Annotated in this window: 56 protein-coding genes (2 of these 56 cut by a window edge); 38 read left to right on the plus strand and 18 right to left on the minus strand. The window is 63.4% G+C overall.

Features of this window, described 5'->3' with window-relative positions:
• From pabC to PCLY_RS14495, 6 genes are all read left to right on the plus strand, one after another.
• A protein-coding gene (pabC, locus tag PCLY_RS14470) for an aminodeoxychorismate lyase (RefSeq protein ID WP_061240349.1) crosses the window boundary here: on the plus strand, positions 1-173 show its end. The gene continues 643 nt to the left of window position 1, outside the view; the window shows 173 of its 816 coding nt (coding positions 644-816); its start codon lies beyond the left edge, outside the window; its stop codon occupies positions 171-173.
• Positions 174-176: 3 nt separating this feature from the next.
• Positions 177-1232 carry an endolytic transglycosylase MltG gene (gene mltG / locus PCLY_RS14475; protein ID WP_061240350.1) on the plus strand — a complete coding sequence of 352 codons (1056 nt, stop codon included), beginning with the start codon at positions 177-179 and terminating at the stop codon, positions 1230-1232.
• A 9-nt stretch (positions 1233-1241) separates the two neighbouring features.
• The gene (tmk, locus tag PCLY_RS14480) at positions 1242-1874 is read left to right on the plus strand and encodes a dTMP kinase (protein WP_061240351.1); all 633 of its coding nucleotides are present in this window, start codon (positions 1242-1244) and stop codon (positions 1872-1874) included.
• Positions 1867-2859: a DNA polymerase III subunit delta' gene (locus PCLY_RS14485; RefSeq protein WP_061240352.1), complete on the plus strand. Its 993-nt coding sequence runs from the start codon at positions 1867-1869 to the stop codon at positions 2857-2859. The genes tmk and PCLY_RS14485 overlap by 8 nt, the downstream gene beginning before the upstream one ends.
• Positions 2860-2987: 128 nt before the next feature.
• A complete protein-coding gene (locus tag PCLY_RS14490; RefSeq protein WP_003245164.1) occupies positions 2988-3344 on the plus strand; it encodes a PilZ domain-containing protein in 357 nt (118 codons plus the stop codon).
• A 111-nt stretch (positions 3345-3455) separates the two neighbouring features.
• On the plus strand, positions 3456-4238 hold the full coding sequence (locus PCLY_RS14495; RefSeq protein ID WP_061240353.1) for a TatD family hydrolase: 783 nt from the start codon (positions 3456-3458) through the stop codon (positions 4236-4238).
• A 248-nt stretch (positions 4239-4486) separates the two neighbouring features.
• On the opposite strand, the gene PCLY_RS14500 is transcribed toward PCLY_RS14495, so the two are convergent.
• Positions 4487-5620, minus strand: coding sequence for an aminotransferase class V-fold PLP-dependent enzyme (locus PCLY_RS14500; protein ID WP_061240354.1), 1134 nt, complete (start codon positions 5618-5620; stop codon positions 4487-4489).
• Between the two features lie 75 nt (positions 5621-5695).
• Here PCLY_RS14500 and PCLY_RS14505 point away from each other — a divergent pair, with 75 nt between their 5' ends.
• Positions 5696-6316 carry a TetR/AcrR family transcriptional regulator gene (locus PCLY_RS14505; protein ID WP_061240355.1) on the plus strand — a complete coding sequence of 207 codons (621 nt, stop codon included), beginning with the start codon at positions 5696-5698 and terminating at the stop codon, positions 6314-6316.
• 130 nt (positions 6317-6446) lie between these two features.
• Positions 6447-7415, plus strand: a complete 969-nt coding sequence (locus tag PCLY_RS14510; RefSeq protein ID WP_061240356.1) for a GTP 3',8-cyclase MoaA — start codon at positions 6447-6449, stop codon at positions 7413-7415.
• Positions 7416-7427: 12 nt separating this feature from the next.
• Here the strand turns inward: PCLY_RS14510 and PCLY_RS14515 are convergent, their stop codons facing one another.
• A complete protein-coding gene (locus PCLY_RS14515; protein ID WP_061240357.1) occupies positions 7428-8177 on the minus strand; it encodes a COG4705 family protein in 750 nt (249 codons plus the stop codon).
• Positions 8178-8385: 208 nt separating this feature from the next.
• On the opposite strand from PCLY_RS14515, the gene PCLY_RS14520 reads away from it, so the two are divergent.
• The 4 genes from PCLY_RS14520 to PCLY_RS14535 all read left to right on the plus strand — a co-directional run bounded on the left by PCLY_RS14520 (position 8386) and on the right by PCLY_RS14535 (position 10865).
• Complete coding sequence (locus tag PCLY_RS14520) at positions 8386-8988, plus strand: DUF4823 domain-containing protein (protein ID WP_061240358.1); 603 nt, start codon at positions 8386-8388, stop codon at positions 8986-8988.
• Between the two features lie 406 nt (positions 8989-9394).
• Positions 9395-9964, plus strand: a complete 570-nt coding sequence (locus PCLY_RS14525) for a DUF1285 domain-containing protein (protein WP_061240359.1) — start codon at positions 9395-9397, stop codon at positions 9962-9964.
• A gap of 50 nt (positions 9965-10014) precedes the next feature.
• Positions 10015-10545, plus strand: a complete 531-nt coding sequence (locus PCLY_RS14530; RefSeq protein ID WP_061240360.1) for a GNAT family N-acetyltransferase — start codon at positions 10015-10017, stop codon at positions 10543-10545.
• Positions 10542-10865, plus strand: a complete 324-nt coding sequence (locus PCLY_RS14535) for a low molecular weight protein tyrosine phosphatase family protein (RefSeq protein WP_061240361.1) — start codon at positions 10542-10544, stop codon at positions 10863-10865. The genes PCLY_RS14530 and PCLY_RS14535 overlap by 4 nt, the downstream gene beginning before the upstream one ends.
• A 7-nt stretch (positions 10866-10872) precedes the next feature.
• On the opposite strand, the gene PCLY_RS14540 is transcribed toward PCLY_RS14535, so the two are convergent.
• Positions 10873-12645, minus strand: coding sequence for a S8/S53 family peptidase (locus PCLY_RS14540; protein ID WP_061240362.1), 1773 nt, complete (start codon positions 12643-12645; stop codon positions 10873-10875).
• Between the two features lie 165 nt (positions 12646-12810).
• Between PCLY_RS14540 and PCLY_RS14545 the strand changes: the two genes are divergently transcribed.
• Entirely contained in the window at positions 12811-13950 is a 1140-nt protein-coding gene (locus tag PCLY_RS14545; RefSeq protein WP_082768083.1) for an acetyltransferase domain-containing protein, read from the plus strand.
• A gap of 156 nt (positions 13951-14106) precedes the next feature.
• On the opposite strand, the gene PCLY_RS14550 is transcribed toward PCLY_RS14545, so the two are convergent.
• Positions 14107-16158 carry a TonB-dependent receptor gene (locus PCLY_RS14550; RefSeq protein WP_061240364.1) on the minus strand — a complete coding sequence of 684 codons (2052 nt, stop codon included), beginning with the start codon at positions 16156-16158 and terminating at the stop codon, positions 14107-14109.
• A gap of 299 nt (positions 16159-16457) precedes the next feature.
• Here PCLY_RS14550 and PCLY_RS14555 point away from each other — a divergent pair, with 299 nt between their 5' ends.
• Positions 16458-18131, plus strand: a complete 1674-nt coding sequence (locus PCLY_RS14555) for a sensor domain-containing diguanylate cyclase (RefSeq protein ID WP_061240365.1) — start codon at positions 16458-16460, stop codon at positions 18129-18131.
• 12 nt (positions 18132-18143) lie between these two features.
• On the opposite strand, the gene PCLY_RS14560 is transcribed toward PCLY_RS14555, so the two are convergent.
• Both PCLY_RS14560 and PCLY_RS14565 read right to left on the minus strand, forming a co-directional pair.
• Entirely contained in the window at positions 18144-18704 is a 561-nt protein-coding gene (locus PCLY_RS14560) for a type 1 glutamine amidotransferase domain-containing protein (RefSeq protein WP_061240366.1), read from the minus strand.
• Between the two features lie 147 nt (positions 18705-18851).
• Complete coding sequence (locus PCLY_RS14565) at positions 18852-19397, minus strand: hypothetical protein (protein WP_061240367.1); 546 nt, start codon at positions 19395-19397, stop codon at positions 18852-18854.
• Positions 19398-19609: 212 nt separating this feature from the next.
• On the opposite strand from PCLY_RS14565, the gene PCLY_RS14570 reads away from it, so the two are divergent.
• Complete coding sequence (locus PCLY_RS14570) at positions 19610-19921, plus strand: chorismate mutase (RefSeq protein WP_061240368.1); 312 nt, start codon at positions 19610-19612, stop codon at positions 19919-19921.
• Positions 19922-19945: 24 nt separating this feature from the next.
• On the opposite strand, the gene PCLY_RS14575 is transcribed toward PCLY_RS14570, so the two are convergent.
• The 3 genes from PCLY_RS14575 to PCLY_RS14585 form a co-directional block, all read right to left on the minus strand.
• Positions 19946-20572, minus strand: coding sequence for a LysE family translocator (locus tag PCLY_RS14575; protein WP_061240369.1), 627 nt, complete (start codon positions 20570-20572; stop codon positions 19946-19948).
• Between the two features lie 211 nt (positions 20573-20783).
• Entirely contained in the window at positions 20784-21080 is a 297-nt protein-coding gene (locus tag PCLY_RS14580) for a LasR-specific antiactivator QslA (protein WP_197432190.1), read from the minus strand.
• Positions 21073-21315, minus strand: a complete 243-nt coding sequence (locus PCLY_RS14585; protein WP_061240371.1) for a hypothetical protein — start codon at positions 21313-21315, stop codon at positions 21073-21075. Before PCLY_RS14585 ends, PCLY_RS14580 begins: the two co-directional genes overlap by 8 nt.
• Positions 21316-21994: 679 nt before the next feature.
• On the opposite strand from PCLY_RS14585, the gene PCLY_RS14590 reads away from it, so the two are divergent.
• Positions 21995-24220 (plus strand): putative bifunctional diguanylate cyclase/phosphodiesterase, encoded by a 2226-nt coding sequence (locus PCLY_RS14590; RefSeq protein ID WP_061240372.1) that lies wholly within the window; start codon positions 21995-21997, stop codon positions 24218-24220.
• 160 nt (positions 24221-24380) lie between these two features.
• On the opposite strand, the gene PCLY_RS14595 is transcribed toward PCLY_RS14590, so the two are convergent.
• The 4 genes from PCLY_RS14595 to PCLY_RS25215 form a co-directional block, all read right to left on the minus strand.
• Positions 24381-25784, minus strand: coding sequence for an MFS transporter (locus PCLY_RS14595; RefSeq protein WP_061240373.1), 1404 nt, complete (start codon positions 25782-25784; stop codon positions 24381-24383).
• Between the two features lie 376 nt (positions 25785-26160).
• Positions 26161-26973 (minus strand): alpha/beta hydrolase, encoded by an 813-nt coding sequence (locus tag PCLY_RS14600; protein WP_061240374.1) that lies wholly within the window; start codon positions 26971-26973, stop codon positions 26161-26163.
• A gap of 139 nt (positions 26974-27112) precedes the next feature.
• Entirely contained in the window at positions 27113-27445 is a 333-nt protein-coding gene (locus PCLY_RS14605) for a low molecular weight protein tyrosine phosphatase family protein (RefSeq protein ID WP_061240375.1), read from the minus strand.
• The gene (locus PCLY_RS25215) at positions 27442-27636 is read right to left on the minus strand and encodes a hypothetical protein (protein ID WP_082768084.1); all 195 of its coding nucleotides are present in this window, start codon (positions 27634-27636) and stop codon (positions 27442-27444) included. The genes PCLY_RS14605 and PCLY_RS25215 overlap by 4 nt, the downstream gene beginning before the upstream one ends.
• A 198-nt stretch (positions 27637-27834) precedes the next feature.
• On the opposite strand from PCLY_RS25215, the gene PCLY_RS14610 reads away from it, so the two are divergent.
• Entirely contained in the window at positions 27835-28296 is a 462-nt protein-coding gene (locus tag PCLY_RS14610; protein WP_061240376.1) for an NUDIX hydrolase, read from the plus strand.
• A 66-nt stretch (positions 28297-28362) separates the two neighbouring features.
• Here PCLY_RS14610 and PCLY_RS14615 read toward each other — a convergent pair whose 3' ends face one another.
• The gene (locus PCLY_RS14615; protein WP_061240377.1) at positions 28363-29424 is read right to left on the minus strand and encodes an AI-2E family transporter; all 1062 of its coding nucleotides are present in this window, start codon (positions 29422-29424) and stop codon (positions 28363-28365) included.
• Between the two features lie 156 nt (positions 29425-29580).
• Between PCLY_RS14615 and PCLY_RS14620 the strand changes: the two genes are divergently transcribed.
• Positions 29581-30285 carry a class I SAM-dependent methyltransferase gene (locus PCLY_RS14620; protein ID WP_061240408.1) on the plus strand — a complete coding sequence of 235 codons (705 nt, stop codon included), beginning with the start codon at positions 29581-29583 and terminating at the stop codon, positions 30283-30285.
• A gap of 13 nt (positions 30286-30298) precedes the next feature.
• On the opposite strand, the gene PCLY_RS14625 is transcribed toward PCLY_RS14620, so the two are convergent.
• A complete protein-coding gene (locus PCLY_RS14625) occupies positions 30299-30694 on the minus strand; it encodes a GFA family protein (protein ID WP_061240378.1) in 396 nt (131 codons plus the stop codon).
• 174 nt (positions 30695-30868) lie between these two features.
• The gene (locus tag PCLY_RS14630; RefSeq protein WP_061240379.1) at positions 30869-31222 is read right to left on the minus strand and encodes a DUF7079 family protein; all 354 of its coding nucleotides are present in this window, start codon (positions 31220-31222) and stop codon (positions 30869-30871) included.
• Between the two features lie 167 nt (positions 31223-31389).
• Between PCLY_RS14630 and PCLY_RS14635 the strand changes: the two genes are divergently transcribed.
• Positions 31390-33093 carry an amidase gene (locus PCLY_RS14635; protein WP_061240409.1) on the plus strand — a complete coding sequence of 568 codons (1704 nt, stop codon included), beginning with the start codon at positions 31390-31392 and terminating at the stop codon, positions 33091-33093.
• Between the two features lie 515 nt (positions 33094-33608).
• Here the strand turns inward: PCLY_RS14635 and gspD are convergent.
• Together gspD and PCLY_RS14645 are read right to left on the minus strand one after the other, a co-directional pair.
• Positions 33609-35546, minus strand: a complete 1938-nt coding sequence (gene gspD, locus PCLY_RS14640) for a type II secretion system secretin GspD (RefSeq protein ID WP_061240380.1) — start codon at positions 35544-35546, stop codon at positions 33609-33611.
• Positions 35547-35550: 4 nt separating this feature from the next.
• Entirely contained in the window at positions 35551-36192 is a 642-nt protein-coding gene (locus PCLY_RS14645) for a type II secretion system protein N (protein WP_061240381.1), read from the minus strand.
• Positions 36193-36429: 237 nt separating this feature from the next.
• On the opposite strand from PCLY_RS14645, the gene gspE reads away from it, so the two are divergent.
• The 19 genes from gspE to astB all read left to right on the plus strand — a co-directional run.
• Positions 36430-37917 carry a type II secretion system ATPase GspE gene (gspE, locus tag PCLY_RS14650; RefSeq protein WP_061240382.1) on the plus strand — a complete coding sequence of 496 codons (1488 nt, stop codon included), beginning with the start codon at positions 36430-36432 and terminating at the stop codon, positions 37915-37917.
• A gap of 123 nt (positions 37918-38040) precedes the next feature.
• Positions 38041-39258 (plus strand): GspF family T2SS innner membrane protein variant XcpS, encoded by a 1218-nt coding sequence (gene xcpS, locus PCLY_RS14655; RefSeq protein ID WP_061240383.1) that lies wholly within the window; start codon positions 38041-38043, stop codon positions 39256-39258.
• Positions 39259-39262: 4 nt separating this feature from the next.
• Complete coding sequence (gene gspG, locus PCLY_RS14660; RefSeq protein WP_082768085.1) at positions 39263-39688, plus strand: type II secretion system major pseudopilin GspG; 426 nt, start codon at positions 39263-39265, stop codon at positions 39686-39688.
• 7 nt (positions 39689-39695) lie between these two features.
• Complete coding sequence (gene gspH, locus PCLY_RS14665; RefSeq protein ID WP_061240385.1) at positions 39696-40217, plus strand: type II secretion system minor pseudopilin GspH; 522 nt, start codon at positions 39696-39698, stop codon at positions 40215-40217.
• Positions 40214-40600, plus strand: a complete 387-nt coding sequence (gspI, locus tag PCLY_RS14670) for a type II secretion system minor pseudopilin GspI (protein WP_061240386.1) — start codon at positions 40214-40216, stop codon at positions 40598-40600. Before gspH ends, gspI begins: the two co-directional genes overlap by 4 nt.
• Positions 40600-41265 carry a type II secretion system minor pseudopilin GspJ gene (gene gspJ / locus PCLY_RS14675; RefSeq protein ID WP_061240411.1) on the plus strand — a complete coding sequence of 222 codons (666 nt, stop codon included), beginning with the start codon at positions 40600-40602 and terminating at the stop codon, positions 41263-41265. The genes gspI and gspJ overlap by 1 nt, the downstream gene beginning before the upstream one ends.
• Positions 41262-42236 carry a type II secretion system minor pseudopilin GspK gene (gene gspK / locus PCLY_RS14680; protein ID WP_061240387.1) on the plus strand — a complete coding sequence of 325 codons (975 nt, stop codon included), beginning with the start codon at positions 41262-41264 and terminating at the stop codon, positions 42234-42236. Before gspJ ends, gspK begins: the two co-directional genes overlap by 4 nt.
• Entirely contained in the window at positions 42233-43372 is a 1140-nt protein-coding gene (gspL, locus tag PCLY_RS14685) for a type II secretion system protein GspL (RefSeq protein WP_061240388.1), read from the plus strand. Before gspK ends, gspL begins: the two co-directional genes overlap by 4 nt.
• 5 nt (positions 43373-43377) lie before the next feature.
• Complete coding sequence (locus PCLY_RS14690) at positions 43378-43899, plus strand: type II secretion system protein M (protein WP_061240410.1); 522 nt, start codon at positions 43378-43380, stop codon at positions 43897-43899.
• A 439-nt stretch (positions 43900-44338) separates the two neighbouring features.
• Entirely contained in the window at positions 44339-45112 is a 774-nt protein-coding gene (locus tag PCLY_RS14695) for an ABC transporter substrate-binding protein (RefSeq protein ID WP_061240389.1), read from the plus strand.
• Positions 45113-45339: 227 nt separating this feature from the next.
• The gene (locus tag PCLY_RS14700) at positions 45340-46029 is read left to right on the plus strand and encodes an ABC transporter permease (protein ID WP_061240390.1); all 690 of its coding nucleotides are present in this window, start codon (positions 45340-45342) and stop codon (positions 46027-46029) included.
• Positions 46030-46039: 10 nt separating this feature from the next.
• Positions 46040-46738 (plus strand): ABC transporter permease, encoded by a 699-nt coding sequence (locus PCLY_RS14705; protein ID WP_061240391.1) that lies wholly within the window; start codon positions 46040-46042, stop codon positions 46736-46738.
• Between the two features lie 28 nt (positions 46739-46766).
• Positions 46767-47531: an ABC transporter ATP-binding protein gene (locus PCLY_RS14710; RefSeq protein WP_061240392.1), complete on the plus strand. Its 765-nt coding sequence runs from the start codon at positions 46767-46769 to the stop codon at positions 47529-47531.
• Positions 47532-47586: 55 nt separating this feature from the next.
• Complete coding sequence (gene argR / locus PCLY_RS14715) at positions 47587-48567, plus strand: transcriptional regulator ArgR (protein WP_061240393.1); 981 nt, start codon at positions 47587-47589, stop codon at positions 48565-48567.
• Between the two features lie 348 nt (positions 48568-48915).
• Positions 48916-50136 carry an aspartate aminotransferase family protein gene (locus PCLY_RS14720; protein ID WP_061240394.1) on the plus strand — a complete coding sequence of 407 codons (1221 nt, stop codon included), beginning with the start codon at positions 48916-48918 and terminating at the stop codon, positions 50134-50136.
• Positions 50137-50245: 109 nt separating this feature from the next.
• Entirely contained in the window at positions 50246-51262 is a 1017-nt protein-coding gene (gene aruF / locus PCLY_RS14725; protein ID WP_061240395.1) for an arginine/ornithine succinyltransferase subunit alpha, read from the plus strand.
• 99 nt (positions 51263-51361) lie between these two features.
• The gene (gene astA / locus PCLY_RS14730) at positions 51362-52378 is read left to right on the plus strand and encodes an arginine N-succinyltransferase (RefSeq protein WP_061240396.1); all 1017 of its coding nucleotides are present in this window, start codon (positions 51362-51364) and stop codon (positions 52376-52378) included.
• Between the two features lie 62 nt (positions 52379-52440).
• Positions 52441-53904, plus strand: a complete 1464-nt coding sequence (gene astD / locus PCLY_RS14735; RefSeq protein ID WP_061240397.1) for a succinylglutamate-semialdehyde dehydrogenase — start codon at positions 52441-52443, stop codon at positions 53902-53904.
• Positions 53904-55156 carry the 5' portion of an N-succinylarginine dihydrolase gene (astB, locus tag PCLY_RS14740; protein WP_061240398.1) on the plus strand. Its footprint extends 94 nt past the window's final position, so the window shows 1253 of its 1347 coding nt (coding positions 1-1253); the start codon lies at positions 53904-53906; its stop codon lies off the right edge, out of view. The genes astD and astB overlap by 1 nt, the downstream gene beginning before the upstream one ends.

A 55156-nucleotide genomic window follows, 5' to 3' on the forward strand; every position in this document is an offset into this window, starting at 1 on the left:
CCATCGAGTTACGCGATATTTCCCTCGACGAACTGCTGGATGCCGATGAAGTCTTTCTCTGCAACAGCCTTTACGGCATCTGGCCTGTACGGGCGCTGCAAGAGCGACACTGGTCGGTCGGGCCGCTCACCCGTAAACTGCAGGCCATCGTCTGCGACCTACTGAGTAAATAACTGGTGCTACGCAAGATCTTGGTGCTGCTCGAGTGCGGCGTGCTACTGGCTGCGCTGCTGGTAGTCGTTGCCGCCTGGCAACAGCAGAGGGCGCTCGAACAGCCCCTGCATCTGAATGAAGAAATGCTTCTGGAAGTGCCCTCTGGCGCGACCCCGAGCGGGTTGCTCAATCGCCTCGAAGCGCAGGGCGTGATCGACAACGCCTTCTGGTTGCGTCTTTACTGGCGTTTCAATCTGCGTGGTCCGGCCATGCACAGCGGCGAATATCGCCTGCTTCCACAGCAGACTGCGCGAGACATGCTTGGCCTGTGGCAACGTGGCGAGGTGGTGCAGTACAGCCTGACGCTGGTCGAGGGCTGGAATTTCCGGCAGGTGCGTGCGGCCCTGGGACGCCAGGAGCGTCTGGAGCAGCGTCTGGCCGATCTCACCGATGCCCAGTTGATGGAGCGCCTGGGCATGGCCGGGCAGAATCCGGAGGGGCGTTTCTTTCCCGATACCTACCGCTACGTGCGTGGCATGAGCGACGAGGACCTGCTCAGGAAGGCCAGCGCGCGCCTGGAAAGCGTACTGGACGAAGAGTGGCAGCAGCGTGCCGAGGGCTTGCCGTATCGCGAGCCCTACGATGCGCTGATCATGGCCTCGATGATCGAGAAGGAAACCGGCGTGCCCGAGGAGCGTGGCGAAATCGCCGGTGTGTTCGTCCGCCGTCTGCGCATGGGCATGCGCCTGCAGACCGACCCAACGGTGATCTACGGTATGGGCGAGCGCTATAACGGCCGCATCACCCGCGCCGACCTGCGTACGCCGACGCCCTATAACACCTACACCATCGACGGCATGCCGCCGACGCCCATCGCCATGGTCGGCCGCGAGGCGATCAACGCTGCGCTCAACCCGCTCGATGGCCGCTCTCTGTATTTCGTCGCGCGAGGCGACGGTAGCCACGTGTTCTCCAACACCCTGGCCGAGCACAATCGCGCGGTGCGCGAGTATCAGCTCAAGCGTCGCGCCGACTATCGCTCCAGCCCCGCGCCGCGCGCGGCGGCCGAAACTGAATAAGGGCAATCCGTGACCGGTCTGTTTATTACTCTGGAAGGCCCGGAAGGCGCCGGCAAGAGCACCAACCGCGAGTACCTGGCCGAGCGCCTGCGCGAGCGCGGCATCGACGTGCTGCTGACCCGTGAGCCCGGCGGTACGCCACTGGCCGAGCGTATCCGTGAGCTGCTGCTCGATCCCAGTGACGAAGCGATGACAGCCGATACCGAGCTGCTGCTGGTTTTCGCTGCCCGCGCCCAGCATCTGCAACAGGTGATTCGCCCTGCATTGGCCAAGGGCTGTGTGGTGCTGTGTGATCGTTTCACCGATGCCACCTACGCCTACCAGGGTGGTGGCCGTGGTCTTAGCATCGAGCGCATCGCCCAGCTGGAACAGTTCGTCCAGGGTGAGCTGCGCCCTGATCTGACGCTGATCTTCGATCTGCCGATCGAGATCGGTCTGGCTCGTGCTGCGGCTCGTGGACGTCTGGATCGTTTCGAGCAGGAAGGCCGTGGTTTCTTCGAAGCCGTGCGTCAGGCCTACCTGCAGCGCGCCGCGCAGGCGCCACAGCGCTATCGCGTGCTGGATGCCGGGCAGACCCTGGCCCAGGTACAGGGCGATATCGATGCCTTGCTGCCGAGCCTGCTGGAGGCCTGCCGTGGCTGAGGTCTATCCCTGGCAGCAATCGCTCTGGCAGCAGCTGGCCGGACGCACGCAGCATGCCCATGCCTATCTGCTGCATGGCCCAACCGGTATCGGCAAGCGCGCGCTGGCCGAGCGTCTGATGGCGCGCCTGCTGTGCCTGGCACCCAATGGCCTGGATGCCTGCGGTAACTGCAAATCCTGTCATCTGCTGGCTGCCGGTACCCACCCGGACAACTTCGTGCTCGAGCCCGAAGAAGCGGACAAGCCGATCAAGGTCGATCAGGTGCGTGAGCTGGTCGAGTTCGTGGTGCAGACCGCGCAGCTTGGCGGACGCAAGGTGGTGCTGCTGGAACCGGCCGAGGCGATGAACCTCAATGCCGCCAATGCGCTGCTGAAAAGCCTTGAAGAACCCTCCGGCAATACCGTGCTGCTGCTTATCAGCCACCAGCCCAGCCGTCTGCTGCCGACCATCAAGAGCCGTTGCGTGCAGCAGGCCTGTCCGTTGCCGAGCGAGGCGATGAGCCTGACCTGGCTGGCCCAGGCGCTGCCCGAGCTGGGTGATGATGAGCGCGCCGACCTGCTGACTCTAGCGGCGGGGTCGCCACTGGCTGCCGTTCGCCTGCAGGCTCAGGGGGTACGCGAGCAGCGCGCGCAGGCAGTGGAGGGGGTAAAGAAACTGCTCAAGCAGCAGATTTCGCCGAGCCAGTTGGCGGAAAGCTGGAATGCGCTGCCGCTGAATCTGCTGTTCGACTGGTTCTGTGACTGGGCGCAGCTGATGCTGCGCTACCAGCTGACCAAGGACGAGGACGGGCTGGGCCAGGCCGACATGCGCAAGGTGGTGCAGTACCTGGCGGACAAAAGCGCGCAGGCCAAGGTGCTGGCCATTCAGGAGTGGCTGCTGATGCAGCGGCAGAAGGTGATGGGTAAAGCCAACCTCAATCGCGTGTTGCTGCTGGAGGCCTTGCTGGTGCAGTGGGCCGCTCTACCGGGACAGGATCGCGGTTGAGCCGAGTCGGGTAGCAGGATTCGGCAGGCCGTCACATTCTGCTGGCTGCCTGCCACCCGGTTGTTTGCGCATGAGTATGAACAGGCCCTAGAATCAGCCATTAAGCAATAAACGCCAGGAATGCGCTGATGAGCCTGCCACCCAATCTGGGTCCCCGTAACGGAATTCTGTCCCTGACCATCAAGGATAAGTCCGTGCTGTACGCGGCCTACATGCCTTTCATCAAGAATGGCGGTCTCTTCATTCCCACCAACAAGAGCTACAAGCTCGGTGACGAAGTGTTCATGCTGCTCAACCTGATGGACGAGCCGGAGAAAATTCCGGTTGCTGGCAAGGTGGTGTGGATCACCCCGAAGGGCGCTCAGGGCAACCGCGCCGCTGGTGTCGGTGTGCAGTTCAACGATGGCGACAACACCGCGCGCAACAAGATCGAAACCTACCTCGCCGGCGCGCTGAAGTCTGATCGGCCGACCCATACGATGTAAGTCTTCTGGCCGCGAGCTCGTATCGTCGCGGCTAAAGCCCCTCCCACACGACCAGGCACCTGCTGCTTTCGATTACAATTCGGGCTTTCCCTTTGCCCGAGTTTTCCCGCTGTGCTGATCGACTCCCATTGCCACCTTGATCGTCTCGACCTCGCTGCCCACGGTGGCTCGCTGGATGCTGCCCTGGATGCGGCGCGCGGCGCCGGCGTAGGCCACTTCCTGTGCATTGGCGTCAGCGCTGACAATGCCGCAACGGTCAAGGGCCTGGCCGAACGTTATGACGATGTCGATTGCTCGGTGGGCGTGCATCCGCTGGATCTGGAGCCGGGTGCGGCGCCAGCGCTGGACTGGCTACTCGGTGAGCTGGCGCATCCGAAGGTTGTCGCCATCGGCGAAACCGGCCTGGATTACCACTACGAGCCGGAGTCTGCGGCACTGCAGCAGGCCTCCTTCCGTCTGCATCTGGAGGCCGCGCGCATCACTGGCAAGCCGGTGATCGTGCATACCCGTGAGGCCCGTGCCGACACCCTGGCGCTGCTGCGCGAAGCGGCGTTGCCACAGGCCGGCGTACTGCATTGCTTCACCGAAGACTGGGAAATGGCCAAGGCCGCGCTGGATATCGGCTTCTACATTTCCCTGTCGGGCATCGTCACCTTCCGCAACGCCGAAGCGCTGCGTGAAGTGGCGCGCCAGGTGCCGGCCGATCGTCTGCTGGTGGAGACCGACTCGCCCTACCTGGCACCGGTACCGCACCGTGGCAAGCCCAACCTGCCGCAGTACGTGCGTGAGGTCGCCGAGTATCTGGCCGTGCTGCGCGGGGTGAGCTACGAAGCGCTGGCCGAGCAGACCTCGAACAACTTCAAGCGTCTGTTCCCGCTGGCCAGCGTCGCCTGAATCCGCGCTAGGTGTGGCGCGTATGAGCCCGCGCAGGCAAAAAAAACCCGGATTCTGGGGGATGAATCCGGGTTAAGACCATTAGGAGTAAATCAAGGTACGCGGTCCACGGTACCTTGGCTGGCGGGGCACTTGGGGGGAGATGCCGCACACCAGTAAATTTCAGTATTGGCCATGATCGGCGAGCGTCCAGGCCAAAGCCTGAGTTTTTTAAACGGATTTGGAATACCGCGGACGCTGTTGAGTCCTCACCCTTTTGCCAGCTGGGTTAGCAGACCCAAGGTCTCTTCGATTACCTGCTCGCTGGTGTAGAAATGCGGCGACAGGCGCACACCTGGACCACGCTGCACGCAGATCACCTGCTCCTCGCGCAGACGTTGGTACAGCGCCGGATTTGCCCAGCCTGCCAGGCTGAAATTGAGGATGCCGGCGCGGCGCGCAGGGGCGAGCGGGCTATGGATCATTGCGCCGGGTAGTCGGCGAATCCCGTCGTCGAAGCGCTGTATCCGTTCTGCCAGCAAGGCGCCGACGGTGGTCATGCCGATTTCTTCAAGCAACGACAGGCTCGCCTCCAGGGCGAAGGCGCCAAGCATGTTCGGACTGCCGCATTCGAAGCGCCTGGCACTGCGCGCCGGTTGCCAGTCCTGGCGGGTGTAATCGCCGGCATGCTCCAGCATGTGCCAGCCGTACTCGTGAAGTTTCAGCTGATCGCGTACCGCGCTGCGGCAATAGAACACGCCCAGGCCTTCCGGGCCGAGCATCCATTTGTGACCGTCGGCCATGGCGAAGTCGCAGTCGTAGGCCTGGACATCGAAGGGCAGGGCGCCCAGTTGCTGGATGGCATCGATGCAAAACAGCACGCCATGCTGGCGGCAGCCACGACCTAGGCGCGGCAGATCCAGGCGCAGGCCGCTGGCGAACTGCACGGCACTGACTGACAGCAAACGCGTGCGTGGCGTGAAGGCGGCGAGCAGCGCGGCTTCCGGATCCTCGCTCTTGAGACTGACCTCGACTACCTCGACACCCTGGGCGGCCAGCGCCAGCCAGACGATTCGGTTGGAGGGAAATTCCTCGTCGCTGATGATCACCTGGTCGCCGGCCCGCCAGTCCAGACCGAAGGCCACGAAGGACAGTGCCTCGGACGTATTCTTGACCAGGGCAATGTCACCGGTGCTTGGTGCGTTCAGCAGGCGCACGAGCCGTTCGCGCAGGCTACGCTCAAGTTTCAGCCAGTCGGGATAGTCACGCGCGCCGCTGGTCATGTTCGCTTCCGAGAACCGCCGCACCGCATCAGCACTGCGTTTCGGCCAGGGGGCGACCGCCGCATGGTTCAGATAGCGCAGTCCGTTTTCTTGGGGGAACTCATCATGAAACACGTACATGGTCGGATGATCCGTGCAATTTGGCGGCATTTGGGCATAATAGGCGGCTTCGATTTTTGACCCCGTAGTCCCTTTATGCAGAAAGAACCCCGTAAGGTCCGCGAATTCCGTCGCCGCGAGCAAGAGATTCTCGATACCGCGCTGAAACTCTTCCTCGACCAAGGAGAAGACAGCGTGACCGTCGAGATGATCGCTGATGCGGTCGGTATCGGCAAAGGCACTATCTATAAGCACTTCAAGTCCAAGGCGGAGATCTACCTGCGCCTGATGCTCGACTACGAGCGCGATCTCAACGAGCTGCTGCATTCGGCTGACGTGGATCGTGACAAGGAAGCGCTGTCGCGTGCGTACTTCGAATTCCGCATGCGCGACCCACAGCGCTATCGCCTGTTCGACCGCCTGGAAGAGAAGGTGGTCAAGGGCAACCAGGTGCCGGAGATGGTCGAGCAGCTGCACAAGATCCGTGCATCCAACTTCGAGCGTTTGACCCAGCTGATCAAGGGACGCATCGCCGAGGGCAAGCTGGAAGACGTGCCGCCATACTTCCACTACTGCGCTGCCTGGGCGCTGGTGCATGGCGCCGTGGCGTTGTATCACTCGCCGTTCTGGAGCAACGTGCTCGAGGATCAGGAAGGTTTCTTCCAGTTCCTGATGGATATCGGCGTACGCATGGGTAACAAGCGCAAGCGCGACTGAACCCATACGGGGTGCGCCCGGGCGACCCCGACCTGCGGTAAATGCGACCCCGCTCATTCAGCCGGCCTATGGTCCATGTGCCGCGGTCGGCTGCGGCGATATACTCCCGCCATTCCCATCGGAGTTCGCCATGATCGTTGACCGCCAGGGCAGACGCTTTCGCAACCTTCGCGTCAGCCTGACCGCCGCTTGCAACTACGCCTGTACCTACTGTGTACCGAACGGCAAGCGTCTGGTCGCCGCCCAGGATGAACTCTCCGCTGACGCCATGGCGCGCGGTGTGGCGTACCTGATCGAAGCCGCCGGCATTGAGCGCCTGCGCATCACCGGTGGTGAACCGCTGGTCAGCACGCGCCTGGAGCCTTTCCTGCGCCAGGTTAGCCAACTCGGCCTCGACGACATCAGCCTGACCACCAACGGCCAGCTGCTCGAGCGCAAGCTGCCGCTGCTGGCCGAATGCGGGATTCGCCGTCTGAACGTGTCCCTCGACACGCTCGACGCCGATGCCTTTCGCGGTATCGCCCGTGGCGGTGACCTGGCCACCGTACTGGCCGGCATGGAAGCTGCGCGTGAAGCGGGGATGAAGATCAAGGTCAATATGGTGCCGCTGCGCGGGCAGAACCTCGACCAGGTGCTGCCGCTGCTGGAGTACTGCCTGGAGCGTGGTTTCGAACTGCGCTTCATCGAGCTGATGCGCATGGGCCACCTGGCGCGCGACCCTAACGCCTTCAACCAGCAGTTCGTTGGCCTGCCGGAGCTGCTCGAGCTGATCGGCAGTCGCCACCAATACGTTCAGGCCAGCGCTCCGGTCGACGCCACGGCGATGCGCTACGCCATTCCCGGTGCTGGTCATTTCGGTGTGATCGCCAACGAGAGCGTGCCGTTCTGCCGTACCTGCTCGCGCCTGCGCCTGTCGTCCACCGGCTGGCTGCATGGTTGCCTGTCGTCGAGCAACCGCCACTACGTTGGTGACCTGCTGGACAAGCCCCGTCACCAGGCCCTGCCGGCGCTCCAGCGCCTGCTGGTCAAGGCGCTGGGTGACAAACAGGACCTGGCGTTCTCCGGCGGCGTCACCGTGATGAAGATCATCGGCGGCTGAGCCGCTACTGACTCAGTCGTTACGGATGGCCACCGGCGTCATCCGTTGTGCCCAGATCGCCAGGCACACCATCAGCGCCAGGATGCCTGCCAGCACGGCCGATGAGCCGATGGTGCCGAGGTCCAGCCCGCCATTTTCCGTGCTCTTGGTCAGCACGTCACCGAGGGTGGCGCCGAACGGGCGAGTGAGCACGAAGGCGATCCAGAACAAGGCCACGCGCGACAGTTTCGTCCGGTAGTAGGCGACCGCTACCACAGCCAACAGGCTGCCGATCAGCAGAGCGCCGCCAGCGAAGCCCAGGCCCGAGTCATCGGCCAGGTAGTCGCCCAGCGCGGTGCCCAGCGTGTTGGAAACGAGGATGGCGCCCCAGTAGAACAGCTCACCGCGACGGCTGCTGATGTGATCCACCGAGAGCGATTTTTCGCTCAGCCGCCAGGCCGTCAGTACGCTGACCAGCAGCGTCACCAGCACCAGCGCTCCTGCGGCATAACCCAGCCCCAGCGATCGATCCATGAAGTCCGACAGCGTCGTACCGGCTGTGCTGGTGGTGAGAATCACCGTCCAGTAGAGCGCAGGTTGATAGCTGCGTGCGCGCAGTTGGCCGAGCAGGGAGACGACGAACAGGCTCAGCAGCAGCACCGAGCTCATTGCATAGCCCACATCCAGGGTCATCGACAGCAGGTCGCCGGTGGTTTCGCCGAGCGTAGTGGCACAGATTTTCATGACCCAGAAGGCCAGGGTGATCTGGGGGAGTTTGTTCATGGGCGCGCCTCGCACAGTGCCAAGGAATTTGGCAGGTGTCGCAGCCTAGGCAGTGGCGTGTAGAGGCCGCGTCAAAAACGCATCAAAAAAACGTCAAAGCCAATGGACGCAACCAGCGAAGAGCCAGGGCGCCACCAGGCCTGGCGCAGAACCTGCATCTGTGCCATATCCGCCGGTTTTCCGTCACCGGCATGAGGAGGATGGACTGATGCGAAACCTGCTTCTACTGGTGGCGCTGCTGGGGTTGGCTGGGTGCATGAAGGTCAGTGATCTGGCCAGCGGCGCCGAGTACCAGCTGCGCGACGCCGGTTTTCTCGACCATGGTCGCACCGAGCGCATGGCTTCGCGGCGCCTGCAGCAGGACTCCTTCATCTACATCGCCCAGGGCCATTTCGTGCCGCCAGGTCACGGCTACCCGAGACCCAACGTGGTGGCCGAGGAGGCGTTCAAGGGGTTCGTCGAGTACTTCCCGCTGGTGCGTCGTGCGCGTGAGCCGGCAGGCCTGGACGAAGCCATGGCCGAAGCCCGCGCCGCAGGCGCGCACTATCTGCTTTACGCCCGTTTCGCCTACAGCGACGACCGTATCGGCAACGAGGATGAGTGGATGGATCAGGAAGCACTTGATCGCCTCGGTACCGACCGCGCATCGATCCAGCTGATGCTGATCGAAACCAATACCCGCTTTCTGGTGGACACGGCGCGAATCCGCAGTCGTGGCGGATTCCTGACGTTCTACGATGCCCAGCCGCAGGACCTGATCGGCCCGCCGCTGCATGACTATGCGCGTAGCCTGCTGGGTGTCGGGCGCTAGGCTCTGTACGAAAAATACCTGCGCTCGGTGATGCTGCGTTGAAATTGCTCTCAGAATGCTAATTTACAGCACGTAAACTGCGCTTCTTCGAGCGATTTCGCGGGGCCGCCATCGGTATTGCCTGGCCTTCGCTCGACGACTTTTCTTACAAAGCCTGAGAGTGGGGGTAATCGGCGCGCTGCTCTTGTGGGAGGGGCTTTAGCCGCGACAGGTGGCAGGGTGTATCCTCTTCGGTTCGCGGCAATAGGGCGCCTCTAAAAACTACCTGCGTTGCCATTGCTGCGTTAAAAACAGCCTCAAAATGCTCATTTACAACACGTAAACTGCGCTTTTTCGGCTGTTTTTGCCTTGCACTGGCTGTCTCGCCTACATTTTTAGAGGCGCCCAATATGGACGAGGAGAGAGCATGAGCGACCCCGGCAAGGCGGGTGATCTGCTGGCGCAGATTCCCAAGGGCGAAGGCAAGGGCCTGCCCCCCGTGCACCTGTGGAACCCCGATTTCTGTGGCGATATCGACATGCGTATCGCCCGCGATGGCACCTGGTATTACCTGGGCACACCCATCGGCCGCAAACCCATGGTGCGGCTGTTTTCCACCATCATCCGCCGTGACGGTGACGACTATTTCCTGATCACCCCGGTGGAGAAGGTCGGCATTCAGGTCGAAGATGCGCCCTTCGTCGCCGTGACCCTGCAGGTCGAAGGTGAGGGCGAGGCGCAACTGCTGCGTTTTACCACCAATGTCGAGGACGAAGTCGTCGCGGGCGGCGAACATCCCATCCGGGTCGAGATCGACCCTGCGACACTCGAACCCTCGCCCTACATTCTGGTGCGGCGTAACCTCGAAGCGCTGATTCACCGCAACGTGTTCTACCAGTTGGTGGAACTGGCGGTAGAGCGCGAGGTCGACGGAGAACCCTGGTTGGGCGTGTGGAGCGGCGGGGTGTTCTATCCCATCGGGCCTTCTCCGGCGTGAAGTCGCGCCAGTGTGCACGGCGCACCCTGCGGATTTGACAGGAGACGCAAATGGATGAGCATCGCATCGAAACCGAACGGCTGACGCTGCGTCCGCCGCAGCTGCAGGATGCCGGCGAGATTCAGCGTCTGGCCGGCGATTTTCGTATCGCCGACGTCACCAGCAGCATTCCGCATCCCTATCCGCCCGAGCTGGCTCAGCGGTGGATCGAACGTTGCGTGCAGGATTGGGCGAGCGGCGCGGCGGCCAACTTCATCGTCACCGAGTCGGACAGCGGCAAGCTGGTCGGCAGCATGGCGCTCAAGGACATTGGCCGAGGCGAGGCCGAGGTCGGTTACTGGATCGGCGTGCCGTACTGGAGCCGTGGCTACGCCAGCGAGGCGTGCAATGCGCTGGTGGATTTCGCCTTTCACCAGTTGCGTCTGCGCCGACTGCATGCCAGTCATCTGGCGCGCAACCCGCAGTCCGGTCGCGTGCTGTTCAAGGCCGGTTTCCGTCATGTGGGGCTGGGGCACAGCCAGTGCGGCTGCCACGGCAAGATGGAGCCGGTCGAGCTCTACGAGAGGGTCTCCGACGAGTGATCCGCGCCTTGTTCATCTGCAGTCGCAATCGATTACGTAGCCCCACCGCAGAGCGGGTGTTCGCCAATTGGCCGGGTGTCGAGACCGACTCGGCCGGGCTTGCCCCAGACGCTGAAATTCGCCTCTCGGCAGAGCAACTCGACTGGGCGACGCTGATCTTCGTGATGGAGAAGAGTCAGCGCAGCAAGCTGAAGCGTCAGTATCGTCAGATCCTGGCGGGCAAGCGGGTTATCTGCCTGGATATTCCCGATGACTACGCCTACATGCAGGCGGAGCTGGTCAGCCTGTTGCAGCGCAAGGTTCCCGTCTTGCTGCGTTGAGCCGCACTCAGCGCACCCGATCCCGGCTCTGTACGGCCAAGTCCAGCGCCTTCTGCATGTCCAGTCGCGCCGAGCGACCAACGTCCTTGTCGCGCATCTTGTAGTTGCGCTCTGACGGCAGGATCGGCGCGGTCAGGTCTTCGGCGTCCATCGGCTCGAAGTCGTAATCACCACCAATGGTCATGGCGCTGCGCCGCAGCAGCATGCGCACCTGTTCCGGCTGCAGGCGCGGATTGATCGACAGCATGGCGGCAACCACTCCGGTGACCAGTGGCGTGGCGTAGGAGGTGCCGCAATGCACTTCGCCGATTGCGTCGGCTTCACGGGTGGAAGCACGGGCGCAGGCCGCCGCAGTAATGTCGACGCGCATGTCGACGTTCGACGAGTCGCGTTTGACCACGTAGCTCGGGTCGTCGATCTCGGCCTCTTTTTCCTGGCTGCGCTGATGTCCGCCGACCACCAGCAACTGCTCGGTGATGAAGGAGGAGGGCAGGCGGTACTCGTCGCGGCCGGAGTAGGACGAACCGTTGCCGGCGGAGTTGATCACCAGCACGTCCGGGTGTTCCTCGCGCAGCCACAGGAAGAACTCTTCCAGCAACTCTTCGTAGCCGCTCATGGCGATGCCGGAGCGCACTAGCGAGTCGATTTCATCGCCCTCGACGTTACGCGTGCCGACGCGGTGGATGCCCCAGCTCCAGTTGAGTACGCGCACGCCGTCTTCGACCAGGTTCACCGACGCGGCGATATTGGCGGTGATGCCGGCATCCGAGTTGCGCTCGACGATGACCTCGAAGCCCTGGCTGGCCTTGTCCAGCCCACGCAGGAAACCGGTGTTGCCGCCTTTGTCCCAGTGTGCGGCGAGGATGCCGGCCACGGTGCTGCCGTGATTGTCCGGTTCGCCTGCGTCACGTGCATAGACGCAGGTGCGTGGTTTACCGTCTGGGCAGGCGCCGAGGTAATCGGTGAAATCGGGCGCGTCGAAATCGACGTTGCGTTCGATCACGCCGATGCGGATCGGCTCGGCTTCAATGGGCGTATCACCCGCCGGGATACGCCGCTGGTAATAGTTCACCGCATCCATGAAGCGGTTCGCCGCCCATTCCTCGGAGTTCTTTTCCGGTTTGTGCGCCGGCTGACGCGCGGCTTCGCTTTCCTCGCCGCGCTCCGGTGCGCTTTCTTCCACCACCACGGCGTCGACGCTGGTTTCGTTGCCGATGCGCAGCACCAGCGCGTCGCGCTGGGTCAGGTTTTTCACCGGCAGGCGTAGCTGGTAGACGTTCAGCGGGGCAATGGCGCCTACCACCTCGGCATCGTACTTCTTGGCCAGGCGTCTGGCCTCGTCGAGGCCGTCGTGGCTTTCCTCGATCAGCAGGCTGACCAGATCGACGTAGGTGGTCAGGCCATCCATGTTCTTCGCCACTTCATCCGGGCCGGCTGCGAGCACATGGCTGCGATGCAGCGACAGCCACACCGGATTGCTGGCGCGCGAGCCGTCCTCCAGCCACAGCGGGGCGCTGCGATGTTCGCCGCTGCTCAACTGCAGGCGCAGGCCGTCGCCACTGCGTTTGACGGCCGAGGCAGGCAGGGTGTCGTCGCCGAGCCGCAGCCTGGGCAGTTTCGCGCCCAGGCCACGTACCTTCAGGCACCACTCCTGCCGCTCGCTGGCGAGCAGGTCGCCGCAGCGTTGCAGGCTCTGGATACGCAAAGGCTCCTGAGCCTCAGCAAGCGGGCTGAGCACGGTCATGAGCAGAGCGGAGAGAAGGGCGCGGTTGGGCAGCATGGGGCAGGGTTCCGTGACGATGTCCTGCTTTTCCGACTGCCTTCGCTGTTCATCGTTCAGCCGGGGCCGAGCGCAGCGCGAGTGGTGAGCGCCACTGCAGATCACATCGCTACCAGTTAATTGTTATAGTATTACGTCCAATTCATGCCCCACTCGAAGCCTTTCATGTCCTCCAATCGTCTGCTCTCGATCGACGCCTTGCGCGGTTTGGTCATCCTCTTCATGTTGCTCGATCACGTTCGCGAAACCTTCTACCTGCACCAGCAGGTCGGCGACCCGATGGACGTGACCGCCACCGACCCTGCACTGTTCTTCAGCCGCACCCTGGCGCATCTGTGTGCACCGGTGTTCATCCTGCTTACCGGGCTTTCCGCGTTCCTCTATGGGGAGAAGCAGATGAGCCGGGCGGCGACCAGCGCCTTTCTGTTCAAGCGCGGTTTGTTCCTCGTGGTGCTGGAGTTCACTCTGGTCAACTTCGCCTGGACCTTCCAGTTCCCGCCCACGGTGATCTACCTGCAGGTGATCTGGGCCATCGGCCTGAGCATGCTGGCGCTCGCTGTGCTGCTATGGTTGCCGCGAATGCTGCTGGCCATTCTTGGCCTGGCGCTGGTGGCCGGGCATAACCTGCTCGATGGACTGCACTTTGGCCCGGAGTCGGTGATGCACATTCCCTGGGCGATCCTGCATGACCGTGGCTGGCTAGAGTTTTCCGACACGCTGCACCTCCGTACGTCGTACCCGGTGCTGCCATGGATCGGGGTGATCGCTCTGGGCTATGTGATTGGCCCCTGGTTCCGTTGGTCGAGCGCGCCCGAGCAGCGCCTGCAATGGCTGCGCAAGGCTGGCTTCAGCGCGCTGGCGCTGTTCGTCGCACTGCGCCTGATCAATGGTTACGGCGAGAAACCCTGGGCATTCGAAGAGACCGGCCTGCAGACGCTGATGAGCCTGCTCAATATCACCAAGTACCCACCGTCGTTGCTGTTCCTGGCGCTGACGCTGGGCATCGGTTTGTTGCTGCTGGCGGTCTTCGAGCGCCGCAACGATGGACGCATGGTGCGTACCCTGGCTGTGTTCGGCAGTGCGCCGATGTTCTTCTACCTGCTGCACCTGTATGTGCTGAAGCTGCTTTACATCGCTGCCTTCGCTATCTGGGGTGCGAACCAGGGGCATTACTTCGGCTTCGATTCGATGGGTTGGGTCTGGGCCGCGACGCTGGTGCTGGCCGTGGTTCTGTTTCCACCCACGCAATGGTTCGCTCGGCTCAAGGCGCGGCGTCGCGACATTCGCTGGTTGAAGTACCTCTGAGGGCAGTTGTCGTAGGGTGCGTATGCGCACCCTAGGTTCGCTCGGCATTGGCATTATGTGCGCTGTAGGAGTCCGCTTGCGGGCGATGGCTGCCTGACGCGATCGCCGGCAAAGCGGCTCCTACAGATTGGGCTTCGGACCGTCTCCAGAGTGAATCTACAGCTTCATATTCACCGACAGATAGGCCGAGCGACCGGGTGCCGGGGAGAACATCGGCTGGTCATCACCGCCCCAGAAGAAGTTGTCGAACCACACGTACTCATAGTCGCGATCGGTGAGGTTCTTCATCTGTAGGTCGAGGCTGGTGGTGGCCGACAGCTGATAGCGCACGTTGGCATCGAGTACCGCGAAGCCGCCGTACTTGCCTTGCTCGTTCTGCTCGTCGATGTAGTAGTCGCCCTGCGCGCGGGCCGACAGGCCGAAGCGCCAGGCGTCGTTGAACTGATAGTCGACACCCGCATTGCTGATGTAGCGCGGCGTGGAGAACACTTCCTTGCCCGCCAGCGATTGCCCATCAGCGGTCAATGCACTGACCACCTTGGCTTCCTGGATGGCATGCGAGCCCCACACCGTCCATTGATCGTTCAACTGCGCAGTGAGCTGCATGTCGATGCCGCGACGCTTGGTTTCACCCAGGCCGACGGTGGTGCCGGTGCTGGGCATGTTGGCCACTTCGTCGGTAGCTTCCTGTTGCCACACGGCAATGCGCGCTTCGGAGCCCGCGAAGGGTTTGAACTTCACCCCCACCTCCTTGCCGGTATTGATCGACGGCTTGTACGAGGCCTGGCCGGCGGTCATGTAGGCCGGTGCGGTCGACCCGGTGAGGATCTGGAAGGTGCGTCCCCAGTTGGCGTAGATGTTCAGATCTGGGGTGATGCTGTACACCACGCTGAGCTTAGGCTGTTCGATCCAGCCGTAGTCCTGCAGCTCGGCCTTCTCGCCGTTCATCAGCTCGGTATTACCGGAGAACTTGTCGACCCGGTACGCCGGGATGATCTTCAACTGCTCGATGGGCTGGATGATCGCCTGGGCATAGGCGCCGGTGTTGTACAGCGTGTAGCTGTCGTCATTCTGCGTGCGCGCAGGCGCTGCGTCGAAATCGGTGGGAATGCTGAAGTTGTAGCGGTAGCGACGGTACTCGTTGTTCTGCTGCTCGTAGTTGATGCCGCCGTCCAGGGTCAGCATTTCGTGGGCACGCCAGGTCAGATTGCTCAGCATGCCGGTCTGGCGCTCCTGCCACTGGCGGCGCTGGCGCGGGGCGTTGCCGACCGGGTAGCTGGTGAAGGTCACGGTGCGGTCATCGTCGTAGCTGTTGTAGTACAGCTTGTTGCTCAGGCTCAGATCGTCGCTGAGCTGGAAGTCAGCATGCGCGCTGAGATGCTTCATGTCGCGGTCGTCGCCATCGTTGGCGTTCTTCTCCGGCGACTGCGAACGGCTCGCGGAAAGCTCCTGCGCGGTGAGAAAGCCTGGCTCCTCCGCCTGGTGGTGGTAGAGGCGGGCGACCACGCCGAGCTTGATGGTCTGCGCGTCATCGGTGACGAACCACTTGCCGCCCAGGGAGTATTTGTTGGAGTTGCTGTGGTCGCGGAAACCGTCGGAATCCTGCTTGGCCAGGAAGTAGTTCTGCGCGAAGTTGCCTTCCTCGTGGCCCACGGCCAGCTGGAATTCGCGGGTGTTGAAGCTGCCATAGGTCAGGCGGCCGTCGGTGTAATTACCGCCCTGGCGGGTGACGAAATTGATGTTGCCGCCGATGTTGTGCAGGCCGTAGCGCGGGTCGTTGGTGCCGCGCACCACTTCGATGTAGTCCAGGTCCAGCGGGAAGATCATGTCGATGAAACGCTGGTTGCCGCTGTTGACGTTGCTCGGCACGCCGTCGATCAGCGTCTTGATGCCATTGATGTAGCCCTCGCCGTTGAACGCGCGGAAGGTCACCTTGCCGGACTCGGCGCCCATGCGCGTCTCGGTCAGCTGAATGCCGGGCATCTGGCCCACCAGCTCCCAGCTGTTCATCACGTTTTTGTCTTCGATCTTGTCGCTGCCCATGATGTCGACCGAGGTCAGGATGCTGTCGGTGCGCAGCGTGCCGCTGGCTTCGGGGGTGACATAGACCGAGCCGAGCGAGACGGTGGAGTTGCCGGACGAGGCGGCGTGAATCTGAGGCGTGACCAGGGCGGTCATGACGGCGATGGAGGCCGAAGTGGCTTTCATGGGTATTCCTAGCGTTGCGTTTTATAAGTGAGGGGGAGGGTGTTCTGCTGGCTGCTGTCGAAAGGTATCGACGCGCCATTTTTTAAATATGTTATATCATAACATTGTTGGCGTGTGCGGCCACCTTCGAACCTTGCTGTCAGGGGCGGAAAAGGCTCTGGCTAGAGCCATCGCTGGCCGAGCACTCAGCGCAAGGGCTGATGGGGCGTGGCGCGGGGCGCACGAACGATTAGACGTCGGGCCACTTATGACGTATCACTATCAGGCGTCTTCCGCGTTTTTATCCAAGCAGAATCACTATGCAGTCTCTGTGTTCTGGCAACGCGCCCAATGGCGCCAATGATGAGCGGCTCGATGGCTTCGTGCGTCTGCTTGGTCGCTACTTCGACTCGGCTGCCGTGCTGGTCTGCGGTGTTGGCTCTGCGCGCCATGTCTCGGCTAGCCCCGGCTTGAGCGATGCTCGCCTGGCGGAGATCATCGGCACCCACTCAAGCTCGCCCAGCATTGTCGTCTGGCCACTGCAGGCGCAGGTGGGTGCCCGGCTCGGCACGATATACCTGTGCTTGCACCAGCCCCGTGCGCTCGACGCCGAGCAGCATCAGGCTCTACAGGACTTCGCCAGGTTGATTCTCGACCTGCTGGAGCGCGAAGCGGACGCAGCCCGGCAGCGTCATGAAATCGCCACCCTGCAGGGCAGCGAACGGCGCATGGCACTGGCCATCGCCGGTAGCGGCACAGGCATCTGGGATCGTGATATCAGCAGCGGCGATATTCACTACTCCAGCAGCTGGAAGGCGCTGCTCGGTTATGCCGATCATGAAATCGGCAATCGCATCGAAGAGAGCTACACCCGAGTGCATCCGGCCGACCTCGACTACGTGCGCGCGACCATCCAGGCGCACCTGGATCAGCGCACTGAGGCCTATGAGGTCGAGCACCGCCTGCGCTGCCGCGACGGCCAGTACAAATGGGTATGCAGCCGTGGCAAGGTGGTCGAGCGCGACCAGCACGGCAAACCGCTGCGCATGATGGGCACCACCACCGACATCACCGCCATGCGGCGTCTGTCCGACCAGGTGCAGCAGACCGCTGCCCTGATGACCGACCTGACCAATGAAATCCCCGGCATGGTCTTCCAGTTCCGTCGCCAGGCCGACGGAACGTCCGGCTTCACCTACGTCAGTGCAGGTTCGCAAGCCATCTGCGGCCTCAGCGCGACGCAACTGATGCAGGATGCCCAGGCACTGACGGCCATCGTCCACCCGGACGACCGCATGGCGTTCACCGATTCCCTCCAGCTGTCGACTGAGCAACTGACGCCCTGGCACCTGGAGTTTCGTGTGCAGGTGTCAGGACGGGAAATCGCCTGGTGCCAGGGCGAAGCCTGCCCGCGCCGCGAACAAGACGGCAGCGTGATCTGGCATGGCTTCATGACCGACGTCACCGGGCGCAAGCAGATCGAGGCCGAGTTGCAGGCGTTCGCCACCACCGACTTCCTCACCCAGCTCGCCAACCGTCGGCACTTCATGCAACAGCTCGAAGCCGAGTTGGTGCGACTGCAACGCAGCCCCAAGCAGAGCGCGGCGATCCTGATGTTCGATCTGGACTACTTCAAGACCATCAACGACCGCTGGGGCCACGACGTCGGCGATCAGGCCCTGCGTCACTTCGCGGCGATTCTCCGGGCCCAGTTGCGCAAGACCGACAGCGCCGGGCGCCTGGGCGGTGAAGAGTTCGCCGTGGTGCTCAGCGAAGCGGATCTGGACAAGGCCATGCACTTCGCCAAGCGCATCCAGAGCGAGCTGGCCAAGACGCCAATCGTGCACGCCGGGGAGTCCATCTTTCTGGCTGTCAGCGTTGGCATCTCATCGCTCAACGCCAGCGATGCCAACGTCGAGGCGGCATTATCGCGCAGCGATATCGCCCTGTACTGCGCGAAACGCGGTGGGCGCAACCGGATCGAGCACCATTGATTTGCCTCTGACTCAGGCGGCCCTCAGTGCCTGGCTGATCGCCTCGTTGAACGCGGTGAGATCGCCCGGGTTGCGCGACGTGATCAGCGTCCAGTCCTGGCACGGACACACCTGCACTTCGGCGTCTACCCAGCTTGCGCCGGCGTTGCTCAGGTCAAGGCGCACGCTGGAGTACGACGTCATCACCTTGCCCGGCACCACACCGGCGTCGATCAGCAACCAGGGGCCATGGCAGATCGCTGCGACCGTCTTGCCGGCATCCCGAAATTCCTGGACCAGGCGCTGGGCGTCCTGGTCCTGGCGCAGGTTGTCTGCATTCACCGTGCCGCCGGGGATCACCAGCAGGTCGTAATGCTCGGCGCTCTGCCCCTTGAGTTGCGTGTCCGACTGCACGGTAACGTCTTTCTCGCTGTCCTTGAGCCAGGTTTCGGTCTCGCCACCTTTGACGCTGGCATGAGTGACGCTCGCGCCCTGAGCCTTCAGTGCCTGCATCGGTTTGAGCAACTCATCGCGCTCGATGCCCATGTTGGCTGTGATGAACAGTACCTTCTTGCCTTGCAGATTCGAACTCATGATCGATACCTCCGCTGATGCGCCGCACGGGCGCCGTGAGTGAACGCGTTGTTGAGCAACGCGGCCTGCATCAGGGTTGAAAGGCACAACAAACAGAAGTTCGAATTGATTGGCGAGCGGCGGGCGCGATCAGCCCGTCGTGGCGGCTCACAGCTTCGCCGAAGGTAACTGCAGCCAGACGGAGAACAGGCCCAGCACGCTCCAGAACACGATGAACAGCCAGGGTGAGCGCAGAAAGAACGACAGCGACTTGTAGGTGTTCTCCCAGCTGGCCTCCTGCTCGCTGAACAGGGGGGAGTCATCATAGGCGTGGCCGAACTCCGGGTCGCTGTGCAGCAACTGCACCTGCTTGTAGTGCCAGTGCTCGATGATGGTCGCTGAGGCCCTGATCCCCGGCCAGGCGTGCAGAGAGTTGATGATGCCCAGCAACGTGAACAGCGCCGGAACCACCAGGGTGAACAGCGCCCCCCAGTTTTCGTTCGAGTTGGCCATGGACGATGCATAGGCGATCACCAGAAACGACTGCGCCGTCAGATAGGCGTTGGTACGCCCGGCCAGCAGGCTGGTCTCGTACTGAATCTCCCGCCGATAGAAATCCAGCCGCTCCTTCGGCGTGCCGAAGATCATCCACTCCGCCTGCTTCTCGAGCTGCGGGTCATGAACTTCGGAGGTAATGATTCGGGCGCTTTTCATGGGCTGTGCTCGACTGTCAGTGGGCATGCCCGACAGACGAGCAGCCGCTTGGGGGCTGACGAGTTAGACCGCGAGCCCTCCAGTCATTCACTGTTTTTAAATAACCGGCCTGCCACGCGCGCCGCGCAACGCCAGTGGCATCTGTGCTGGACGCTCGGCGCAGGGCTGACTAACGTGGTCGCCTCAGTCGAACCACCACAGGACATCGTCATATGGACGTGCAATGCAATTCCCTCGAAGAGGTGCGCGAGCGCATCGACCAGATCGACCGTGCCCTGGTCGATCTCATCGCCCAACGCGGTGGCTTCGTCGCCCAGGCGGCGCGTTTCAAGAAAGACAGTGCGGACGTTCGCGCCCCTGCGCGCGTCGAACAGGTCATCGCCAAGGTGCGCGCGCTCGCTGATGAGCGCGACGCTTCGGCAGCGGTGGTGGAGCAGGTTTACCGGGCGATGATCGCCGCATTCATCGACGAAGAACTGCGTACCCATGCTGCCTTGAATACAGGAGCAAACGGCGGCGCCTGAGTGGCGACGCCGCTGACGCTGGGCCTAGCGCTGGCTCAGCGTCGCTACCGATACGCCGGAGGCCACGAAGGTCATCCCGGCGCCCAGATTCAGGCCCTTCACCACTCGCGGGCGCGCCTGCAGATAGCGCGACAGCGAAGTGGCGAATACGCCCATCAGCGCGAAGCCGATTGCCGTCAGCATCGCGAACCACAGGCCGTAAACCAGCATCTGCGTGCTCACCGAACCGCGCTGCGGATCGACGAACTGCGGGATGAACGCCAGCACGAAAAAGCCCGGCTTGGGGTTGAGCGCGGCGGACAGAAAACCGGTGAGAAAGATACTCGGCAGCGATTGCCGCGTGACGGAACGAAAGCTGATCAGGTTGCGCGTGCGCAGCACCTTGATACCCAGCCACAGCAGATAACCGGCGCCGATGCACTTGATCAGCCAGAACGCCAGCTCCGACGTCTGCATCAGCAGGGTCAGCCCCAGCGACGCTGCCAGTACGTGAAACAGAATCCCGGTGCCCGATGCCATCCCCGAAACGATGGCTGCCAGCCGCCCCTGACCGAGCCCGCGCGCCACCGCCAGCAGATTGTCCGGGCCGGGAGCCAGTACCAGCAAAATGCAGGCGCCCGTGTAAGCCAGCCAGGTATCGATGGGGAACATGTACACCTCCATGCCGAAACGAATGAGGGCTCCGCCCCTGAGACGGCAGACACTAACGCAGCGAACGTGATCGCGGCAAACCATCGCGGCGGGACTTACGACCTGCCCACGGATTGGCCGGCACAGCCAAGGCCACTCGCTTTGCATGCAACGCGTACGAGCGAGTGGCCTGGCTCCGTTTCAAGCGACAGCTTAGGCGCAGGCCACAAGCCTACAACCGCAACTCCGTGCGCCTGGCCTGATGCCCGCCGCCAAGCGGCGAGCACAAGCGCTGATGGATGCGGCTGAGAAATCCCAGCTCGAAGGCATGCCGCTGAGCACCCGGCGGGAACAGTTGGCGCTCCACCAAGAGGTTGGCCCACAGCCAGCCGCTGTTGGCGTCGTCCAGCCAGGCCTGCGCTTGCTGCACGCCATGGATAAAGCTCGCCTGGCTCTGCTCGTTCCAGCCGAACGCCGCGCCTGGGTGGCCGTCGTGGGTGGGTAAGTGAGTGATATGTCGATCAGCCATGGGCATTGCCTCCCTGCGCCTGGGCGATGGCCTGGCGATAGAGCATGATCAGCTCGCTCAGCAGCGCACTGCTGGTGCTTGCCAGCTCCGGCTCCGGCAAACGGCGCAGCAGCTTGGCCAGCAACGCCGCCCTATATTCGGCCGCCGCCTGGGTCGGACAATCGTCCGCCAGATGGCTGTGCAGCGGATTGCGTGGTGCAGGGAAGGGGATAACGACGGATTCAGACCTGGCCATGCAGCACCTCCAAAACGGAAGTCGACACGACAGCCAGCAGCCCAGGGCGGAGCCCTTGGGTAAAAGGGGGATAGTGCATTTTCCTTATGCTCCTTGGACAAATTAAGGAGCCGCTTCCCAGCTTTCTCACGAGCTATGGAGGCGGACCGTGCAAGGGTGAGAAACCGGCGTCCAAGGGAACCGGCCAGGCCGAGGCCTGCCTCACACGGCCCGCCATAGAAATGCGGTAACCGGGCACAAAAAAAGCGCCGGCTACACTGCTATGGCGCTTCCGCGCCTTGGACGATGTTCGGGTTCTCACGCCCGGTCACGGGATTTACCGTGACAGGGCGGACTGTAGCGTGGGGGAAAGGGAAGGGCAAGTTTGTGAGGAGCTGCTATCGGCCATTAGCGGACGGTCATCAACCGCTACAATCGGCCAACAAGACGGACGTTCTAGAGTCGGGAAAACTTATCTGCCCCCCTTTTCGTTCGGCCAATACATTGCCGCGCGTCGAGAACGCGAAGTCAGCCAGATGGCGGCAATCTGATACCGTTTTTTATATGGGCTCTGAGTCTGTTTTTAGCTCGTTAGTGCTTTATACAGTGCGCTACCGACGTACTAGTGGACAGTGATCGGCCGCCCACTGTTTCTGACTCTCTGAAGACCGGACGATCTTGAGAGTCTTCAGGAACCACCATGAACACTTTTTGCACGGGCCTGCAGAGCAAGACACTTGCCGATCCGCAACGTGACATTCTTGGAATGATCGCGGCCGACCATCATCTGGACGAAATACTCAGCGCGATCTGCCAGATGCTCGACACACAGGCCCCCACAACCCGCTCCTCGATTTTGCTTGCTGATGCCGAGGGCAAACGCTTGCTTAACGGCGCAGCGCCCGGCCTGCCGGCAGAGTACAACAACGCGGTTCATGGAATGGCCATTGGTCCACAGGAAGGAACCTGCGGCACCGCAGCGTTCCGGCGCGAGCTTGTAGTCACCGAAGACATCGCCCTGGATCCACGCTGGGAGCGCTTTCGCAGCTTGGCGCTGGGGCATAACCTGCGCTCCTGCTGGTCGCTGCCGTTGCTCTCCCATCAAGGAGGTGTATTGGGCACATTTGCTCTGTACCAGAGCCGTGTCCATACGCCGAACGAGGCGCAAATTCAACAAATGACCTGCGCCGCCCAACTCGCCGTCTTCGCTATCCGTCATGAGCGTGACGGCCAACGTCTGGAGGAAAGCGAACAACGTTTTCGCTCATTGTTTACCTACAACCCAAACCCGGTTTTCGCGCTTGATCTGGCCGGCAATATCCAGAGTGTGAATCCGGCAGGCCTGAAGCTGAAACCGCACACAGCCTCCAACTTCATTGGCCATCACTTTTCTCAGCTGGTGCTCGAAGAAGACCTGCAACAGGTCAGCCAGCATTTTTCAGCAGCCCGCGCCGGAGTGCCCCAACGCTTTGAGGCTCGGCTTCGCGACGAGAGTGACAACCTGTTGACCATGGACATCTCCAACCTGCCGATCATGGTCAATGACGAGATCGTCGGTGTGTTTGGCATCGCTCGGGATATCAGCGAGCAGAAGCATTTCGAGCGCCAAGTGAGCTTCAACGCCAGCCATGACCGGCTGACCGGTTTGCTTAATCGTGTTTCGCTTGAAGACCGGCTTGCTCTCGATTGTCACATCAGTCGTCGGCATAAGCGCCGCCTGGCGGTAATGTACCTTGATCTGGATGGATTCAAATCCATTAACGATTCGATCGGACACTACTTCGGCGACCAAGTGCTGATTGAGGTCGCGCAGCGTATGACCCAGCAGGTTCGTCCCGGGGATACCATCGTGCGCATGGGCGGTGATGAATTTATCGTTCTGCTACCGGAACTACTTTGTGATGAGGACGTTGTGCCGGTGGCCGAGCGATTGATGGCCAGCATTGCCAAACCCTACTGCGTCCAGGGCATGGACCTGCACGTGAGTGCTAGTGTCGGTATCACCCTGAGCGATGGTCATATCGAGCAGCCGATGCATCTGATCCAGCAGGCTGACATGGCGATGTACAAAGCCAAGCAGCAAGGGCGCAACAACTTTCAGTGGTACACCAGCGATCTGAATCAGCGCGTTTGCGAGTACGCGAGCCTGCGCAACGACCTGCAAAAGGCGATCGAAACTCAGACATTACAGCTGCATTATCAACCGCAGGTAGACGCGCGCACGGGGCGAGTGGTCGGGCTAGAAGCGTTGCTGCGCTGGGAGCATCCGGAAAAGGGGTTTATCTCACCAACGGTGTTTGTGCCGGTGGCTGAAGACAGTGGCCAGATCATCCCGCTAAGCCTTTGGTTACTCGATGCGGCCTGTGCGCAGTTGCGCCAGCTAAGCGATCAAGGCACCACGAGCATCTCGATGGCCGTGAATATTTCGCCGATGCATTTTCATCGTGGCCATTTCGTCCAGTATGTCCAGGCCACCCTTGAAAAACATGGTCTACGGGGTGAGCAGTTGGAGCTGGAGATCACCGAGTCGCTTCTATTGAATAACGCTGAGCAGGCGATCGAAACGCTGCACCGGCTCAAGGCGCTGGGGGTGCGCATTGCACTGGACGATTTCGGCACCGGTTTTTCCAGCCTCAGCTACCTCAAGCGTTTGCCCATCGACAAAATCAAGATTGACCGCTCCTTCGTCCAGGAAATCGCTACCGATCATAACGATGCAGCGATCACCCAAGGCATTATTTCAATGGCCCATCACCTCAGCCTGACGGTGGTCGCCGAGGGCGTGGAAACAGAGTCGCAAATGGAATTTCTGAAGGGCAGCTACTGCGATGTTTTTCAGGGGTATTACTTTGCCAAACCGATGCCTTTTGTAGAGCTCGAAGCGTTCTTGGACCTCCCGGCATCCATACGTGACCGGCAGTCCTGAGGGGGGCCAGCCCTGAAAATCAGACATCAAGGAGCATTTCTTTGCGCAGTCGTGTATCGAGCTGGCGAACCGTAATCGCACTTTGGTCTACATCCTGGTCGCCCAAGCGGGGAAAGGGAGCAGATTTATTTTCTCTGCTATGAACGTCCGCTAGTGGCCGTTAGCAGCCAACCTTTTCAGCATCGCGACGCTTTCCCCACGCTGCGAACAGGAAGGTGAGAAAACACAGGCCTGCCAAGCTCAGGAAGGTAACGGAGAAAGCGTTGCTGATCGTTGGTGTGGAGTTATCCGCCAATGTCCGGCTGTCCAATAGCGAGGCAAACAGTAGCGGTAGCAAGGAGGCACCCGTCATCAGGCCAAGGTTGCGTGACAGGCCGAGTAGCCCTGAGAGCACCCCTCGGTGCGCTTCCGCCGCCAGGTTCAGCGCAGCCGTATTGTTGGCCGCCAGGAACAGCTGGAAGCCTGGCGTCATCAGCACTATCGCCAGGATGTAGCCCGGAATTCCGATGAGCATGGGCAACACGGCGAAGCCACACAGCCCCACGCTGGAGAGCAGCAGGCCCGCGAGCAGTGTCCGGTCGGTTCCGAAGCGATCTGCAAGCCTACCCGCCGGCGCTCCCGACAGCGCCGCGGCGCAAGGCCCGGCGGCCATTACCAAACCTGTCCCGGCTTCGCTGAGGCCCAGGCCAAACGAGAGAAACAGCGGGCCAACCACCAGCGTGGACATCATGATTGTCGCCACCACGAGGTTCATGGACAGTGACGTGGCGATACCGCGTCCGCGCGCAAGCGCTAACGGGATCAGGGGATTGGGCACGACCCGCTCGGTACGGATGAATACGAGAAGCGCAGCGGCGGCCAACACCAGCAGCATCCAGGGGGCAATGGCCACGCCGACCCGGCCCCCGCTGGCCGCGAGTGCAAAGCAGAGCAACGCTGCCGATAGCCAGCCGCTGCCGGCCCAATCGATGCGTGCGGAGTTTTCAGTGGGTGCCGTTTTTCCAATGCCGCTAGCAGTCAGAACCAGCAAGCCGCTACCGCATAGCGTCAATAGAACGAAAACGGAGCGCCAGCCAAATTCGCCGATCAGGATGCCGCCGACCGAGGGACCCAATGCGGTTCCGATGGCCGACATCGTTCCGAGCAGGCCCATCGATGCGCCCAGGCGCTCTTTCGCAATCAGGGTCTTGGCGATAGAAAGCGGCAGCGCCATCAGCGTTGCCGCGCCCAGCCCCTGCACCGCGCGGCCTGCGATGAGCCAACCCAGGGTCGGCGCCACTGCGCAGCCGGCAGAGGCCAGGGTGAACAGCAGGATGCCGCCCATCAGCACGCGGCGATTTCCGTAGAGATCGCCCATTCGTCCTGCAACGACGATGACGCAAGTCAAGGCGAGCAGGTAGGCCAGTACGACCCATTGCACCTGGTGTACGCCGGCCGAAAAGACGGTTGCCAGGCTGGGTAGTGCAACGGTGGCGATGCTGATGCCAAGCGAAGCGAGCAGGATGGCGCCGGCCAGTGCCGCGAGTGTTCGTTTGTTGGCCGCAGGGGAGGGGTGAGGTTTCATGTGCGATGTCTGCCTATCGGGGGGGCGATGGCCTACTGTGCAAATTCAAGTCAACTTGAGGTCAAGCATGACGCTCGTCGATATCGGAGTGCTGTCGAAAACCTGCGGGGTGCTCACCTCTACGCTCCACTATCACGAACAGCTGGGGCTGATCCGGCCCGTGAGCTCGATTACCAGGAGCCGCGCATGACCACCATGAGTCGTCTGCTCAGGCATGTTGCGAATGCCCTGCGCCATCTCACAAGGAGTGCCCGAGGTTTCGTAAGCTGTTGCGTGTGGTGTGCCCCGCGGCGGTCCTGACCGATGCGCTGTACCTTGATGCGGTGGCGCGATAGGACAGAATCTCCGGAAAGGCCTAGCCAATAGTGGTCAGAGCCTAGATCGAGGCGAGCAACGCACAGATCATCGGCGCTGCGGCATACAAGCAGGAGTAGTGAGAAAGCCCCTCCATCCGCTCGATGCGCGCGTCGCTTGGGAAGCACTCAGCCAGATGTCCCGACATCCCGAATGGCGACCAGTTGTCTGCCGTGCCATGCCACAGGCAGACATCTGCTTCGCTGGCGAAGGCGCTGGCTGACCAGGGCTGGAGATACTGCCGAATATCCCGCGTGTAGCCGGTCGTACCTTGGGCAAAGCATTGCTGCAAGACCTGGCCGATAAGCGCCCTGAACTCCGGTGATTTCACCAACTCCCGATCCTGTCCCTGGGCGCTGGCGAACAGCATGCGAAACAGCATCTGCGGTGCTCGCTTGGCCAGTAGCGCCTGCCACTTCACCAGCCAGTGGAACAAGCCTGGGCTGCGCTGGGCCAGTGAGAACACGGCCTTGCCGGCCATCTGATCGAGGAAGTCCCCACCGTCGAGCGGGGCGGCGGCGGAAATCAGATGCAGGCTGCGGACCTGGCCCGGCATAAGGGCGCTGACTTCCAATGCGGCATGCGTGCCGAGGGAAAAACCGATGAAGTCGACCGGAGTACCTTGCACGGTCTCGCTGATTGTCTGGGTGATCTGTCGGTAGTACTCGGCGCCGGTGATGGATGGGACGATGGCGAAACGGTCGAAGCAAAGGATGCGTAGGCCCTGCTCTCGGGCGGGTGCGTCGAATATGGAGGCCTCAGAAGGCGAGCCCGGTACCCCGTGGAAGTAAACGACCGGTTTGCCGGTGGGGTTTCCGTATTCGCTGAAGTCCATTTCGAGTCCAAAGCTGCGTGATGTCTGAATCTTGTATCACTACTGCGTTGAATAGGCGCTAGGGCGAACTGCCGCATTTGCAGTTGGAAGAGAGGTCGTTTGGGTTGCCGCAATGCTGATTTGCAGAGGGGTAAGTGCTTCAATCGTGCTCGGCCAGATACGCAGTCACCATATCGTCGAGCATCTTGATCAACTCTGGATCCATGAAACGGTAGTCATCGGGGATATCCAGAATGTGCAGGCGCTTGTGTTCGAGCAGGCGGGCGTATTCTGCGCGCAGGCGGTTGGCGTGCTTGTGCTCCATGACGAAGATAGCGTCGGCCCAGCGGATATCCGCTGGGCCGACGGGTTTGCGAGCATTAGGGCTGGTACCGGCCGAGCGAGCTTCGAAGCCGGGGCGGCGTCGCCAGATCGCTTCCGCCGTCGGGCTACGCCATTGATTGCGGCTGCAGATAAAAAGGAGCTTGGTCACTCTTGATCCAGCAGTTGGCGGGTTGTGCGAATGGGGTAGCTGAGGCCGAGTTGGCGGGCCCTGAGCAGTTTTTCCGCCCGGGTATACAGCAGCTTCCAGTTCTTTTCTGGCCGTTGGTACGGCAAACGCAGCAGTGTTTTGGGTAGGTCTTTGTGAGCCTGTGAGCGTCTCCAGGCGCGGGTTCTTTCCATTGTGGTGTCCTCGTGAATACCGGGTTCAGCAGCCGCGGTAGTACGAGTTCGCAATATCCTAGGGGCGAAGCGGCCCAATATCCAGAGCTATCAAGCGCGAGACTTGCTTGAGTCATTCTTGACGCGCAATAGCGGTTGGTTGGGCTTGCCGGCTGGCTCAATTATTCCTAATCTGCGCCCTTTTTCAGGGAGGCAGATATGCGTGAGCGCAAGGCAGCACGACTATTACTTATCAGCCCTGCCGAGGAAGTGCTGCTTTTCAGATTTCATCACACCGATGCCGCTTTGGCCGGCACAAACCACTGGGCCACGCCGGGCGGCGGCTTGGAGCCCGGGGAGACATTCCATGCGGCGGCCATTCGTGAACTGTACGAAGAGACGGGCATTCTGGTTGGGGCCGTTGCCGAACCTGCGGCCTACCGACGCGTTTCATTGACGCTGCCCAGCGGCGAGGTGGTGTTGGCCGTGGAGCAATACTTTGTCGTGTACGTCGAGGACAAGACCCTTTCCCGTTCTCAATGGACGAGCCACGAGAAAACGGTCATGACGGATCATCACTGGTGGTCGGCCCAGGAGTTGATAGCCACGAAAGAAACGGTATGGCCAGAAAATCTCGTGCAACTGCTTACTGATGCAGGCGTATTCGGATCGCCTGTCTGAGCAATCATCGATGAAGCACTGCGCCTGAGGCCGCCAGGCACAGTGCGTCGGGATTTCAGGTGTACATCAATCTGGCAACCTGACCTTCTTCTTCGCCCCGAACAGGTTCCAACTGGCCACGAACAGCGCCGCCACCAGCGGGCCGATCACGAAGCCGTTGAGGCCGAGCAGGGCCAGGCCGCCAAGGGTGGAGATGAGGATCAGGTAGTCGGGCATGCGGGTGTCCTTGCCGACCAGGATGGGGCGCAGGATGTTGTCCACCAGGCCGATCACCAGCACGCCGAAGGCGGTGAGGATGATGCCTTGCACCAGGCTGCCGCTGAGCATCAGGTAGATGGCCACGGGCGCCCAGATGATGCCGGCGCCGGCTGCCGGCAGCAGTGACAGAAAGGCCATCAGCACCCCCCACAGCAGCGGGCTGTAGATGCCCAGCGCCCAGAAGATGAAGCCGCCGAGCGCACCCTGGACGGCGGCGACCACCACGTTGCCCTTTACCGTGGCGCGTACCACACGGGTGAACTTGATCTGCAGGCGGCGCTTGGTGTTGCCGGCCAGCGGGATGGCGCTGCGAATCCTGTGCACCAGCTCCTTGCCGTCGCGCAGCAGGAAAAACAGCAGGTAGAGCATGACGAAGAAACTGACGAAAAACTCGAAGGTGCCCTGGCCGATGGCGAATACCTTGGTGGCCAGGTACTGACTGCCGGCCATGGCGCCCTTGGAAATCTGTTCGCGCAGGCCGTCGAGGTTGGAGATGCCGACGCGGGCCAGCTGATCCTGTATCGATGGCGGTAGCATGCGTATGCCGCTGGTGACGTAGGCGCCTGCGTCCAGCTCGCCTGACTCCAGTTTCTGATACAGGGCGGTGCCTTCGGCCACCACCGCCGAGGTGATGAAGATCACCGGCAGAATCGCCACCAGCAGACAGATGATCAACGTCAGCAGGGCAGCCAGATTGCCTCGCCCGCCCAGGCGGCGTAGCAGGCGTTCCTGCAGGGGCGAAAACACCACGGCCAGGACCATGGCCCAGAACACCGCGCCGTAGAACGGCAGCAGTATCCAGAAGAAGGCGATGGTCACCAGGACGAGCAGCAGGATGAAGGCTTTCTGTTCGAAGGTCGGGTTCTGCATATCGGGTTCGCTGGGAAGGGACATGCCAGTTAGTCCCCCGATGCTCTGGCAAAGTGCCCACAAAGTTGGGTCGGGCTTGCAGCCGTGCGGCGAGGGGGGTTGACAGCTCTGGGATACTGGAAGGCATGAGGATGAACATTCGACGGAGGCATGGCCATGCGGGATGAGGAAATCAAGGCGCTGTTCGATCAGCAGGCGGCGGGTTACGACAAGCAGTGGGCGGGGATGGCGCCGATTCGGGAGGCGCTTTATCTGCTGCTCGATGCGCTGTTCATCGATCTGCCGGCCGACGCGCGGATACTGTGCGTGGGCACCGGCACGGGTGCGGAAATCGCGCACCTGGCCGAGCGCTTTCCGGGCTGGCGCTTCACCGCACTGGATCCGTCCGGGGCGATGCTTGAGGTCTGCCGCCAGCGCGCGGAGCGCGGCGGCTTTGCCTCGCGCTGCGACTTTCACGAAGGCTATCTGGATACGCTGGCGCCTGGGGCGGCCTTTGACGGCGCTACCTGTTTTCTGGTGTCGCAGTTCTTGCTCGACCCGATGCTGCGTACCGGGTTCTTCGCCCAGATCGCGCAGCGCCTCAAGTCAGGCGGGATGCTGGCCAGTGTCGACCTGGCGGCGGATATCCAGTCGCCGGCCTACGAAGTTCTACTGCCAGGCTGGATGACGCTGATGGCTGCCGCCGGGGTCGATGCGCCGATGCTGGAGCGCGCCCGTGCGGCCTACGCCCGTGATGTGGCGGTGCTGCCAGCGCAGCAGGTGGCTGGCATCATCCAGGCGGCCGGGTTCATTGCTCCGGTGCAGTTCTTCCAGGCCGGGCTGATGCACGGCTGGGTCAGCCGGCGCGAAGCCGATGCCTGAACCGCGAGCGGTTCTACTCGTGGCGCGAGCTGCGGTCGCGGTCGCGGTCGCGTGGGTAGTGCCGCGCCAAGGGCAAGGGCGGTAGCCAGGCTTCGCGGCGGATGGTCCAGAGTTCGTAGGTGGGGGTGAAGCGGTTCGGCTCATCCAGCGAGCCGACGTTGACCTCGATTTCATCCGCTGAGCGCGCGAACACCGACGAGCCGCAGCGCGGGCAGAAGTGGCGGCCGGCGTACTCGCCGGTTTCACCTTCCACCTTCACCGCGTCCTGCGGGAATATTGCCGAGGTGTGGAAGAGGGCGCCGTGGTGCTTGCGGCAATCCATGCAGTGGCAAACGCCGACCCGATAAGGCTGGCCGCTGGTTTCGAAGCGCACCTGGCCGCAGAGGCAGCCGCCGGTAAGTCGATCCATGTTGGAGTCCTCCTGTGCGTGGGCGTGTAGCGGCCACCATAGCAAAGGTGCGCTGCGCTACGGGCGCTGGCTGGCTAACGCGAGCAGGGTGAACCAGCCGACGTGCACCAGGGCCCGGAAGCCTGCATGCCGAGTTGTTGGCCTGGCTGCGGGAGTTGGGGCGTTAGCCCGGTTTCAGAGGCGATCCAGTTCTTGCGCGATCTTCGCCCAGTCCGCTTTCAGTGCACGGCGCAGGTAGACGATGAAGAGCCGGTCGCGCAGGCGGCGCAGGCTGGAGTGCTGCCGGGCGACGCGGGCGCGCTCGATGGTTTCGCCGAGCCAGGCGCTGTCGAAGCCGGTCCAGATCGGGGGGATGGGCGCGAGCAAGTTGGAGTAGCAGGCGGGCGCGACGTCCTCAAAGAAGGCGGCTTGCACCATGGCGCGGTCGAAACCTGCCACCTGACGGGCGATGAAGGTGTAGTCGACATCGTTGTCGACGAATACCTCCGACAGCGCGGACCACAGATGGATGCGTTCTTCGCGGGTCATAAGCCTGTTGTGCTCACAGCGGCGGAGTCGGTGGCGAGACTGTAATGGCTGGCGCACAGCCTGGCCATTGGCGCGGCTGCTGCGACAGCCTGGTGGCATGTATCATCGGGGCCTGTTTTCGTATCCGGGGCCATGATGCCGGCCCGCCATCTGCGAGTGATGACACCATGATCGAGGTAACCGAAGTTTCCATTGCCGAGCTGCGCGCCGCGCTGGAGTCCGGCCGCACCACGGCGGTCGAACTGGTCAAGGCCTATCTGGCGCGTATCGAGGCTTACGACGGCCCGGATACGCCGACCCGGCTCAACGCGGTGGTGGTACACAACCCCGATGCGCTGAAGGAGGCCGAGGCCTCCGATGCGCGCCGCGCCCGTGGCGAAACCCTCGGCCCGCTCGATGGCATTCCCTACACCGCCAAGGACAGCTACCTGGTCAAGGGCCTGACGGCCGCCTCCGGCAGCCCGGCGTTCAAGGACCTGGTGGCGCAACGTGATGCCTTCACCGTCGAGCGCCTGCGCGCCGCTGGCGCCATCTGCCTGGGCAAGACCAACATGCCGCCGATGGCCAATGGCGGTATGCAGCGCGGCGTCTATGGCCGTGCGGAAAGCCCGTACAACGCCGATTACCTGACTGCGCCGTTCGCCTCGGGCTCATCCAACGGTGCCGGTACCGCGACCGCTGCGAGCTTCTGCGCCTTTGGTCTGGCCGAGGAAACCTGGTCCAGCGGACGTGGCCCGGCTTCGAACAACGGCCTGTGCGCTTACACACCGTCACGCGGGGTGATCTCGGTACGTGGTAACTGGCCGCTGACGCCGACCATGGACGTGGTGGTGCCATTCGCCCGCAGCATGGCCGATCTGCTCGAAGTGCTCGACGTGGTGGTGGCCGACGATGCCGACAACCGTGGCGACCTCTGGCGTTTGCAGCCCTGGGTGCCGATCCCGAAAGCTTCCGAGGTGCGCCCCGAGTCTTACCTGGCGCTGGCGGCCAAGGCCGACGCACTGGCGGGCAAGCGCCTGGGTGTGCCGCGCATGTACATCAACAAGGACGAGGCGGCCGGCACCAGCGAAAAGCCCGGCATTGGCGGGCCAACCGGGCAGCGCATCCACACTCGCGACTCGGTGATCGAGCTGTGGGAGCAGGCGCGCGCGGCACTGGAGCAGGCCGGTGCCACGGTGATCGAGGTGGATTTCCCGCTGGTGTCGAACTGCGAGGGTGACCGCCCCGGCGCGCCGACCGTTTACAACCGCGGCCTGGTGCCGCACCAGTTCCTGCTTGACGAGTTGGGGGAGCTGTCGGGCTGGGCGTTCGACGACTTCCTGCGTGCCAATGGCGATCCGAAACTCAATCGCCTGGCCGACGTCGACGGCCCGCAGATCTTCCCCCACGACCCTGGCACCTTGCCCAACCGCGAGGATGACCTGGCCTTCGGCATGGACGAATACGTGCGCATGGCCCAGCGCGGCCTCAAGTCGTGGAGCGAAATCCCCAGCGTGCCGGATGGCATACGCGCTCTGGAGCAGACCCGCAAGCTGGATCTGGAAAACTGGATGGACGAGCTCAAGCTCGACGCGGTGCTTTTCCCCACCGTGGCGGATGTGGGGCCGGCCGATGCCGACGTCAATCCGGAGTCGGCCGACATCGCCTGGAGCAACGGCATCTGGGTCGCCAATGGCAACCTGGCGATCCGTCACCAGGGCGTGCCCACCGTCACCGTGCCGATGGGCGTGATGGCCGATATCGGCATGCCGGTGGGCCTGACCTTCGCAGGCCGCGCCTACGACGACTCGGCGTTGCTGCAACTGGCGGCGGCCTATGAGTCGACCGGCAACAAGCGTCTGGTGCCGCCGCGCACGCCGCCACTGGCGTGAGTGTTCGTCAGGGCGGAGGGGCTTCGAAGCTACTGCTGAATCCTCCACCCTCTCCCCCGGCCCCTCTCCCATAAATGGGAGAGGGGAGACGAGCTACATGTCGTTGTGGGAGGGGCTTCAGCCGCGACTGGTGTAAAGATCGTCGCCGCTAAAGCGCCTTCCACGGGTTGTGTGGTGTTCCAAGGTTCAGTGCGTATTGCGGGATCTTCCAACCGGCCATTAATGGGAGAGGGGCTACGCGTTGCATACCGCTCTGTGGGAGGGGCTTTAGCCGCGACTGCTGTAAAGATCGTCGCCGCTGAAGCGCCTCCCACGGGTTGTGTGGTGTTCCAAGGTTCAGTGCGTATCGCGGGATCTTCCAACCGGCCATGGATGGGAGAGGGGAGATGCGTTGCGTACTGATCTGTGGGAGGGGCTTTAGCCGCGACTGGTGTAGAGATCGTCGCCGCTAAAGCGCCTCCCACGGGTTGTGGTGCTCCGTGATTCAGCGCCCCAGGGCGAGTTGCGGCCTACCTTTACTGCCGCAAATCCACCGCCGGTGCGCCCCGGCCGTCGAACAGCTGCGTCGGGGTGCTGGGCAGGATGCTGGGCTTGCCATTTGCACCGTCGCCGAGGATGCGGATATCGCTGTACTTCTTGCCCGATAGCGCCGCTAGGCCAGCGCCGTCGCGCACGACGGTGGGCCGCAGGAAGACCATCAGGTTGCGCTTGATATGCGAGTCGCGAGTCGAGCGGAACAGCCCGCCGAGCAGGGGAATATCGCCCAGCAGGGGCACCTTGGAAACGGCCTGGGTGACGTCGTCCTGAATCAGACCACCGAGCACGATCACCTGGCCGTCGTCGGCGAGGATGGTGCTCTTGATCGAACGTTTATTGGTCACCAGGTCCACTGCCTGGGCGTTGAGCCCGGTGCTGGGCGCAATGGAGGAGATTTCCTGTTCGATCTCCAGGCGCAGGGTGGCGCCGTCGTTGATGTGCGGGGTGACCTTGAGGGTGACGCCGATGTCCTTGCGCTCGATGGTGGTGAAGGGGTTGCCGGCACCGGACGAGTCGGTGGTGTAGGAGCCCGTCTGGAACGGCACGTTCTGCCCCACGAGAATTTCTGCCTTCTGGTTGTCCAGGGTCAGCAGGCTCGGCGTGGACAGCAGGTTGCTCTTGCTGTTGGCCGACAGCGCCGTGATCAGCGCGCCGAAGCGGTCACTGCCGACGCCGATGATGGCGCCGTCGGGCAGGGTGGTGTTCTCCGGCACTTCACCGTTCTGCAGGATCTGCAGCACGGTGCCGACGGACAGGCCGGTGCCGCCGAAATTCACCCCGGCCAGACCGCCACTCTTGCCGCGAGCGTCCACCGCCCACTGCACGCCGACGGCGTCGGTGATGTCGCCGGAAATCTCGACGATGGCCGCCTCGACCATCACCTGCGCGCGCGGCACGTCGAGCTGGCGCACGATGTCTTCGAGGGTCGCCACCAGGTCCGGCTCGGCCAGCAGCACCAGCGCATTGAGGCTCTCGTCGGCGCGGATGAGGATGTTCGACTGCTTGCCGGTGGTTTCGCCGTTCTGCTGGTTCTTCAGGCCTTCGGAGATTTCCCCGAGGGTTTCGGCCAGGGCCTTGGCGTCGTTGTGGCGCAGGCGAATCACCCGCGTGTTGGCCGAGCGGCTGGTGGGCGTATCCAGCGAGCGGGCGAGGTCGGCCAGCTTGGCGCGGGCGTCCGGCGGGCCGAGCAGGATCAGCCGGTTGGTGCGCGCATCGGCCACCACCTGGGTGGCGCCGGTGCCCTTGGCCTGGCCACGAGCAATGGCGGTGTTGAGCACCTCGGCGGCGTCCATCACCCAGGCGTTTTGCAGGGTGACCACGCTGAAGTCCTGCGCGCCGCTCTGATCGAGCTGGCGCATCAGATCTTCGATGCGGGCGATGTTGGCGCTGCGGTCGCTGATGATCAGCGCGTTGGCCGAGGTGACGGCGGCCAGGTGGCCGTACTGCGGTACCAGCGGGCGAATCAGCGGGATCAGCTCGGCCACCGGCGTGTGCTGCACCTGGATCAGGCGGGTTTCCAGGCGATCCGGCGCCGGGCGCCCGGCATCCGCTTCGGCCTTGGCCTCGGCATTGGGCACGATGCGCGCCTGGTCGCCCTGGGTCAGCACGCTGAAACCGTGGGTGGCCATCACCGAGAGGAACAGCTGGTACACCTCGGACAGCCCCAGCGGCGTGCTCGATACCACGTTGACCTGGCCCTTCACGCGCGGGTCGACGACGAAGGTCTGTCCGGTGATGCTGGCGATCTGGTCGATGAATTCACGGATGTCCGCGCCCTTGAGGTTGATGGTCCAGCTTTCTTCCTGCTGGTTGGCGCTGGGCGGCACCTGCTGGATCTGCGCGAGCAGGGGCAGGGGGGCGGTGGCCAGGCCGGCGGCGAGAAGGGCGAGGGTCAGTCGGCTACGGAAAAAATGCATCGGTTCAGTCGCTTTCCATGGGCTGATCAGAGGGCGTTTCCACGGGCTGGGTGCCGGAGGCTTCCATTTGTTCGCGCAGCGTCTGCATGCGCTGGCGCAGCTGTTCGAGGTTGTCCTGGTCGAGACGGTCGAGCTGTTGCAGCGAGTCTGGCGCTGCGCTTTCGACCGGCGGGGTGTAGCTGTATTGCCCGCTGCTCGGGCGCGGGAAGGTGAGGCTTTCGCGGCGGCCGTTGCGCACCAGTTCGACGCGGTCGGTGTAGACGGCATCCAGACGCACACCGTTGTCCACGTCAGAGCCGACGGTAAAGCGCTGGGCACTCTCACCCTGGCGCTGGATCATCGCGCTGGAGCGTTGCGGGTCGCTGTGAACGAAGCTGCCGAGCAGGGTCAGTTGCAGGTTGGTGGCCGGCGGTGGGCCGCTGTCGGCCTGCCGGGGCGTACCGAACAGCTGGTCGACGGGTGCCTGGGCGCGCTGTTCCGGGCCGGCGGCGCTCTGGCTAGGCGCTTGCTGCACCGGGCCGCGCACCAGGCGCAGCAGTTCGGCGCTCTGCCAGGCCAGGCTGAGGCTCAGGGCGATCAGCATGAGCATGCCGATCAGGCTCGGGAGGTTATCCTTGAGCCGCTGGGGAAGGGCCGAGATGGGCAAGCGGTCACTCCGAAAACGACGTTCTAATTCTTCTGTGTGCGGGGCGTCGCGCGCTGATCATAGCAGCCTGCGCACGCTTGGCATCCCCCTAATAGGGTGGGTGTGCGGTTCCAGTCAATGTGATAAAGATGAATGAGATAACCATTACAAAAAAAGACCGTCCCAGAGGTGGCCCATTGAGCCAGGCAGCCGGGTTAGGCTGTACTACCGGGATAAGGTTCTGTTCTAAGGTCTCGCATGAACGCTTCGCTGCTCGAAACTCCATTGCGCCGCTTGCCCTTCAGTTTCGCCAAGCGTCATGGCCTGGTGTTCGTCATGCATGACGGGCGCGCCAGTCTGGCTCATCGCGCCGATTGCGACCTGGTGGCGCTGGCCGAGGCGCAGCGTTTTGCCGGGCGCAGCCTGCCGTTGCAGGTGCTCGATGTGCAGGCGTTCGCCCAGGCGCTGGGGGCGGCCTATCAGCATGATTCGGCGTCCATGCAGCTGGCCGAGGACATCGGCGGCAGTTTCGACCTGGCGTCGCTGGCCGATCAGGTGCCGGAAACCGAAGACCTGCTGGAGCAGGAAGACGACGCGCCGATCATCCGCCTGATCAACGCCATTCTCGGCGAAGCGATCAAGGAAAATGCCTCCGACATTCACCTGGAAACCTTCGAGAAACGCCTGGTGGTGCGCTTTCGCGTCGACGGCATTCTGCGTGAGGTGCTCGAACCCAAGCGTGAGCTGGCCGCGCTGCTGGTCTCAAGGGTCAAGGTCATGGCGCGCCTGGACATCGCCGAGAAGCGCGTGCCGCAGGACGGGCGCATCTCGCTCAAGGTGGGCGGGCGTGAGGTGGACATTCGTGTCTCCACGCTGCCGTCGGCCAATGGCGAGCGGGTGGTGTTGCGTCTGCTCGACAAGCAGGCCGGGCGTCTGTCGTTGCAACACCTGGGCATGCGCGCCGAGGATCGCGCGCTGATGGAAGCAACCGTGCGCAAGCCGCACGGCATTCTGCTGGTCACCGGCCCCACCGGTTCGGGCAAGACCACCACGCTGTACGCCAGCCTGGTCAGCCTCAATGATCACACGCGCAACATCCTCACCGTCGAGGACCCCATCGAATACCACCTCGAAGGCATCGGCCAGACCCAGGTCAACACCAAGGTGGACATGACCTTCGCCCGTGGCCTGCGCGCCATCCTGCGTCAGGACCCTGACGTGGTGATGGTCGGCGAGATCCGCGACAAGGAAACCGCCGAAATCGCCGTGCAGGCCTCGCTCACCGGCCACCTGGTGCTGTCCACGCTGCACACCAACAGCGCCATCGGCGCCATCACCCGCCTGGTGGACATGGGCGTGGAGCCCTTCTTGCTCTCGTCATCGCTGCTCGGCGTGCTGGCCCAGCGCCTGGTGCGCGTGCTGTGCCCGGCGTGCAAGGAACCCTATGCAGCCGATGAGGCCGAATGCGCCTTGCTCGGCGTGCCGGCCAGCTCGCCGCCGACGCTCTATCATGCGCGCGGTTGTGCCCAGTGCCATCAGCAGGGGTATCGCGGGCGTACCGGCATCTACGAGCTGGTGGTGTTCGACGAAACCATGCGAACCCTGGTACACAGCCGCGCTGCCGAGCAGGACATGACCCGTCACGCCCGCACCCTGGGGCCGAGTATCCGCGACGATGGCCGGCGCAAGGTGCTGGAAGGGGTGACCACGGTCGAGGAAGTGCTGCGCGTGACGCGGGAGGAATGATGGCGATTGGGATGTTGGCATCGGTTCTTGTAGGAGCGGCTGGGCGGCATTGCGCTTCAGTCGCGAGTTGGCGCAGATCGCGGCTGAAGCCGCTCCTACACGGAACACTGGAGCGATCCGTCGATGGCGGCCTTTGAATACATCGCCCTGGACGGGCGCGGCCGTCAGCAGAAGGGCGTGCTCGAGGCCGACAGTGCGCGCCAGGTACGCCAGCTGTTGCGCGAGCGGCAATTGGCGCCGCTGGAGGTCAAGGCCACGCGCAGTCGTGAGCAGGGCGGCGGCCAGATGCGTCTGGGTTTTGCCCGTGGCCTGTCGGCACGTGACCTGGCGCTGGTCACCCGCCAGTTGGCAACGCTGATCCAGGCGGCGCTGCCGATCGAAGAAGCGCTGCGCGCCGCGGCCGCGCAATCCACCAATTCGCGTATCCAGGGCATGCTGCTGGCGGTACGCGCCCGCGTGCTGGAGGGGCACAGCCTGGCCGGCAGCCTCAAGGAGTTCCCGGCGGCCTTCCCCGAGCTGTATCGCGCCACGGTGGCGGCGGGTGAGCATGCCGGGCACCTCGGCCCGGTGCTGGAACAGTTGGCCGACTACACCGAGCAGCGCCAGCAGTCGCGGCAGAAGGTGCAGCTGGCCTTGCTCTATCCGGTGATATTGATGTGCGCGTCGCTACTTATCGTCGGTTTTCTGCTGGGCTATGTGGTGCCGGATGTGGTCAAGGTATTCGTCGATTCCGGGCAGACCCTGCCGGCGCTCACGCGCGGCCTGATCGCCCTGAGCGACTGGGTCAAGGCCTGGGGCCTGGTCGCACTGGTGGCGCTGGTGCTGGCGGTGATCGCCTTGCGCGCGGCGCTGCGTGACGAGGCCTTTCGCCTGCGCTGGCATCGCTTTCTGTTGCGTATACCGCTGATCGGCCGGCTGGGCCGCGCCACCGACTGCGCGCGTTTCGCCTCGACCCTGGCGATTCTCACCCGCAGTGGCGTGCCGCTGGTGGAGGCGCTGGCGATTGCCGGCGAGGTGATCGGCAATCGGGTGATTCGTGGCGAGGTGCTGGTGGCGGCGCAGAAGGTGCGCGAAGGCGGCAGCCTGACCCGTTCGCTGGAGGCCACCGGGCAGTTCCCGCCGATGATGTTGCACATGATCGCCAGTGGCGAACGCTCCGGCGAGCTGGATCAGATGTTGGCGCGTACGGCAAAGAACCAGGAAAACGACCTCAGTGCGCAGATCGCCCTGTTGGTCGGGTTGTTCGAGCCGTTCATGCTGGTGTTCATGGGGGCAGTGGTGCTGGTGATCGTGCTGGCCATCCTGTTGCCGATTCTTTCTTTGAACCAGATGGTGGGGTAGTTAGGTGAATAGCAGACAAGCGGGTTTCACCCTGATTGAAATCATGGTCGTGGTGGTGATTCTGGGCATTCTGGCGGCGCTGGTGGTACCGCAGGTGATGAGCCGGCCGGATCAGGCCAAGGTTACCGCAGCGCAGAACGATATCCGCGCCATCGGTGCGGCGCTGGACATGTACAAGCTCGACAACCACAACTACCCCAGCACCCAGCAGGGCGTGGAAGCACTGGTGAGCAAGCCAAGCGGTAACCCGCCAGCGAAGAACTGGAACAAGGACGGCTACCTCAAGCGCCTGCCCATTGACCCCTGGGGTAACCCTTACCAATACCTGGCACCCGGCACCAAGGGCGCCTTCGATCTCTACTCGCTCGGCGCCGACGGCAAGCAGGGCGGCAGCGACCTGAACGCCGATATCGGTAACTGGGATCTCTGACCCGATCATGATTGGCGTACCGGCCAAGACGCGCGGCTTCACCCTGATCGAACTGCTGGTGGTGCTGGTCATTCTCGGCAGCCTGATCGGCCTGGCGGTGTTCAGCACCGGCATCGCCGGGCCGGCGCGCGAGTTGCGCAGCGAGGCCGAACGCCTCAGTGGCTTGATCGGCGTGCTGCTCGACGAGGCGGTGCTGGATAACCGCGAGTACGGCCTGAGTTTTACCCGCGAGGGTTATCGGGTGCTGCGCTACGATCCGCAGCGCGCCGAATGGCAGGCGCTGGATCGTCAGGCTCATCGACTGCCGGAGTGGGCCGAAATGGAATTCGAAGTGGAAGGCGAGGCCATGACCCTGGTGGCCGAGGCCGGTGCTGACACGCCGCAGTTGCTGATCCTGTCCAGTGGCGAGCTGACGCCATTTCGCCTGCGTATCGCCGAGCGCCGCCGCGACGGCCTGCGCCTGCAACTGTCCAGCGACGGCTTCGGCCTGCCGCGCGTCGAGGAGCTGGGCGCGGGGCGTGCTGGATGAGGGGGGCGCGCGGCTTCACCCTGCTCGAAGTGCTGGTGGCGCTGGCCATCTTCGCCCTGGTCGCCGCCAGCGTGCTGACCGCCAGCGCACGCAGCGTGCGCACCGCCAGTCAGTTGGAAGACAAGACCCTGGCGATGTGGGTGGCCGACAACCGTATGACCGAGTTGCAACTGGCTGAGACGCCGCCTGCCGACGGCCGCGATCAGGGCCAGGTGGAATTCGCCGGGCGCCGCTGGGGCTGGCAAAGCGAGATCGAGGCCACCAGCGAGCCGACCATGCGCCGCGTGACGCTGTGGGTCGCTGTCGATGAGCGCGGCGCCCGTGGCGATGTGCGCGAGCGGGCCGTGGTCAGTCTCAGCGGTTTTCTCGGAGCGCCGCGATGATGCGTGAGCAGCGCGGTTTCACCCTGCTGGAGCTGCTGATTGCCATCGCCATCTTCGCGTTGCTGGGGCTGGCTACCTACCGCATGCTCGACAGCGTGCTCAGCGCCGACGCCGTCACCCGTGAACACGAACGCCAGCTGCGCGAGCTGAGCCGTGCTCTGTCGGCTTTCGAGCGCGACGTGCGCCAGGTGACGGTACGGCCGATTCGCGATGGTTTCGGCGATGATCAGCCGGCGCTGCGCAGCGACCTGGCCGATGCCACGGCGCTGGAGCTGACGCGCGCCGGCTGGCGCAACCCGCTGGGCCAGCCGCGTGCCGAGGTGCAGCGGGTGCGCTGGCAGCTCAGCGGCGAACAATGGCAGCGCCGCTACTGGCGTGTACTGGATCGCGCGCAGGACAGCGCGCCGCAGATCCAGCAGGCGCTCGATGGCGTCGAGTCGCTGAGCCTGCGTTACCTGGACAAGGAGGGGCAATGGCAGCCCGACTGGCCGCCGGCCAATGCCTCTGGCGATAGCCTGCTCACCGATTTACCGCGTGCAATCGAGCTGCGCCTGCAGCATCGCCGTTATGGCGAGCTGCGTCGCCTGCTGCGCCTGCCGGATCTGCCCGCGCAGCAGGCACCAGCGGCGCCGCCGGGGGAGCAGGACGAGGTGCCGCAGTCATGAGGCGGCAGAGCGGAGTGGCCCTGATCACCGTGCTGCTGGTGGTCGCCGTGGTGACGGTGGTCTGCGCCGGGCTGATCGCACGCCAGCAGCTGTCGATCCGCAGCAGCGCCAACCAGCTGCACGTGACCCAGGCCTGGCATTACGCCCTGGGCGGCGAGACCCTGGCCAGGGCGATGCTCGAGCGCGATCTGCGCCAGGGCGACCCGCGTCAGCCGGTTGATCATCCGCTGGAGCACTGGGCGAGGCCGTTGCCACCTTTTCCGCTGGATGAGGGCGGAGAACTGCGTGTGCAGATCGTCGACCCCAGTGGCCGCTTCAATCTCAACAATCTGGTGAGTCAGGGGCGGCCCAATGAATTGGCGGTGCTGCGTTTTCGCCGTCTGTTGCAGCGCCTGGACATCGGCAAACCCTATGCCGAGCGCCTGCTGGACTGGCTGGATCGCGACAGCGAATTGCAGGGGGGCAATGGCGCGGAGGATGGCCAGTACCTGCTGGCGACGCCGCCTTATCGCACCGCCAATCGCGAGCTCAGCGACGTGTCCGAGCTGCGTCTGCTGCTGGAAATGGACGAGGCTGACTACCGCCGCTTGCAGCCCTTCGTCAGCGCCTTGCCCAGCGGTACGTTGCTCAACGTCAACACGGCCAGCGCCATGGTGCTCTCCAGCCTGTCCGACAGCTTGAGTCCGGATGCGGCCATGGCGCTGATCGCCGGGCGCGGCGCCGAAGGTTATCCCAGCGCCAGTGCCTTCGCCGCTCAGCCTGCGCTCGCGGGGTTGGGCGAGCAGGTGGTGCAGGGGCTGGCGGTCGGCAGTCAGTATTTCGAGGTGTTCAGCGAAGTGAGCCTGGGCGAACGCCGGGTGGTATTGCGCAGCCTGTTGCAGCGCAGCAATGATGGCCAGGTCAGTGTCCTGGCGCGTGATCTGGGACAGGGCGGCATGCCGCCTACGCCCATCGAGGAAGCACAAGAATGACCCCCACATGGATTTTCCTGCCACCCGAGGCGTGCCACGACCTGTCAGCGGAGCTGCCCGTCATGCGCGTTACGGCAGATGGCAGTCGTGCAATGAGCCTGGCCGAGGCACTGGCCGATGTGCCTGCGCATTGGCAACTGGTGTTGCCGGTAGAAGCCGTCACTGCCTGCGCCGTGCAGCTGCCGACACAGAAGGCGCGCTGGATGCGTCAGGCCCTGCCGTTCGCGGTGGAGGAGCTGCTGGCCGAGGAGGTCGAGCTGATGCACCTGGCGCTGGGCGAGCAACTGGCCGATGGTCGTCATCGCGTCTACGCGGTGCGCGCCAGTTGGCTGCGCGAGTGCCTGGCCCTGTGTGCGGCGCAGCCGCCGCAGGCGATTCGTGTCGACGCCGATCTGTTGCCGCGCCAGGGCAGTCAGTTGCTCTGGCTGCGGTCGCGCTGGCTGCTCGGTGGCGAGGCGCCCTGGCGCCTGGCCTTGCAGCCTGAGCACTGGCCGGTACTGGCAGGGCGATGCCCTGCGCCGCACATCGCCAGTGCGCCAGCGGGGCAGCAGTTGCCTGAAGCCGTCGATGAAGCGCATCTGCTGGAGGATGCGCAGCAGTGGCTGGTGCGTCAGCATGCGGGTGTCGACCTCGCGCAAGGCGAGTTCGCCCGGCGCCAGAGCGGTGATGGCTGGCTGCGTTGGCGTCCGCTGGCCGCTGTGCTGGCGCTGTGTCTCATACTGCAGTGGGGCTTCAATCTGGCGCAGGGCTGGTACCTGCAGCGTGAAGCCGATGCTTACGCGGCGTCCAGCGAGGCGCTGTATCGCGAGTTGTTTCCGCAGGACAGCAAGTTGATCAACCTGCGTGCGCAGTTCGACCAGCATCTGGCGCAGTCCACGGGGCGCGACAGTCCGCTGCTCGGTCTGCTGGCCGAGGTGGCGGCCGCGCTAAATGCCGAGGGAGCGCCGCAGGTGCAGGTCAATCAGCTCGACTACAGCGCAACGCGCGCCGATATGTCGTTGCAGCTGCAGGCGCCGGGGTTCGCCGAGCTGGAGGGGCTGCGCGAGCGCCTGGAGGCGGCGGGGCTGTCGGTACAGATGGGCTCGGCCAGCCGCGAAGCCGAAGGCGTCAGCGCGCGCGTGGTGATAGGGGGATGAGCGGTATGTCGAGAACGGGATTGAGCGAAAACCTGCACCTGCACTGGCAGCGCTCGCCACTGGCGCAACGCTGGCAGGCGCTGCCTGCGCGTGATCGCCTGGCGTTGATGGCGTTGAGCGCTTTCCTGCTGCTGGTGCTGTTCTACCTGGCCTTGTGGCAGCCGGCGCAGCGTCATGCCCAGGCGGCGCGCGCCGCGTTCGAAGAGCAGCGCGCGCTGTATGCCTATCTGCAGAGCCGTGCACCGCAGCTGCAGGGGCGCGATCTGCAGCCGCGCGCCAGCCTCGACCCGGCACGCCTGCAGGGCGTGGTCACGGCCAGCGCGGCGCAGCAGGGGCTGGTGATCGAGCGTCTGGATACCGAGGGCGTAGGCGCGGTGCAGGTCAGCCTGCAGCCAGTGGCGTTCGCCCAGTTGCTAGGCTGGATCGAGGCGCTGGAAGCGCAGGGCGTGCGCGTCGAGGAAGCCGGCTTGGACCGCGCCGAGGAAAATCGCGTGACCACCCGTCTCAGCCTGCGGGTAGATGGCTAGGGTGCGCCATGCGCACCCTAAGGTTTGCATGGCGCCACGGTAACATCACGCACCCGATTGGGCGCTTAGGGAACGTTGGTGCGCCGATACGGTGCCATTTCCAATGCTGGATGACGCGGTAAAGCGGCGTTGAAGCCCATGAAACGGGCTTTCGCTGATTGATGGCCTGAGTATTGCTAAAGATATAGGTTTACCTTTTTCTCTTGATCACTGCTTTTGCGGGCTGTCAATATCTGCCCTCGGTGCTTCCTGCGCTTCTGTAATTAGTTGTCGCATTGAAGAAATATCGCCTCATTGCCTGCCGCTAGAATGCCGCTCACCCAGCCAAGGCCCTTTGTCGCTCGTCCTACACGACCGTGCCGCACTGCCTTCTATAACCCATAAAAGGCCCGGGCCCCTCACTGCCATCGATGCCATACCCAATTCGAAGGAGCAAAGAATGAAGAAGATCGCACTGCTCGGCGCCCTGGCGCTGTCCCTGATGTCGCCCCTGGCCCTGGCCGAGAAGCCGTTGCGCATTGGTATCGAGGCGGCCTACCCACCCTTCGCATTCAAGACTCCTGATGGCCAGATTTCCGGCTTCGACTACGACATCGGCAATGCCCTGTGCGAAGAGATGAAGGTCGAGTGCAAGTGGATCGAGCAGGAGTTCGATGGCCTGATCCCGGCCCTCAAGGTCCGCAAGTTCGACGCCGTGCTGTCGTCGATGTCGATCACCGAAGATCGCAAGAAATCGGTGGACTTCACCGGCAAGTACTACGCCACTCCCGCCAAACTGGCGATGAAGGCCGGTACCGAGCTCAAGGATCCGCTGGTCGACCTGAAAGGCAAGAAGATCGGCGTGCAGCGCTCGTCCGTATATGACCGTTACGCCACCGACATCTTCGCTCCGGCGGGCGCCGAAATCGTGCGCTACAGCTCGCAGAACGAAGTCTTCCTGGACATGCAGTCCGGTCGCCTGGATGCCACGCTGGCCGATTCGGTGAATATCGATGACGGCTTCCTCAAGACCGACGGCGGCAAGGGCTTCGCCTTTGTAGGCCCGGACTTCACCGACGTGAAGTACTTCGGCGAAGGCCAGGGCATCGCCGTGCGCAAGGGTGACAAGGCGCTGGCCGACAAGATCAGCGCAGCCATCCTGGCCATTCGCGCCAACGGCAAGTACAAGGAAGTGCAGGACAAGTACTTCGACTTCGACGTTTACGGCGAGTAAGCGCTTCGAGACGGATGAAGTGGCACTAACCTTTGCTAGAGGGTGTTTACAAAGCGCAGCAATTTGTAGACATCCTCTGAGGTTGTGCCACTTTTTTCTTGGTTAATCCTGTAGGTATCGGCTGTCTGTTCGTCCGTGCTGGCGTTCAGGCGTTGTAGGTCGCTGCGGCGACATCCATTTCCTTTGTGCGATACGGCGCCACCCCGGTGCCTGAGAGGTATTGGCGCATGCTTCAAGGCTACGGCTCGACCATTCTCGAGGGTGCCTGGCTTACCGTGCAGCTGGCGCTGTTGTCGATGGCGGTCGCCGTCGCACTTGGCCTGCTTGGTGCGGCTTTTCGTCTGTCGCCAGTGAAATGGCTGGCCCTGCTGGGCGAGACCTACGCCACGGTGATTCGCGGTATTCCCGAACTGGTGCTGATTCTGCTGATTTTCTTCGGCGGTCAGGATCTGGTGAATCGCATCGCTCCGCTGCTGGGCTATGAGGATTACATCGACATCAATCCCTTCGTGGCGGGTGTCGGCACGCTGGGCTTCATCTACGGTGCTTATCTGTCGGAGACCTTTCGCGGTGCCTTCATGGCCATCCCGAAAGGGCAGGGCGAAGCTGGCATGGCCTATGGCATGAGCCCGCGCCGGGTGTTCCTGCGCATTCTCGTGCCGCAGATGATCCGCCTGGCGATTCCAGGCATCACCAACAACTGGCTGGTGCTGGTCAAGGCCACCGCGCTGATCTCCCTGGTCGGCCTGCAGGACATGATGGCCCGCGCCAAGAGCGCCGGTGACGCGACTCGCGAGCCGTTCACTTACATCCTCCTGGCGGCGGCGGTGTACCTGGCGATCACCAGCGTGTCGCTGCTGGTACTGCGCTATCTCGAACGGCGCTATTCGGTCGGCGTAAAAGCCGCCGAACTCTGAGGGAGTGACCATGCTTTTCGATTACAACGTGGTTCTCGACAGTCTGCCGCTGTACTTCGGTGGTGTGCTGGTGACCCTCAAACTGCTCATCATTGCGCTGGCCGTGGGCCTGCTGCTGGCGGTGCCGCTGGCGATCATGCGGGTGTCGAAGCAAAAGCTGGTCAACTTCCCGGCGTGGCTCTACACCTATGTGATCCGTGGCACGCCGATGCTGGTGCAGTTGTACCTGCTGTACTACGGCCTGGCCCAGTTCGAAGCGGTGCGCGAGAGCTTCCTGTGGCCTTACCTGTCCAGCGCCACTTTCTGCGCCTGCCTGGCCTTTGCCATCAATACCAGTGCCTACACCGCTGAAATCCTCGCTGGTAGCCTCAAGGCCACGCCGCCCGGCGAGATCGAGGCGGCCAAGGCCATGGGCATGTCGCGCGGCAAGCTCTATTCGCGCATCCTGCTGCCGTCGGCGTTGCGCCGGGCGCTGCCGCAGTACAGCAACGAGGTGATCATGATGCTGCACACCACCAGCCTGGCCTCGGTGGTGACCCTCATCGACATCACCGGTGCGGCCAAAACCGTCAGCTCGCAGTACTACCTGCCGTTCGAGGCCTACGTCACCGCCGGCCTGTTCTACCTGGCATTGACGTTCATCCTGGTGCGCCTGTTCAAGCTGGCCGAACGCCGCTGGCTGGCTTACCTGGCGCCGCGCAAGGCCTGATGCCATGACGATTCAAGAGAACCCGAACATGTACAAACTCGAAGTTCAGGACCTGCACAAGCGCTACGGCAGCCATGAGGTGATCAAGGGCGTATCGATGGCGGCCAAGGCCGGCGACGTGATCAGCATCATCGGTTCCAGTGGCTCGGGCAAAAGCACCTTCCTGCGCTGCCTGAACCTGCTGGAGCAGCCGCATGCCGGCAAGATTCTGCTCAACGGCGAAGAACTGAAACTGGTGCCGGCCAAGGATGGTTCGCTGCGCGCCGCCGATGCCAGGCAGCTGCAGCGCATGCGCTCGCGCCTGGCCATGGTGTTCCAGCACTTCAACCTGTGGTCGCATATGAGCGCCCTGGAAAACGTGATGGAAGCGCCGGTGCACGTGCTCGGAGTGAACAAGGCAGAAGCCCGCGACAAGGCCGAGCATTATCTGGCCAAGGTTGGCGTTGCGCACCGCAAGGACGCCTACCCGGCGCACATGAGCGGTGGCGAGCAGCAGCGCGTGGCCATTGCCCGTGCCCTGGCCATGGAGCCGGAAGTGATGCTGTTCGACGAGCCGACGTCGGCACTCGACCCTGAGCTGGTCGGCGAAGTGCTCAAGGTCATGCAGGACCTGGCCACCGAAGGGCGCACCATGGTGGTGGTGACTCACGAAATGGGTTTCGCCCGCGAGGTGTCGAATCAGCTGGTGTTCCTGCACAAGGGGCTGGTCGAAGAGCGCGGTTGCCCGAGGGACGTGCTGACCAATCCGCAATCCGAGCGACTGCAACAGTTCCTTTCCGGCAGTCTCAAATAATAAGAAGCTAGACTGCGCACTGAACCGGTGCGCAGCGGACCTTGAACAGACACTAATGACCCCCCATCGAATCGGCTTTTTATACTGGCCCGGCACCAAGGCCCTGACCCTGTCCCTGGCGGAGGAAGCCTTGCGTGTCGCCCAGCGGGTGCATCCGGAAGTGGTGTACGAGCTGGTATTCCTCCAGGCCGAGCCGCTGGCAGCGGGGGACTGGCGTTTGCCAGGCGAGCCCTGGGCCGGGCATCTGGAAGGGCTGGACAAGCTGTTCCTGCTCGCCGATGCGCCGCCGGCGCAGGTGTCCGCCGGCCTGGCGGCGGCGCTCAAGCAGCAGGTGCGCGGCGGTTGTGTGATCGGCGGGCTGTCTGCCGGGGTCTATCCGCTGGCTCAGCTTGGTTTGCTCGACGGTTATCGCGCCGCGGTGCACTGGCGCTGGCAGGACGATTTTTCCGAGCGTTTCCCCAAGGTCATCGCCACCAGTCATCTGTTCGACTGGGATCGCGACCGGCTGACCGCTTGCGGTGGTCTTGCCGTACTCGACCTGCTGCTGGCGGTGTTGGCGCGCGATCACGGCGCCGAACTGGCCGGTGCGGTGAGCGAGGAACTGGTGGTCGAGCGCATTCGCGAGGGCGGTGAGCGTCAGCGTATTCCACTGCAGAATCGCCTCGGCTCCAGTCATCCGAAGCTGACCCAGGCGGTGCTGCTGATGGAGGCCAATATCGAGGAGCCGCTGACCACCGACGAGATCGCCCAGCACGTGTGCGTGTCGCGCCGGCAGCTGGAGCGCATCTTCAAGCAGTACCTCAATCGCGTGCCGAGCCAGTATTACCTGGAGCTGCGCCTGAACAAGGCGCGCCAGTTGCTGATGCAGACCAGCAAGTCGATCATCCAGATCGGCCTGTCCTGCGGTTTCTCCTCGGGGCCGCATTTCTCCAGCGCCTATCGCAATTTCTTCGGCGCGACGCCGCGCGACGACCGTAACCAGCGTCGCAGCAACAGCCCCTTCGAACTGACGTCGACGCCGGTCGAGCGCGGCTGAGACGGCATTTTCTGAGCGCTTGTCTCCCCTCTCCCGCTTGCGGGAGAGGGGCGGGGGAGTAGGTCGTGCATGGGCTATACGAGCGTGGGTTTCGATACCGGCCAGTCAGCTTGCGGAGATTTTTTTCGCCGGCGTGCTCCAGGCAGCGATCTGCGATTAAACTGCGCCTTTCCGACGCTTTCTGTCGCTTGGACGAAAACCCGCGGAAAACCTGGGGTGGCGCTGTAAGAAGTTGTCGCATGGCGACAATGCCGGCCCTGATTCAGTCCCTACAATCCTTGCATTCCCTGTCGTTTCGGGCGCTTCGTCGCCTGCCTGCGGCGGGTATTTCTCATCAGGAGAGCTTTGATGTCCGTTCAGCACGATGCGGTGCAACGCGCCGATTTCGATCAGTTCATGGTCCCCAACTACGCCCCTGCTGCCTTCGTACCCGTGCGCGGCCTGGGTTCGCGAGTCTGGGATCAGAGCGGTCGAGAGCTGATCGACTTCGCCGGCGGCATCGCTGTCAACGTGCTTGGCCACTGCCACCCGGCGCTGGTCGCGGCGCTCACCGAGCAGGCCAATACCCTGTGGCACATCTCCAACGTGTTCACCAACGAGCCGACCCTGCGCCTGAGCAAGAAGCTGGTCGAGGCAACCTTCGCCGAGCGCGTGTTCTTCTGCAACTCCGGCGCCGAGGCCAACGAGGCGGCGTTCAAGCTGGCGCGTCGTGTCGCCCACGACCGCTTCGGCCCGGACAAGCACGAAATCATCGCGGCCACCAACAGCTTCCACGGTCGTACCCTGTTCACCGTCAGCGTCGGCGGCCAGCCGAAGTACTCCGATGGTTTCGGGCCGAAGATCCAGGGCATCACCCATGTTCCGTACAACGATCTGGAGGCGCTGAAAGCCGCCATTTCCGACAAGACCTGCGCCGTGGTGCTGGAGCCAATCCAGGGCGAGGGCGGTGTGTTGCCGGCGGACAAGGCCTACCTCGAAGGCGCTCGCGAGCTGTGCAATGCACACAACGCCCTGCTGGTGTTCGATGAGGTGCAGAGCGGCATGGGCCGTACCGGTGAACTGTTCGCCTACATGAATTACGGCGTGGTGCCGGACATCCTCTCCAGTGCCAAGAGCCTGGGCGGTGGTTTCCCCATCGCGGCGATGCTCACCACCACCGATCTGGCCACGCATTTCCCGCCCGGCACCCACGGCACCACCTACGGCGGTAACCCGCTGGCCTGCGCGGTCGGCGAGGCGGTGCAGGATATCGTCAATACCCGTGAAACCCTGGACGGTGTGAAGGCCAGGAGCGAGCAATTCAAGACCCGCCTGCTGGCCCTGGGCAAGCAGTACGGCCTGTTCGAGCAGGTGCGTGGCATGGGCCTGCTGCTCGGCTGCGTGCTCAACGAACAGTGGAAGGGCAAGGCCAAGCAGGTGCTCGATGCCGCCAGCGCCGAAGGCCTGATGATTCTGCAGGCTGGTCCGGACGTGGTGCGCTTCGCCCCGAGCCTGGTGGTCGAAGAAACCGATATCGAAGAAGGCCTGACTCGTTTCGAGCGTGCGCTGGGCAAACTGACGGCGGCCTGAGTCCTTGCTGACTTCCAGTGGGAGGGGCTTTAGCCGCGCCAGTCGCCGCTGAAGTGCCTCCCACGCTGGCTACCAACCTTGCAGCTTCCGTGTTTAGAAGGAGTGACCCATGCTGGTGATGCGCCCTGCGCAAATGGCGGACCTGGCGGACGTGCAGCGACTGGCTGCTGACAGCCCGGTGGGTGTCACTTCGTTGCCGGACGATGCAGGCCGGCTGGGCGACAAGATCGCTGCCTCGGAGGCGTCGTTCGCCGCTGAGGTCAGTTTCAATGGCGAGGAAAGCTACTTCTTCGTCCTCGAGGACACCGAGAGCGGTCGTCTGGTCGGTTGCTCGGGTATCGTCGCCTCGGCTGGCTACTCCGAGCCCTTCTACAGCTTTCGCAACGAAACCTTCGTGCACAACTCGCGCGAGCTGAAGATCCACAACAAGATTCACGTGCTGTCGCTGTGTCACGACCTGACCGGCAACAGCCTGCTCACCAGCTTCTATGTCGAGCGTTCGCTGGTCAGCAGTGCATTCGCCGAGCTTAACTCGCGTGGGCGCCTGCTGTTCATGGCCGGGCACCCGGAACGTTTCGCCGATGCTGTGGTGGTGGAGATCGTCGGCCACAGCGACGAAAAGGGCGATTCGCCGTTCTGGGAAGCGGTAGGGCGTAACTTCTTCGACATGACCTACGCCGAGGCTGAGCGTCTGTGCGGGCTCAAGAGCCGTACCTTCCTCGCTGAACTGATGCCGCATTACCCGATCTACGTGCCGCTGCTCTCCGACGAGGCGCAGGAGGCCATGGGACAGGTGCATCCGCGTGCGCAGATCACCTTCGACATTCTCATGCGCGAAGGCTTCGAGACCGATCACTACATCGACATCTTCGACGGTGGCCCGACTCTGCATGCGCGCACGTCGGGCATCCGCAGCATCGCGCAGAGCCGCCTGGTGCCAGTGAAGATCGGCGAGGCCGACGGCGCAGGGCGCCAGTATCTGGTGAGCAACGGTCAGTTGCAGGATTTCCGCGCCATCGTCTCCGAACTCGACTGGGTGCCGGGCAAGCCCGTTGTGCTCAGTGCACAAACGGCCGAGGCGCTGGGTGTCGGTGAAGGCGCCAGTGTCAGGTTGGTAGCGCTTTAAATAGAAGGCTGCAGACTGCGAGCAGCAGGCTGCAGGCAGAGAATTGAGGCTTCTGCCCAAGGCCTGGCGCCTGTGGCTGGAAGCTGAACCGGAGGTTCTATGATCGTTCGTCCCGTGCGCAGTGCCGACTTGCCGGCTCTGATCGACCTGGCTCGCAGCACTGGTGCTGGGCTGACCACGCTGCCCGCCAACGAGCAGCGCCTGGCGCATCGGGTCGGTTGGGCGGAGAAGGCCTTTCGCGGCGAGGCCGAACGCGCCGATGCCGACTATCTGTTCGTGCTCGAAGACGATGCCGGCAAGGTGGTCGGTATTTCTGCGGTGGCAGGCGCCGTCGGTCTGCGTGAGCCCTGGTACAACTATCGGGTTGGCCTGACCGTCAGCGCCTCGCAGGAGCTGAACATCCATCGCCAGGTGCCGACCTTGTTCATGGCCAACGACCTGACTGGCAACTCCGAGCTGTGCTCGCTGTTCCTGCATGCCGATCACCGCACGGGCCTCAACGGACGTTTGTTGTCCAAGGCGCGCTTTCTGTTCATCGCCGAGTTTCGCGAGCTGTTCGGTGACAAGGTGATCGCCGAGATGCGCGGCATGTCCGACGACCGCGGGCGTTCTCCCTTCTGGGAGAGTCTCGGCCGGCATTTCTTCAAGATGGAATTCTCCCAGGCGGACTACCTCACCGGCGTCGGCAACAAGGCCTTCATCGCCGAGCTGATGCCGAAGTTTCCGCTCTACACCTGTTTCCTTTCCGAAGATGCACGCGCCGTGATCGGCCGTGTTCACCCGGACACCGAGCCGGCGCTGGCCATGCTCAAGGCCGAGGGCTTCAGCTACCAGGGCTATGTCGACATCTTCGATGCCGGCCCGGCGATCGAGGCGGAGGCCGCGAAGATTCGCGCCGTGCGCGATAGCCAGAATCTGGTGCTGGCCATCGGCACGCCGGGTGACGACGCCGAGTCCTTCCTGGTGCACAACCGCAAGCGCCAGGATTGCCGGATCACCGCCGCGCCCGCGCGCCTGGCGGCCGGCACCCTGGTGGTCGATCCGCAGACTGCCAGACGTCTGCGTCTGTCCGCTGGCGATCAGGTACGCGCCGTGCCGCTGGCGGCGCACGGCTGAGTCATGGGTTTTGCCCGGCGGCTCGTGCGGCTGCCGTTGAATGCTGGGAGTGGTAGAACAAGATGAACACTCATTACATCGCAGGGCAGTGGCAGCCTGGTCAGGGCGAGCCGCTGCAATCGATCGACCCGGTCAGCCAGGCCGTGCTGTGGCAGGGCCAGAGCGCCACGGCCGCGCAGGTCGACGCCGCCGTGGCCGCTGCCCGTGGCGCGTCCTCGCTGTGGGCCGCGCATTCGCTGGATGGCCGTATCGCCGTGCTGGAACGGTTCGCCGCCTGCCTGAAAGCGCGGGCGGACGAAGTGGCCCGGGCAATTGGCGAGGAGACCGGCAAGCCGCTGTGGGAGGCTGCCACCGAGGTCAACAGCATGGTGGGCAAGGTCGCGATTTCCATTCAGAGCTACCGTGAGCGCACTGGCGAGAAGAGCGGCCCGCTCGGCGACGCCACCGCGGTGTTGCGCCACAAGCCGCATGGTGTGGTCGCGGTGTTCGGCCCCTACAACTTTCCCGGGCACCTGCCCAACGGTCATATCGTGCCGGCGTTGCTGGCCGGCAACTGCGTGCTGTTCAAGCCCAGCGAGCTGACGCCGAAGGTGGCCGAGCTGACCGTGCAGTGCTGGATCGAGGCCGGGCTGCCCGAGGGCGTGCTCAACCTGTTGCAGGGGGGGCGCGAAACGGGTGTCGCCCTGGCCGGCCACCCCGGTATCGACGGGCTGTTCTTCACCGGCTCCAGCCGTACCGGTAACCTGCTGCACGCCCAGTTCGCCGGCCGTCCGGACAAGATCCTGGCACTGGAGATGGGCGGCAACAACCCGCTGATCGTCGATCAGGTCGCGGATGTCGAGGCTGCGGTCTACACCATCGTCCAGTCCGCGTTCATCTCGGCCGGCCAGCGCTGCACCTGCGCGCGCCGCCTGCTGGTGCCGCAAGGCGAGTGGGGCGATGCCCTGCTGGCGCGCCTGGTGCAGGTGACGCGGCAGATCCGGGTCGGTCGTTTCGACGAGCAGCCGGCGCCATTCATGGGCTCGGTGATTTCTCTGCAGGCCGCCGGGCAACTGATGCAGGCACAGCAGCACCTGTTGGCTGGCGGCGCCACGGCATTGCTGGAAATGACCCAGCCGCAGGCCGATGCTGCACTGCTGACGCCCGGTATCCTCGATGTCACGGCGCTGAGCGAGCGCCCGGACGAGGAGTTTTTTGGCCCGCTGCTGCAGGTGATTCGCTACGACAGCTTCGAATCTGCCATCGCCGAGGCCAACGCCACCGCTTACGGGCTGGCCGCTGGCCTGTTGTCCGACTCTCGCGCGCGCTTCGAGCAATTCTGGCTGCATAGCCGCGCCGGCATCGTCAACTGGAACAAGCAGCTCACCGGTGCCGCCAGCACTGCGCCGTTCGGCGGTATTGGCGCCTCGGGCAACCATCGCGCCAGTGCCTATTACGCCGCCGATTATTGCGCCTACCCGGTGGCCGGGCTCGAAAGCGAAAGCCTGACCCTGCCCGCGACTCTGACTCCGGGAGTGACTTTGTGATGTCCGCTTTTGAAATGAATGTCGATGGCCTGGTCGGGCCGACGCACAACTACGGTGGGCTGTCCTACGGCAACGTTGCCTCGCAGAGCAACAGCCATGCCGCATCGAGCCCCAGGGATGCGGCCAAGCAGGGCCTGGCGAAGATGAAGGCGCTGATGGACATGGGCTTCAAACAGGGCGTGCTGGCCCCGCAGGAGCGCCCGGATGTTGCTGCGCTGCGTCGTCTGGGCTTTACCGGCAGCGATGTCGAGGTGATCGCGCGTGCTGCGCGCGAAGCCATGCCGCTGCTGGTGGCGAGCTGCTCGGCCTCGAGCATGTGGACGGCCAACGCCTGCACCGTCAGCCCCAGCGCCGACACGGCAGACGGTCGCGTGCATTTCACCGCCGCCAACCTCAACTGCAAGTTCCACCGCAGCATCGAACACCCGACCACCAGCCGCGTGCTGCAGGCAATGTTCGCCAATGACGCGCACTTCGCCCATCACCCGGCATTGCCGGCGGTGGCGCAGTTCGGTGACGAGGGCGCGGCCAACCACACGCGTTTCTGCAAGGGTTATGGCGACGCGGGGGTGGAGTTCTTCGTCTACGGCCGCAGTGCCTTCGACACCCGTTATCCGGCGCCGGCGCGTTATCCGGCGCGCCAGACCCTGGAGGCCAGTCAGGCGGTCGCCCGCCTGCACGGGCTGAGCGATGCAGGCGTGGTCTATGCCCAGCAGAATCCGGCCGTGATCGATCAGGGCGTGTTTCACAACGATGTGATCGCGGTGGGCAATGGTGAGGTGCTGTTCTATCACCAGGACGCCTTCCTCGACACCGACAAGGTGCTGGCCGAACTGGGCGACAAACTGGCTCGCCGTGGTGGCAACTTCCAGGCGGTGTGCGTGCCGGGTTCTGCCGTCAGCGTGCAGGATGCCGTGCGCTCCTACCTGTTCAACAGCCAGCTGTTGAGCCGTGCCGATGGCAGCATGCTGTTGGTGGTGCCGGAAGAGTGCCGCAACAACCCCAGTGTCTGGCGTTACCTGCAACAGCTGACCGCCAGCGGCGGGCCGATCCGTGAGGTGCGAGTGTTCGACCTCAAGCAGAGCATGCAGAACGGCGGCGGCCCGGCATGCCTGCGTCTGCGCGTGGCGCTCAACGAGCAGGAGCTGGCGGCAGTCAATCCCGGGGTGGTGATGAGCGACGCGCTGCACGATACCCTGGTGGCCTGGGTCGACAAACACTACCGCGACCGATTGAGCGAAGCCGATCTGGC

It is taken from the genome of Ectopseudomonas composti (assembly GCF_001567565.1).
Classification (GTDB): Bacteria; Pseudomonadota; Gammaproteobacteria; order Pseudomonadales; family Pseudomonadaceae; genus Aquipseudomonas; species Aquipseudomonas composti_A.

What these genes read in the sequence shown, in the direction of transcription:
- PCLY_RS14490 (WP_003245164.1), top strand. Translation starts at nt 2,988, where the DNA reads ATGAGCCTGCCACCCAATCTGGGTCCCCGTAACGGAATTCTGTCCCTG.
- PCLY_RS14500 (WP_061240354.1), bottom strand. Translation starts at nt 5,620, where the DNA reads ATGTACGTGTTTCATGATGAGTTCCCCCAAGAAAACGGACTGCGCTAT.
- PCLY_RS14505 (WP_061240355.1), top strand. Translation starts at nt 5,696, where the DNA reads ATGCAGAAAGAACCCCGTAAGGTCCGCGAATTCCGTCGCCGCGAGCAA.
- PCLY_RS14510 (WP_061240356.1), top strand. Translation starts at nt 6,447, where the DNA reads ATGATCGTTGACCGCCAGGGCAGACGCTTTCGCAACCTTCGCGTCAGC.
- PCLY_RS14515 (WP_061240357.1), bottom strand. Translation starts at nt 8,177, where the DNA reads ATGAACAAACTCCCCCAGATCACCCTGGCCTTCTGGGTCATGAAAATC.
- PCLY_RS14520 (WP_061240358.1), top strand. Translation starts at nt 8,386, where the DNA reads ATGCGAAACCTGCTTCTACTGGTGGCGCTGCTGGGGTTGGCTGGGTGC.
- PCLY_RS14525 (WP_061240359.1), top strand. Translation starts at nt 9,395, where the DNA reads ATGAGCGACCCCGGCAAGGCGGGTGATCTGCTGGCGCAGATTCCCAAG.
- PCLY_RS14530 (WP_061240360.1), top strand. Translation starts at nt 10,015, where the DNA reads ATGGATGAGCATCGCATCGAAACCGAACGGCTGACGCTGCGTCCGCCG.
- PCLY_RS14540 (WP_061240362.1), bottom strand. Translation starts at nt 12,645, where the DNA reads ATGCTGCCCAACCGCGCCCTTCTCTCCGCTCTGCTCATGACCGTGCTC.
- PCLY_RS14545 (WP_082768083.1), top strand. Translation starts at nt 12,811, where the DNA reads ATGTCCTCCAATCGTCTGCTCTCGATCGACGCCTTGCGCGGTTTGGTC.
- PCLY_RS14550 (WP_061240364.1), bottom strand. Translation starts at nt 16,158, where the DNA reads ATGAAAGCCACTTCGGCCTCCATCGCCGTCATGACCGCCCTGGTCACG.
- PCLY_RS14555 (WP_061240365.1), top strand. Translation starts at nt 16,458, where the DNA reads ATGCAGTCTCTGTGTTCTGGCAACGCGCCCAATGGCGCCAATGATGAG.
- PCLY_RS14560 (WP_061240366.1), bottom strand. Translation starts at nt 18,704, where the DNA reads ATGAGTTCGAATCTGCAAGGCAAGAAGGTACTGTTCATCACAGCCAAC.
- PCLY_RS14565 (WP_061240367.1), bottom strand. Translation starts at nt 19,397, where the DNA reads ATGAAAAGCGCCCGAATCATTACCTCCGAAGTTCATGACCCGCAGCTC.
- PCLY_RS14570 (WP_061240368.1), top strand. Translation starts at nt 19,610, where the DNA reads ATGGACGTGCAATGCAATTCCCTCGAAGAGGTGCGCGAGCGCATCGAC.
- PCLY_RS14575 (WP_061240369.1), bottom strand. Translation starts at nt 20,572, where the DNA reads ATGTTCCCCATCGATACCTGGCTGGCTTACACGGGCGCCTGCATTTTG.
- PCLY_RS14580 (WP_197432190.1), bottom strand. Translation starts at nt 21,080, where the DNA reads ATGGCTGATCGACATATCACTCACTTACCCACCCACGACGGCCACCCA.
- PCLY_RS14585 (WP_061240371.1), bottom strand. Translation starts at nt 21,315, where the DNA reads ATGGCCAGGTCTGAATCCGTCGTTATCCCCTTCCCTGCACCACGCAAT.
- PCLY_RS14590 (WP_061240372.1), top strand. Translation starts at nt 21,995, where the DNA reads ATGAACACTTTTTGCACGGGCCTGCAGAGCAAGACACTTGCCGATCCG.
- PCLY_RS14595 (WP_061240373.1), bottom strand. Translation starts at nt 25,784, where the DNA reads ATGAAACCTCACCCCTCCCCTGCGGCCAACAAACGAACACTCGCGGCA.
- PCLY_RS14600 (WP_061240374.1), bottom strand. Translation starts at nt 26,973, where the DNA reads ATGGACTTCAGCGAATACGGAAACCCCACCGGCAAACCGGTCGTTTAC.
- PCLY_RS25215 (WP_082768084.1), bottom strand. Translation starts at nt 27,636, where the DNA reads ATGGAAAGAACCCGCGCCTGGAGACGCTCACAGGCTCACAAAGACCTA.
- PCLY_RS14610 (WP_061240376.1), top strand. Translation starts at nt 27,835, where the DNA reads ATGCGTGAGCGCAAGGCAGCACGACTATTACTTATCAGCCCTGCCGAG.
- PCLY_RS14615 (WP_061240377.1), bottom strand. Translation starts at nt 29,424, where the DNA reads ATGCAGAACCCGACCTTCGAACAGAAAGCCTTCATCCTGCTGCTCGTC.
- PCLY_RS14620 (WP_061240408.1), top strand. Translation starts at nt 29,581, where the DNA reads ATGCGGGATGAGGAAATCAAGGCGCTGTTCGATCAGCAGGCGGCGGGT.
- PCLY_RS14625 (WP_061240378.1), bottom strand. Translation starts at nt 30,694, where the DNA reads ATGGATCGACTTACCGGCGGCTGCCTCTGCGGCCAGGTGCGCTTCGAA.
- PCLY_RS14630 (WP_061240379.1), bottom strand. Translation starts at nt 31,222, where the DNA reads ATGACCCGCGAAGAACGCATCCATCTGTGGTCCGCGCTGTCGGAGGTA.
- PCLY_RS14635 (WP_061240409.1), top strand. Translation starts at nt 31,390, where the DNA reads ATGATCGAGGTAACCGAAGTTTCCATTGCCGAGCTGCGCGCCGCGCTG.
- gspD (WP_061240380.1), bottom strand. Translation starts at nt 35,546, where the DNA reads ATGCATTTTTTCCGTAGCCGACTGACCCTCGCCCTTCTCGCCGCCGGC.
- gspE (WP_061240382.1), top strand. Translation starts at nt 36,430, where the DNA reads ATGAACGCTTCGCTGCTCGAAACTCCATTGCGCCGCTTGCCCTTCAGT.
- xcpS (WP_061240383.1), top strand. Translation starts at nt 38,041, where the DNA reads ATGGCGGCCTTTGAATACATCGCCCTGGACGGGCGCGGCCGTCAGCAG.
- gspH (WP_061240385.1), top strand. Translation starts at nt 39,696, where the DNA reads ATGATTGGCGTACCGGCCAAGACGCGCGGCTTCACCCTGATCGAACTG.
- gspI (WP_061240386.1), top strand. Translation starts at nt 40,214, where the DNA reads ATGAGGGGGGCGCGCGGCTTCACCCTGCTCGAAGTGCTGGTGGCGCTG.
- gspJ (WP_061240411.1), top strand. Translation starts at nt 40,600, where the DNA reads ATGCGTGAGCAGCGCGGTTTCACCCTGCTGGAGCTGCTGATTGCCATC.
- gspK (WP_061240387.1), top strand. Translation starts at nt 41,262, where the DNA reads ATGAGGCGGCAGAGCGGAGTGGCCCTGATCACCGTGCTGCTGGTGGTC.
- gspL (WP_061240388.1), top strand. Translation starts at nt 42,233, where the DNA reads ATGACCCCCACATGGATTTTCCTGCCACCCGAGGCGTGCCACGACCTG.
- PCLY_RS14690 (WP_061240410.1), top strand. Translation starts at nt 43,378, where the DNA reads ATGTCGAGAACGGGATTGAGCGAAAACCTGCACCTGCACTGGCAGCGC.
- PCLY_RS14695 (WP_061240389.1), top strand. Translation starts at nt 44,339, where the DNA reads ATGAAGAAGATCGCACTGCTCGGCGCCCTGGCGCTGTCCCTGATGTCG.
- PCLY_RS14700 (WP_061240390.1), top strand. Translation starts at nt 45,340, where the DNA reads ATGCTTCAAGGCTACGGCTCGACCATTCTCGAGGGTGCCTGGCTTACC.
- PCLY_RS14705 (WP_061240391.1), top strand. Translation starts at nt 46,040, where the DNA reads ATGCTTTTCGATTACAACGTGGTTCTCGACAGTCTGCCGCTGTACTTC.
- PCLY_RS14710 (WP_061240392.1), top strand. Translation starts at nt 46,767, where the DNA reads ATGTACAAACTCGAAGTTCAGGACCTGCACAAGCGCTACGGCAGCCAT.
- argR (WP_061240393.1), top strand. Translation starts at nt 47,587, where the DNA reads ATGACCCCCCATCGAATCGGCTTTTTATACTGGCCCGGCACCAAGGCC.
- PCLY_RS14720 (WP_061240394.1), top strand. Translation starts at nt 48,916, where the DNA reads ATGTCCGTTCAGCACGATGCGGTGCAACGCGCCGATTTCGATCAGTTC.
- aruF (WP_061240395.1), top strand. Translation starts at nt 50,246, where the DNA reads ATGCTGGTGATGCGCCCTGCGCAAATGGCGGACCTGGCGGACGTGCAG.
- astA (WP_061240396.1), top strand. Translation starts at nt 51,362, where the DNA reads ATGATCGTTCGTCCCGTGCGCAGTGCCGACTTGCCGGCTCTGATCGAC.
- astD (WP_061240397.1), top strand. Translation starts at nt 52,441, where the DNA reads ATGAACACTCATTACATCGCAGGGCAGTGGCAGCCTGGTCAGGGCGAG.